Source organism: Micromonospora sp. NPDC048930 (assembly GCF_043197935.1).
GTDB lineage: Bacteria > Actinomycetota > Actinomycetes > Mycobacteriales > Micromonosporaceae > Micromonospora.
Window position 1 is genome coordinate 57,672 of the sequence record NZ_JBICUB010000021.1, and the last position, 42,560, is coordinate 100,231.

The 42,560-nt window shown below is 71.2% G+C and carries 38 protein-coding genes, 1 tRNA gene and 3 pseudogenes (1 of these 42 only partly in view); 14 read left to right on the forward strand and 28 right to left on the reverse strand.

What is annotated here, in order from left to right; genetic code table 11:
• From ACGFI9_RS33580 to ACGFI9_RS33605, 6 genes are all read right to left on the reverse strand, one after another.
• Window positions 1-1,266, reverse strand: partial view of a hypothetical protein gene (locus ACGFI9_RS33580; protein ID WP_393184474.1) — the 5' portion only. 315 nt of this gene lie to the left of the window's left edge; the window shows 1,266 of its 1,581 coding nt (coding positions 1-1,266); the start codon lies at window positions 1,264-1,266; its stop codon lies beyond the left edge, outside the window.
• Window positions 1,263-2,732: an SCO6880 family protein gene (locus tag ACGFI9_RS33585; protein WP_393184476.1), complete on the reverse strand. Its 1,470-nt coding sequence runs from the start codon at window positions 2,730-2,732 to the stop codon at window positions 1,263-1,265. The genes ACGFI9_RS33580 and ACGFI9_RS33585 overlap by 4 nt, the downstream gene beginning before the upstream one ends.
• 19 nt (window positions 2,733-2,751) lie before the next feature.
• Window positions 2,752-4,728 carry a hypothetical protein gene (locus ACGFI9_RS33590; RefSeq protein ID WP_393184478.1) on the reverse strand — a complete coding sequence of 659 codons (1,977 nt, stop codon included), beginning with the start codon at window positions 4,726-4,728 and terminating at the stop codon, window positions 2,752-2,754.
• A gap of 3 nt (window positions 4,729-4,731) precedes the next feature.
• Window positions 4,732-5,367 carry a hypothetical protein gene (locus ACGFI9_RS33595; protein ID WP_393184480.1) on the reverse strand — a complete coding sequence of 212 codons (636 nt, stop codon included), beginning with the start codon at window positions 5,365-5,367 and terminating at the stop codon, window positions 4,732-4,734.
• Between the two features lie 69 nt (window positions 5,368-5,436).
• Window positions 5,437-5,799: a hypothetical protein gene (locus tag ACGFI9_RS33600; protein WP_393184482.1), complete on the reverse strand. Its 363-nt coding sequence runs from the start codon at window positions 5,797-5,799 to the stop codon at window positions 5,437-5,439.
• A 2-nt stretch (window positions 5,800-5,801) separates the two neighbouring features.
• A complete protein-coding gene (locus ACGFI9_RS33605; RefSeq protein ID WP_393184483.1) occupies window positions 5,802-6,896 on the reverse strand; it encodes a MinD/ParA family protein in 1,095 nt (364 codons plus the stop codon).
• Window positions 6,897-7,186: 290 nt separating this feature from the next.
• Between ACGFI9_RS33605 and ACGFI9_RS33610 the strand changes: the two genes are divergently transcribed.
• A complete protein-coding gene (locus tag ACGFI9_RS33610; protein ID WP_393184485.1) occupies window positions 7,187-7,657 on the forward strand; it encodes a hypothetical protein in 471 nt (156 codons plus the stop codon).
• A gap of 550 nt (window positions 7,658-8,207) precedes the next feature.
• Here the strand turns inward: ACGFI9_RS33610 and ACGFI9_RS33615 are convergent.
• The 3 genes from ACGFI9_RS33615 to ACGFI9_RS33625 form a co-directional block, all read right to left on the reverse strand.
• Window positions 8,208-9,224: a hypothetical protein gene (locus ACGFI9_RS33615; RefSeq protein WP_393184487.1), complete on the reverse strand. Its 1,017-nt coding sequence runs from the start codon at window positions 9,222-9,224 to the stop codon at window positions 8,208-8,210.
• The gene (locus tag ACGFI9_RS33620; protein ID WP_393184489.1) at window positions 9,217-9,522 is read right to left on the reverse strand and encodes a hypothetical protein; all 306 of its coding nucleotides are present in this window, start codon (window positions 9,520-9,522) and stop codon (window positions 9,217-9,219) included. Before ACGFI9_RS33620 ends, ACGFI9_RS33615 begins: the two co-directional genes overlap by 8 nt.
• Before the next feature lie 86 nt (window positions 9,523-9,608).
• A complete protein-coding gene (locus ACGFI9_RS33625; protein ID WP_393184490.1) occupies window positions 9,609-9,941 on the reverse strand; it encodes a hypothetical protein in 333 nt (110 codons plus the stop codon).
• 421 nt (window positions 9,942-10,362) lie between these two features.
• Here ACGFI9_RS33625 and ACGFI9_RS33630 point away from each other — a divergent pair, with 421 nt between their 5' ends.
• Entirely contained in the window at window positions 10,363-11,562 is a 1,200-nt protein-coding gene (locus ACGFI9_RS33630; protein WP_393184492.1) for a hypothetical protein, read from the forward strand.
• Window positions 11,563-11,811: 249 nt separating this feature from the next.
• Here the strand turns inward: ACGFI9_RS33630 and ACGFI9_RS33635 are convergent, their stop codons facing one another.
• The 11 genes from ACGFI9_RS33635 to ACGFI9_RS33685 all read right to left on the reverse strand — a co-directional run bounded on the left by ACGFI9_RS33635 (window position 11,812) and on the right by ACGFI9_RS33685 (window position 21,714).
• Window positions 11,812-12,354, reverse strand: coding sequence for a hypothetical protein (locus ACGFI9_RS33635; protein ID WP_393184493.1), 543 nt, complete (start codon window positions 12,352-12,354; stop codon window positions 11,812-11,814).
• Window positions 12,341-13,225, reverse strand: coding sequence for a TIR domain-containing protein (locus tag ACGFI9_RS33640; protein WP_393184495.1), 885 nt, complete (start codon window positions 13,223-13,225; stop codon window positions 12,341-12,343). The genes ACGFI9_RS33635 and ACGFI9_RS33640 overlap by 14 nt, the downstream gene beginning before the upstream one ends.
• Window positions 13,226-13,401: 176 nt before the next feature.
• On the reverse strand, window positions 13,402-15,129 hold the full coding sequence (locus ACGFI9_RS33645; RefSeq protein WP_393184497.1) for a hypothetical protein: 1,728 nt from the start codon (window positions 15,127-15,129) through the stop codon (window positions 13,402-13,404).
• A 249-nt stretch (window positions 15,130-15,378) separates the two neighbouring features.
• The gene (locus ACGFI9_RS33650; RefSeq protein ID WP_393184545.1) at window positions 15,379-16,383 is read right to left on the reverse strand and encodes an ATP-dependent DNA ligase; all 1,005 of its coding nucleotides are present in this window, start codon (window positions 16,381-16,383) and stop codon (window positions 15,379-15,381) included.
• A 355-nt stretch (window positions 16,384-16,738) separates the two neighbouring features.
• The gene (locus ACGFI9_RS33655) at window positions 16,739-18,229 is read right to left on the reverse strand and encodes a hypothetical protein (RefSeq protein ID WP_393184499.1); all 1,491 of its coding nucleotides are present in this window, start codon (window positions 18,227-18,229) and stop codon (window positions 16,739-16,741) included.
• Entirely contained in the window at window positions 18,226-18,597 is a 372-nt protein-coding gene (locus ACGFI9_RS33660; RefSeq protein WP_393184501.1) for a hypothetical protein, read from the reverse strand. Before ACGFI9_RS33660 ends, ACGFI9_RS33655 begins: the two co-directional genes overlap by 4 nt.
• Window positions 18,598-18,795: 198 nt before the next feature.
• Window positions 18,796-19,080 carry a hypothetical protein gene (locus tag ACGFI9_RS33665; RefSeq protein WP_393184502.1) on the reverse strand — a complete coding sequence of 95 codons (285 nt, stop codon included), beginning with the start codon at window positions 19,078-19,080 and terminating at the stop codon, window positions 18,796-18,798.
• An 88-nt stretch (window positions 19,081-19,168) separates the two neighbouring features.
• Window positions 19,169-19,912 carry a hypothetical protein gene (locus ACGFI9_RS33670; protein WP_393184504.1) on the reverse strand — a complete coding sequence of 248 codons (744 nt, stop codon included), beginning with the start codon at window positions 19,910-19,912 and terminating at the stop codon, window positions 19,169-19,171.
• Window positions 19,913-20,023: 111 nt separating this feature from the next.
• Window positions 20,024-21,040, reverse strand: a complete 1,017-nt coding sequence (locus tag ACGFI9_RS33675) for a tyrosine-type recombinase/integrase (protein ID WP_393184506.1) — start codon at window positions 21,038-21,040, stop codon at window positions 20,024-20,026.
• Complete coding sequence (locus ACGFI9_RS33680; RefSeq protein WP_393184508.1) at window positions 21,037-21,513, reverse strand: hypothetical protein; 477 nt, start codon at window positions 21,511-21,513, stop codon at window positions 21,037-21,039. Before ACGFI9_RS33680 ends, ACGFI9_RS33675 begins: the two co-directional genes overlap by 4 nt.
• Window positions 21,514-21,630: 117 nt before the next feature.
• Window positions 21,631-21,714: transfer RNA gene (locus ACGFI9_RS33685), tRNA-Leu, on the reverse strand.
• Window positions 21,715-21,946: 232 nt separating this feature from the next.
• Between ACGFI9_RS33685 and ACGFI9_RS33690 the strand changes: the two are divergent.
• Window positions 21,947-22,120, forward strand: a pseudogene (locus tag ACGFI9_RS33690) (hypothetical protein); the annotation flags it as partial.
• A gap of 1,025 nt (window positions 22,121-23,145) precedes the next feature.
• On the opposite strand, the gene ACGFI9_RS33695 reads toward ACGFI9_RS33690, so the two are convergent.
• Complete coding sequence (locus tag ACGFI9_RS33695) at window positions 23,146-24,558, reverse strand: hypothetical protein (RefSeq protein ID WP_393184551.1); 1,413 nt, start codon at window positions 24,556-24,558, stop codon at window positions 23,146-23,148.
• On the opposite strand from ACGFI9_RS33695, the gene ACGFI9_RS33700 reads away from it, so the two are divergent.
• The 8 genes from ACGFI9_RS33700 to ACGFI9_RS33735 all read left to right on the forward strand — a co-directional run bounded on the left by ACGFI9_RS33700 (window position 24,527) and on the right by ACGFI9_RS33735 (window position 35,359).
• Window positions 24,527-25,165: a fibronectin type III domain-containing protein gene (locus ACGFI9_RS33700; protein ID WP_393184547.1), complete on the forward strand. Its 639-nt coding sequence runs from the start codon at window positions 24,527-24,529 to the stop codon at window positions 25,163-25,165. The genes ACGFI9_RS33695 and ACGFI9_RS33700 overlap by 32 nt on opposite strands.
• 149 nt (window positions 25,166-25,314) lie before the next feature.
• Window positions 25,315-27,942, forward strand: coding sequence for a fibronectin type III domain-containing protein (locus ACGFI9_RS33705; RefSeq protein ID WP_393184510.1), 2,628 nt, complete (start codon window positions 25,315-25,317; stop codon window positions 27,940-27,942).
• A 32-nt stretch (window positions 27,943-27,974) separates the two neighbouring features.
• Window positions 27,975-28,970, forward strand: a complete 996-nt coding sequence (locus tag ACGFI9_RS33710; RefSeq protein ID WP_393184512.1) for an AAA family ATPase — start codon at window positions 27,975-27,977, stop codon at window positions 28,968-28,970.
• 10 nt (window positions 28,971-28,980) lie between these two features.
• Window positions 28,981-30,174: a DUF58 domain-containing protein gene (locus tag ACGFI9_RS33715; RefSeq protein ID WP_393184514.1), complete on the forward strand. Its 1,194-nt coding sequence runs from the start codon at window positions 28,981-28,983 to the stop codon at window positions 30,172-30,174.
• Window positions 30,150-32,537, forward strand: coding sequence for a transglutaminaseTgpA domain-containing protein (locus ACGFI9_RS33720; protein WP_393184516.1), 2,388 nt, complete (start codon window positions 30,150-30,152; stop codon window positions 32,535-32,537). The genes ACGFI9_RS33715 and ACGFI9_RS33720 overlap by 25 nt, the downstream gene beginning before the upstream one ends.
• Before the next feature lie 234 nt (window positions 32,538-32,771).
• Entirely contained in the window at window positions 32,772-33,845 is a 1,074-nt protein-coding gene (locus ACGFI9_RS33725; protein WP_393184518.1) for an aromatic acid exporter family protein, read from the forward strand.
• Between the two features lie 347 nt (window positions 33,846-34,192).
• Window positions 34,193-34,957: an SDR family oxidoreductase gene (locus ACGFI9_RS33730; protein ID WP_393184520.1), complete on the forward strand. Its 765-nt coding sequence runs from the start codon at window positions 34,193-34,195 to the stop codon at window positions 34,955-34,957.
• 129 nt (window positions 34,958-35,086) lie between these two features.
• On the forward strand, window positions 35,087-35,359 hold the full coding sequence (locus ACGFI9_RS33735) for a hypothetical protein (protein WP_393184522.1): 273 nt from the start codon (window positions 35,087-35,089) through the stop codon (window positions 35,357-35,359).
• Here the strand turns inward: ACGFI9_RS33735 and ACGFI9_RS33740 are convergent.
• The 4 genes and pseudogenes from ACGFI9_RS33740 to ACGFI9_RS33755 form a co-directional block, all read right to left on the reverse strand.
• A pseudogene (locus tag ACGFI9_RS33740) lies at window positions 35,308-35,925 on the reverse strand (SDR family oxidoreductase); the annotation flags it as partial. The gene ACGFI9_RS33735 and the pseudogene ACGFI9_RS33740 sit on opposite strands and share 52 nt — an antisense overlap.
• A gap of 9 nt (window positions 35,926-35,934) precedes the next feature.
• Complete coding sequence (tnpB, locus tag ACGFI9_RS33745) at window positions 35,935-37,050, reverse strand: IS607 family element RNA-guided endonuclease TnpB (RefSeq protein WP_393184524.1); 1,116 nt, start codon at window positions 37,048-37,050, stop codon at window positions 35,935-35,937.
• A gap of 191 nt (window positions 37,051-37,241) precedes the next feature.
• Window positions 37,242-37,301 (reverse strand): annotated as a pseudogene (locus ACGFI9_RS33750) (hypothetical protein); the annotation flags it as partial.
• A gap of 5 nt (window positions 37,302-37,306) precedes the next feature.
• The gene (locus tag ACGFI9_RS33755) at window positions 37,307-37,891 is read right to left on the reverse strand and encodes an IS607 family transposase (protein ID WP_393184526.1); all 585 of its coding nucleotides are present in this window, start codon (window positions 37,889-37,891) and stop codon (window positions 37,307-37,309) included.
• A gap of 201 nt (window positions 37,892-38,092) precedes the next feature.
• Here ACGFI9_RS33755 and ACGFI9_RS33760 point away from each other — a divergent pair, with 201 nt between their 5' ends.
• Together ACGFI9_RS33760 and ACGFI9_RS33765 are read left to right on the forward strand one after the other, a co-directional pair.
• Window positions 38,093-39,307 carry a low temperature requirement protein A gene (locus ACGFI9_RS33760; protein ID WP_393184528.1) on the forward strand — a complete coding sequence of 405 codons (1,215 nt, stop codon included), beginning with the start codon at window positions 38,093-38,095 and terminating at the stop codon, window positions 39,305-39,307.
• Window positions 39,308-39,346: 39 nt separating this feature from the next.
• The gene (locus tag ACGFI9_RS33765) at window positions 39,347-40,186 is read left to right on the forward strand and encodes a DUF1028 domain-containing protein (protein ID WP_393184530.1); all 840 of its coding nucleotides are present in this window, start codon (window positions 39,347-39,349) and stop codon (window positions 40,184-40,186) included.
• A gap of 39 nt (window positions 40,187-40,225) precedes the next feature.
• Here the strand turns inward: ACGFI9_RS33765 and ACGFI9_RS33770 are convergent, their stop codons facing one another.
• Entirely contained in the window at window positions 40,226-40,891 is a 666-nt protein-coding gene (locus tag ACGFI9_RS33770) for a maleylpyruvate isomerase N-terminal domain-containing protein (protein ID WP_393184532.1), read from the reverse strand.
• Between the two features lie 110 nt (window positions 40,892-41,001).
• Between ACGFI9_RS33770 and ACGFI9_RS33775 the strand changes: the two genes are divergently transcribed.
• Window positions 41,002-41,454 carry a YbhB/YbcL family Raf kinase inhibitor-like protein gene (locus ACGFI9_RS33775; protein WP_393184534.1) on the forward strand — a complete coding sequence of 151 codons (453 nt, stop codon included), beginning with the start codon at window positions 41,002-41,004 and terminating at the stop codon, window positions 41,452-41,454.
• Here ACGFI9_RS33775 and ACGFI9_RS33780 read toward each other — a convergent pair.
• Together ACGFI9_RS33780 and ACGFI9_RS33785 are read right to left on the reverse strand one after the other, a co-directional pair.
• Entirely contained in the window at window positions 41,451-42,338 is an 888-nt protein-coding gene (locus ACGFI9_RS33780; RefSeq protein WP_393184535.1) for a phosphatase PAP2 family protein, read from the reverse strand. The genes ACGFI9_RS33775 and ACGFI9_RS33780 overlap by 4 nt on opposite strands.
• Window positions 42,339-42,399: 61 nt before the next feature.
• Window positions 42,400-42,560 (reverse strand): WYL domain-containing protein (locus ACGFI9_RS33785; protein WP_393184549.1); only part of this gene is annotated, 161 nt, incomplete at its 5' end.

Here is a 42,560-nt window from a genome sequence, read left to right on the forward strand (position 1 = left end):
GGAGTCGGCGCTGCCGCTGGCCGACAGGTCCGTGAAACGGTGGAAGGCCAGGATGTTCGCGGTGCCGAGCGCTCGGGCGAGCTTTAGTTGCTCGCGCATGCGCCTCATCAGCCCGAGGTGGCGGCTGACCAGCGCGAACTCGTCGTATAGGCAGACGCGGGCGGGGGCGTTCGGGCGGGTCAGCTCGGCCTCCAGCCACGACTGGGCGCAGGTCATCGCCATCGCCGTCATCTGGTCTGATGCGCGGACCGCCCGCAGGTCCAGGATCGCGCCCGGCTGGTCGAAGTCGATCGCCAGCGTCGACGCGGCCGGGGCGTCGAAGATCCCGCCGAGCGCGCCGGTGATCAGCCGTTCCAGGGCAAGCCGGACGCGGCGGCTGTCGGCGGTGAATTGGTCGACGTCGTAATGCACCCCGGCCAGCCGGTGCGCCCACCGGGACGGATCGCCCATCGCGGTCAGGACCCGCGACAGGGTCGGGGTGTCCATCCGGTCCGGGCTGGTGCCGTCGTCGGCGCGGGTGACCGCGTCGAGGGCGTATTCGACCAACGATCGTTCCGCCTCGCTCAGCGGCCCGCCGAGCTGGATCTCCAACAGCCCTTCCAGCAGCAGCAACCTGCGTGCCCGCTGGATCTGCAACCACTCCGCCTCACCCTGATCGGGCAGGCGGCGGATGCCCGCCAGAGGGTTCATCACCACCCCGGAACCGGGGCCGACCCGCACCGGCTGGATGCCGGCTACGTCGGCGAGGGTGTCGTACTCGCCCTTGACGTCGACGATGTAGAACCGCACCCCGAACGGGATCCCGCGGAACGCGATGGTCTTGAGCAGCGACGACTTCGCCGACCCGATCTCCCCGGTGACCACCATGTTGGGGGCGCTGAGCACACCCGCCCGATACAGCTCGTGCACAGAGAACACGAACCCGGCGCGGGAGTACACCTCCTGTCCGATCAGGGGCCCGTCCACGCCCAGGCCCGGGTCGGCGACGAACGGATAGACGCTGCACAACTGCGCGCTGGTGGTGACCAGTGGCGGCAGCCGCAACCGCCAGAACACTCGCCCCGCCGCTCGTCCAAAGGCTCCCCGCCCGTCCACCGAGGGCGGGCCCAGCAGCATCTCGGTCAGCCGCCGCAGCGCCCGCTGCTCCCGTGCCAGGTCCGCCTGCGCCGCCGCGAGGTCGCGCCGGGCGGCGGAATCCGCGAGGCGCTGCGACCACGACCCTTCCCGGCGTACCCGGGGCTTGTCGTTTCTGCGTGTGCGGGTCATGCGAACCATCCCCGCATCGGCTTGAGGCCGCGCGCTAGGGGCAGCGCCCCGGCCACGAATGCTTGGTCCTGCTCGCCGTAGAGCACGACCGCCTGGCAGCCGCACCGGCCCAGCACCCGCCTGACGGCGCGCACGTCGTCGCGCAGCTGTTCCGGGCTGTCGGCCGTCACGGTGACCAGCACGGCGTACCGGTAGCGGACGTGCCCGGCGGCTTGCTCCCGGTCGATCTGCTCGACCGCGCGGGCTTCCTCGTCCTCCCGGGCGGTGCGGACCAGGCGCATCCGCCGCTTGGTCACCTCGTCACCGGCGCGGGCGACCTTGTCCCGTCGCGTCGCCAGTTGCGCCAACTGCGCCGGCACCGGCTCAGCAACCACGGCGACGGTGCGCCGGCCGACGGTGCGGGTGAACAGCGGCGTCATCCACGTCATCGGCACCGGCTGGCGGGGCATCTCGTACACCCACAGCGTCTGCGAGAAACCGGAGTCGTGCCGGTACGACGACCAGCCCACCGTCTCCGCCGCTACCGGCCCCGCCGTGTGCGGCGCCACCTCCAGGTCGGTGTCCTCGGGGTCGAACTGGCCGCGTAGCACCGCCGCGTACTGCCGTGGCGTCAGCCAGCCTCCGGTCTCGATGCCGGCCTCGCGTACGGCCGCCCGCACGCCCGTGAGCTTGTCCAGCACCACCGTGGCGATGGCGGCGTCCGTGCCGCCCGCGTCCGCGACCTCTCCGGACAGCTTCCGCACGTCGAACACCACCGTCAGGAACACGTCGTGGCGTTGCGTGCCGGGCCCGGCTGCCGCAGTGAGTTCCGCCAGCGACCGGTACGCCGCCGTGCCGGTGTCGACTGCCTGCTTCGCGAGGTACCGCTGTGCCCGGTTGCTGACGTCCGGCACCGCCCTCGCCGTCAGCGACCACCGCGCAAGGCCGCTGTCGGCGTACTCGGTGCCGAGCAGGTTCGCCACGTCCGCCCACGCGGTGAGCCGCTGATGCTGCACCGATGTGTCCGCCAGGACGAGGTTGCTGCCCGCGCACGCCAGCGTCGCGGTCACGGTGCCCTCCCGCCGGTGGTGCAGCAAGCCCACCTCGGTCAGCCCGTCTGCGGCCACCGCCGGTAGCCACTGGTAGCCGGCCGCCGGGCCGGGCATGTGCAGATGCTTCGTGCCTGGGTTCGCCGCCCACACCGCGCCGCGGTAGCGGTCCTGCCGGGCTACCCGCTGCGCCAACGCCCCCGCGACGATCGGCGTCCACTCGGTGACTCGGCGACCCCGGATCCGCAACAGCCCCACCGTGAGCAGCAGCACCGCCGCCAGCAGCAGACCACCGGCGGCGCCCTGCCGGCCGACCGCCAACATGTTCGCGGCGATGACCAGGCAGATCACCCCAGCCACCGCCGTGCCGATCTGCCCCCAGGAGAAGCCCAGGATCGACCCGCGGGTGGACCGCGGAGGAAAGTGGAACTGAGTCACGCCCTACTCCTCTGCTCGCCTAGACGGGCACGATCGGAATCTCGGCGGCTGCACCGGCAGCGGCGGCACCGCCCTGCCCGCCCGCCTGGCCGGCAGCCGGGCTACTGCTCGTCGGTGTCGCGCCTCCATTACCGGCCTCGTCGACCGGTGGCAGCCCGGGGCTGCCGCCAAGACCCGGCGCGCCGCTGCCACCAGGCGGTGGGCCGCCTGCGACCGGGGCATCAGTTCCGGTGAACGCGGTTGCCTGCTCGCGCGCCCCCTGCGGGGTCACCGGCAGCGCGCCCTGCTCGCCGGTGGCGTCGCCGGGCAGCGTGAGCTGGCCATGGGCCACATCGCCCTGCGCTGTGCGCGAGTCGCGCTCCACCCCGGCGGCCTCGTCGGCGTTCTCGCCCCCGCCCTGCTCGCCACCCGCCTGCCCGGCGGGCTCGCCGAACTGATCACTGTCCCCCCGACCGTGCAGAGCCTCGACCGTGTCGGGTAGCCCGGCGAGCGCGCCGACTGGCCCGCCGGGGTTGGTCGGGCTGGTGGGGATGGCCTCGGAGTTGCCCTGCATCAGCGACGTCGCGTCCATGTCGCCACCGCCGCCGCTCAACGGCTCGGCCAAACGCCGCGAAGCGGCGTCCATCCCCACCGCCGTGGCCGCCGAGGTCAAGAAACCGCGGGCATCAACATCGGCGAGGTAGCCGTCCCACATGCTCGTCAGCCGCAGCAGGATCCACGGCGCGAGGACCATCAGCACGATGATGAACAGGCCCCGCAGCACGTTGACCACGTTGTCGCTCTCGTAGCTGGTGCGGGTGCCGTAGATCCAGAGCGCGGCGATGAAGAACTTGCTGCTGGCCAGCGCGTTGCAGGTCCAGAACCACTTGCGGCCCCACGTACGGGTCTCGGCCATGACCTGGCCGGTCATCGCCATCGCCCCGAACAACGCCGCCCCGGCGGCCAGCAGCGACCGGAACAGCAGCATCACGAACACCAGCACCAGCCCGATCACGCCAACGATCGCGACGATGAAGGCCAGCAGGATCGTGCCGGTATCGGCGGTGAGCGTGTTGAGCGCGTCGACCCACATGCTCGGCTGCCAGTCCCGCTGCTGGTTGCGGGCGATCAACGCCACCGTCGCCTCGTCCCAGGCCGCCATCAGCAGATACGCGATACCGCCAGCGAACGCGATGCCGAACATCGCCCGAACCAGCCCGCCCAGGCTCGACAGCGGCCCAGGTCCACTCAGCCGCAGCCCGTTGATCGCCGTCGAGAGCACGAAGACCACCAGCACCACCACGATCAGCACCCCGCTGATGTCGTTGTAGACGCCGTAGAACGGTTCGTCGGCGACGGTGGAGGACTGCGTGAACACCACCTCGGCCAACTTGCCCAGCGCCCACGCGAACCCTGCGACGGCAACGTCGGCTAGGCCCTCGAAGCCAGTGCGCGCCGCCTCCTTGACCTGCGCTCCCACCTTGCACGACACGTCCACCAGGCCACATTCCGACGACGGCTTGAGTGACGACGACGCCACTAGCACCGGGCGTAGCGCGCGGCAGCGGTCCGCTTTCGCCTTCCACCGCTCGGCGTTCGCCTGGTCCTTCGTTGCCTTCGTGTCCAGGCGCTCGCAGCGCACCGGCTGCTCACCGGCGGCAGGCAGGCGCTCATCAAGCACCGATGGCGTGCCGTCCGGCGGCGGTGACTGCACGGTCAGCGTCACCGCGTCGCAGCGTTCCTGGTCGGCGGCGCTGGCCGCCGCGCTGCACACCGTCGTCCAACCGTCGCCCGCCTGCCACCGCACCCATGGCAGGCACCAATTCACCTGCGGCTGTGCCAGCGGCTCCGCGCCGCTACCAGGCCGGCCATCGACTGGAGGTGCGGGGCAGGCCGAAGCCGACGGCGACGGGACCGGCGTCGGAGCCGCCGCAGCCCGTCCCGCAGCAGTCAGCCCGACCGTCGTCAGCGACAGCACCGCCAGCAGCAGCCGGAGCATCACGGGCACCACGGACATCGGTCACACCGTCCCCGGCGCCCACGACCGCGCGCTGAGCACGTCGACGAGGGGCTGCATGTCCCGCGGTCCGCCGTCGCGGCGCGCACCGCGCTGATCCGGCGGCGGCACCGGCGCCGGACGCTCCGCTGTCACCAGCCGCCACCGGCCCTGCGACCACCGCACCGTCACCGACTGCACGTACCAGCCGCCCGCCAATCCGGCATTCGGATCCGCAGGGCTGCTCGTCGTGGCGCCGCTCAAGGTGCAGACGAGCATCCGCACCGACACCTCGCGGTCCTCGGGCACCACCGCGTCGAGGTCCGCGTCAGGCACCCAGATCCGCGCCACGACCGTCTGCGAGATCGTCTCTCCGTGCGCCGCCGGCCCCACGAGGGCCTGCACCGCCGATCCGGCTCCCTCGGCGGCGATCAGGTCCAACACTGCCTGTCTGCCCGTCGCATGCCGCGTACCGGCAGAGGCCAGCGCCTGCGCGTACGCCGCCGCCGCGTCCCCACCTCCGCGAGGGGTGCCCGGGAAGCCCACCGGCACCCCGGCCTGCACCCGCTCGGTGTACCGCGCGGTCACCTGCCGCTCTGGCGTGCTCGCGCGCCCGGCGGCGAACACCGCCACACCGGCGAGCGCCACCACGACCAGCACTGCAGCGACCATCGGCATCCGGCGGCCGGTGGTCGGCTTGAACTCCGCTCTGCTCATGGCCGCCACCTGCTAGATCTCGGTGAGCAGGAACGCGATGATGGACGTGGCTGACCCGACGACGATCGCCACCAGGCCGGCTTTCCACATCATCGACTTCCCGCGATCACTGATGATGTGGGCGCCGAAGATTGGGCCTATGCCGAACGCGATCGCCCCTGCCGCCAGCCCCGCCACCGCCGAGATCACACCGAGGAACAGCGCGGCGTTGGCCAGCTTGTAGAACAGGTCCGACCGCGGCACGGCCGACGGGTCCGGGCTGATCCGGCTGAAGTCGAAACCATCACCCGACGGCTCGGGCGTCGGCGTCGGCGCCAGCAGCGCCGTCACCGCCGGGGCGCGCACCGTCAGGGCCGCCGCAAGCTGATGCAACACGATTAGTCCTCCCCGGTTGAATCCGGCGATGAAGTGCCGGAGAAAGCTGCGGGCTCGACCGGGCACCGGTCGATCACCGCTGCGGCGACCTCGGTCAACGCCGACCGAGTGGCCTTACTCAGCGCCCGAGGGTCAAGCGGGTCCGCCCGCGCAAGCCCTGGGTCATACGGCACCCGCACCAGGTCCGCAGCGGCGTGCCGCGCCAACTGCTCCACCGCCCGCACCTCACGCGCCACGGACGGCGAGGTCGCCATGACCACCACCACCGCCCGGTCCGGCACATGCGCGAGGCCGGCACCGCGCATGTGGGCCAGCAGCCGCAGCGTGTGCTGAACCCCGTCCACCGTCGCTCGCGACACCAGCACCGGCACCGTCGACCAGCCCAGCGCCCGCCAGGTCGACGTGCTGTCGGCCGTCGGCAGATCCAGCAGCGCCAACCGGTAGACCGAGCGCAGATGGCCGATCACGCCGAACATCTCCGGCCACGTCGGTGGGCGCCGCTGTGCGGTCAACTTGCTCTCCCCGACCAGCACCCGCAGCCCCGTCGGCCCTATCTGCGTCAACCGCTCTGCGGCCCCGTACTCCGTCAAGCCGGCATCTGCGGCCACCGCGTCCCACACGGTCGACGAGGTGCGCCGGGCCACGCGATGCTCCAGGCCACCCCACGCCCGCAAGGTCGCGTCGACCGCCACCACCGGATCGGGAACGGCAAGAGCCAGCAGCCCGCCGAGCCCGACGGTCAGCACGGACCGCCCGACACCGCCGTCCGCCGAGGACACGCACACCAGTGGACAGCCGGACCGCAGCGACGCCGCCCGCCACCACAGCGTCTCCACTCGCCTGCCGGCGCCGAACTCCCGCGGGATCTCCCGCACCGCCGCCTCACCGACATGGCGCGGCCCCGAAGGCACCGAGGCCAAGGCCCGGGCCGCGATCTGTTCGGGGGTGGGAGCCGGCGGGAGGGCCCTCTCCCTGCCCGCCGGCTCCCCCTGCCCACCGCCGTGCCCGCTTGAAGGCGCGCGGGCGGCGAGCTGTTCGGGCCGCTCGTCCGATGGACCTTGCACGTCCGCCTCCCCGTAAGGCTTGCCGTACAGCACAGACCGACGCCAATATCGACGCGGCCGGTCCCCCGTTACTGTCACGACCTGGACGCTGACCAGACGAAGCAGGCCCTACAGCGACGACGCGTCCCCTCCTACGCCGCCGCTCACGTGCCGGGATGCCATCTCGCGTACGGCGACCCGATCCGCTACGCTCCAGGCAACTCCAGTTCGGTTTCGACCGAACCGCAGTTGCGAGAGCGATACCGAGAGCTAAGCACAGGTCACAGAAGAGCGTCAACCGCAGTTTTCGTTGTGGCCAACTGTGGTTGGAGTTGGGGGACTCCATGAAGGACATACCAGCCGACCAGGCCGAGGCCGCAGCCTCACACCTGATCCAAACGAGGCTCCGAACCCTCTTCGAGGCCAGCACCGAAGGTCGGCCACCTTACACAGAGGCCGAGGTTGCCCGGGAACTCACCAAAGCCGGCCACCGCATCACCGCCGAGGGCATCCGCAACCTGCTGCGCGCACCCCGAATCAACCCCAAAGCATCCACGCTCCGCGCGCTCGCCCAGTTCTTCGACGTGCCCGCCGGCTACCTACTCGGCGACCAGGAAGAACCCGAAGAACACAACCGACGCGTTCGAGTCATGGCACGGTCCATCACCAAGCTCTCGCCGGCCGCACAGGATGGCATTGCCGTGATCATCGAGAACCTTCTTCAGGTCGAGGAGACCGCCCGAGGGGGCTATAGCAAGGCGGCGACCAACCGCCCTAGCCCTAATAAGCAGGAGCCTGACAGCTCAAACCAATAGGCACGCCCGCTTGGGGTGCTCGTAGCAGGCGCCTCCCTCCATCTCATTCGGTCCCTGAGGACCGGAGCAGGCCCATGAATCCGACCGTCTGGCGCTCCCGCCCTTCATCGCACTGCCGCCGCCTCAGCCGCAGGCCACGCGTCAAGCCTCGAGCCGTTGAGACCTTCGGGCGACATCAGCAGCCTCTTCGGCGGCGGTCGCAGCCCGCCGCGCCTCAAAATTCACCTCGTTGGCTATCTGCCCCCAATCCACCCTGACGGAGGAGCGGCAGAGAGGTTGACCAAGGTCGCCAGACAGCCGCTGAAGATGGGCCGAGGCAGCGGATTAGTCGGCATGTCCACTTTGTTTTTCGATGGGCTATTTCGCCACCAACCCATGATCAGGTTCACTGTTAGTGGGTGCCTGCTTACCTGAAGCAAGGACGGTAGGGCTTGCCGTGACGGGAGACGCTGCATCTGGATTCGAGCTGGGCACGGCCTCGGCGCAGACGCAGGCCCGATCGGGAAAGTCGGGTCAAAATATTGGCCATCTCCTGCAATCATCGGAGGCGCTATGCCGCGTTGATCCGCAGCACCTGCGGTTTCCCGTCATCCACCGACAAGATTGCGTCGTATTTCCCGCTGATCGGTTGGGACGTCGCTCCAAAGAACATCTGACGGTACGACGCTGTCATCGAGAAATCGCCTGCGACATGAATAAGCCCAGTTGACGGTTCGAAGCGTGGCTTGGCGTTGATGGAGGGATCGCCATTGAGCTTCCAGCTGACCCTGCTCGACCCGGCGCCAGAATAGGTATCAGGGCACTCTGGGGGGAGCTGCGACTTCCTTGTCTTCACGCACCTTTCGAAGGCAGCTTTCACCAAGGACAGAGCGATCTCATCAGGAACTTGCGGGTCGCGCTTCTCGGTAACCGGCCTGGGCGTATCGTCGTAGTTCCTCAGTTCTGCCAGCTTGGCCTTTCCCGCCGCCCATTCGACTCGAGCCCAGAATTCGATGATCCTCAACTTGAGGGCGGGGCCGGATGCAGTCTCGTAGGACGCCGTCATCACCGCAGTGCCGAGCACGTGGAAGCGGCCCTCCTTGCCGTTGTAGTGAATGACGGCACCGTCGCCGGGTACACCGTGGATCCGCCATGTAACGGTGCTGGCATCGCTGACCCCCCAGTCCTTGACCTGCTGGGGACAGTTCTGGGGTTGCAACACCACGGCCTTCGCGCAGCTTTGCAGACCGCCAAGGGCCGCCGCGAGGACTGCGGCATCGTTCGACCCAGCCGGTCGTGTGCCGTTCTCGGCGGGAAACGAAGACTTGGGCTCCGGCGGTGCCGGAATGATGTTGCAGAGGATGATTAAGGCCGCGACTGCGCCAGCGATCCACAACCAGGGAAAGGGGCGGGACACAGAGGCTGGCTCCTCCTCCGCAGCACCCTCGTCGTCTCCACCGGAGTCCGGCGCCGGATAGATGATGTTATTGTCGCCGTGAATGATCGTCGACCGATATGCTGAACCGAAACTGCGATTGCCTTTGACGGTGTTCTTGCCCGCCCGCCCAGCGGCACCATCATTAATCATCCGTCTTACCTTTTCTAAGGCGGTTTTGGTTGCCGTACACGACCTGGCTGTTGGTCGCAGATCCGAACGACTTGTCGCCCTTGACTCTATTGACGTCCGGACGGCCGTCGACCGCTGAGCGACTCGACGAAGCTGGGCTCATCGGGCGGAGCCAGGTAAGCCAAGTCACCACCAGGGCAATCGCCGCGACCACGAGGCCCGCGACGGCGACCCAGTAGGCGCCAGCTGTGCGGTCCTGTCTCCACAGCGCAACCCCGAAAACGGCAGCGGCCACGAAGACCGCGAGCGGTCCAGCCACGACGGCCACCTTACGTGCATTGGACATCTGCCCATAGTCACCTACTCCCGCAATGAGCGGTAGCACCCCACCCTCCACTGGTGGTGTCAGCGGTTCAGGACGGAGTCGTAGTCGTCCAGGTGAAGAGCGTCCTCACACATCGCCGCGAGCCATGCGGAACTCACACCGCTGACCGAGACGCCGGATGGATCAGCGACGGCAACCGCCTGAAACCACCCCGAGACGGAGGTGCCAGGAATCCGTGGATTCGAGGTGAGATCTACGACTTCGCTGAGGTCAGTGCGGGTGGAGATAGCGACTGCGGCTCGAGCGGCTGGCTGCGCGGTGAGGTCGAGCCCCAGGCCAGCCAGGAAACCGCTAACGTCACGAAACGTCTCAAACCACGCGGCGAACATCTCTGGCCAAGCAGCCAGGGACACGGGCAGATCCGACAGGCCACCACCGCCGCTAAGTCGCACAGCGAGCAAGAGGTTCGCGGATCCAGACTCCCGACCGAACAACTGATGCTCCGCGGTCGGTGGCGGGCTGAAACGGACCCACGCTGCCGGCTCGCCTTCATCGTCAGACGGGCGGAGCAAGGCGGCGAAGGTGGTCCGGGCGTGGTCGCCGTACCGCGTCAGGCCAAGCCATCGATGTCAACGTGGCGAGCAAGAGCGTTCGTCATGGCCTTGCTGCCGAGCAAGACCAGCAGAGCGTCAGAGATCTGCTTTGCCCTTCTCGCTGCAGGCAGCGGACCGCTCGGTCAGCGGCAAAGTCGGACGTCGCGTTACCGCATCCGTCGCAGCCGGGGGCCGAAAGGTTTCAGTGCGCTCGGCGCCCTCTGGGCTACGCTGACGGACCGTGCCCGTTGATAAGACGCTGCGCATGCTTCAGCAGGTGGTCCGCACTCCGTCCGAGCCTGACCCACATGGTCGGCGCATCCGGGTTCCCGCCGACCTTGCCCAGGAGGAAGGGCAGGGGCTTGGCCTGAACCGTGCGGAAGAGGCACTGCTGGAGCAGGCCATTGATGAGGTCGGACGCGATCTCCGATTTGAGCACCTCAAAGACGTCAAGAAGGTCCTGTACCGGTTTGCGGCCGAGGCATGGGTCGACCGTAAGGCCGATCACGTTCCTGCCTTCGTGCGCGAGCACGCTCGGGAGATCGAGAGTGCCGACTGCGTCCTGACGCTCCTCCACCTGGAAGTACCTGAGCGCTTGGAGGTTGCCGGCACCGTGCTTCTACCGCTAGGTGACGAGCTGGTGCCGGCCGTCCCCGAGCTGACGACGGAGCCCGACTGTATGGGTTACATCTCGGTGCCGTGCAGGGGCACCAACTACCGAAACATGGCTGAGCGGGCCAGGACGCAGGCGAAGCATGCGCTGGCTCTTCTGCGCGCCGGCCTAGAGCAGCAGAACATGTATCACCCGAGGCAGCTCCGGTTTCGTCTTGGCGAGCGGTACGCCTTCTCGGATCGCCTTACGGGTTGGGTTGGACAGCCTGACTCGGCGTACTCGACACCCATAGATGGGCAGATCGTTGAGCGTCTAGCGGTGTTGCGGTTCATGCAGTTGCCCGCAATGCCGGCAAACGATCCTGAGCGACGAGCGCTCCTGGCCGTGGCTTGGATTGACCGCAGCCTGGTGGTGCCCGACCGGCTCGTCGCCATGCTGTTTCAGTTCTTCGCGCTCGAAGCCATCCTTGGCGACAAGGCCGAGGGCCTGAAGTCATTGGGGCTGGCCTTCCGGCGCACCATGCTCGGTCACCTGGTCAGCGGTGGATGGCCTGCGCCGGAGAACATCTACTACCAGTACGAGAAGGTTCGGTCAGCCGCAGTGCACGGCGGCGAGCCTCCAGAAGTCACCGACAAGCAGGCCGAGCGCTTCGGCCATGACGTGAATCGAGCGCTCAACGAGTTCCTGACGTTCGCCGAGACTCACGGATTCACCAAGCGTGCGCAGGTGTTGAGGGCGCTAGCCTCGCACGAGGACGTGCCGCGGGTGTTGGAACACCTACGGGCCCGCGACGCCACCTGGGATGACTTCGAGCCTCGCGCTGGCTAGACCTTCCGCGGGCTCGCAGGCCCCGCAACGCCGGAGCGTGTTCCAGTTCGCCGAGCGGCCAACCCACGACCAGCGGCAGAAGAGGATGGCCGAGGTGAACCGGCGAATACGGCGATCCACCCGTGGATGACGAGCCGGCGGCGATGATGGCGCCTGTCCGTCGTGTGCACAGTGCCCCACTCCAGGCGGCAATTTGGTCGCCGAGGAGCGGCGAAACCTAAGGCCGTTCGCCGCCGAGGATCTCTGCGGCTACTCCCATTCGATGTAGAAGCGCTCCACCGCATCCATGATTAGGTCTGCTGGATCCTCGCCGCGCTCCTTCATGTACAGCATCTCCTCCAGGTGCTCCACGTTGAGGAACACGATCACCTTCCCATCCTCGCTGTACACGGTGTTCCGTTTCAGGTGCGCGGCGTGGTTCGGTTCCTTCGTCGATACGATCAGTGCCAGTCGACCCAACGGCCTGGTAAGGTAGTTGCGCGTCTGGTTGACCTCATCTTTGCCGACTTCCTCGCTGTCGTAGTTCTTGAACTCGAAGAGAACCATCCGCGCCTCAAGTTCCTGTAGAAGGCGTCCCCAGTGGTTCGGCATACCGTGGTTCCGGTTGGGGAATATTGCGTCCCGCCGCTCGATTCCGGAGTACGATCTTGCCTGGAGGATGGGATCTGCCAGGGGCGGCACGAATAGGTGCCTCAAGACCTCTGTCGCCACGTTCTCGAACTGCCTCCACCCAAGGACCCCGCGGGGGACTGCGGCGAGTTTGGCGCGCAGGGCCTCTTCAAGAGTCGCCATCGGCCCTAGGCTCCGACTTGTCCATTCGGCCATGTGAATGGCGCGCGGCAACTTGCGGGAACCGCCGGAGTAGGCGCTTGAGTTCGACTCCGTCGAGGACACGCAACCGTACGTGAGGACTCCGCTCCAGCTCCGCCACATAGTCTAGGGCCACCGAGGTCAGCTGGGCGTTCGTGATCAGCAGACCGCGCGTTCCCGCAGGAGCCATTGCGAGACTGCCCGCGAGTTGCCGAATTGCATCGACGGACACGCGCTGGTGCGAGTACAGCTTTGCCTGCACGAGCCACGCCTCGGTCTCCGGCGATCCGAAGGGGTCGGTGCGCTCGTACGTGGCACGCAGGTCCACCCCTGGTTCAGGCCGGTGCCGTGCCTCGCTAAGACGGAACCCTGCGGCTCGAAGCAGGTCCGCTACGAGCTCTTCGAAGGCACGGGGGCTCATCGCGGAAAAGTCGGTCCGTGACGTTGCCTGGATCTGCTCAACGAGCTGCCGCAATCCGGCGTTGACGTCCTCAGTGAAGTCAACCAACGCGCGGTCACGGAGTGCTGACGGCACATCGGTCGGTGCAGCCAGCACCGGGATCAGCTCAGCGCCGCGCTTATCAACGTCACGCGACAGGGCGAGCTGGATCTCCGTGCTGACCCAGCGGCTCATGACCGCCGCTGGCGACAAGAGCACGACGACGACATCGCTCTTCCGGATATTCTCGCGTAGCCGCGTCATCAACTCCTCGGCTGAGGAGGTCTCCCAGTGCTGCGCCGTGCTAACACCGGATTGGGCCAGTGCCTGGGTGATGCGCTGCGCAAGAGCGTGATCGTCGTATGCGTAGCTCAGGAACACCCGATGGGCGACTAGTGGCTCGGCGGTGGTCACGCCGCGCACACTAGCCGTCTTCGGCGGGCTGAACCAGTGCCGGCGTCGAGCAGCGGCTGCGACCAAGCCAGCGTGACTGATATCGACTTCATCGTGTCGGTCAATCGACCCCGCCTGCCTCGGACTTTGTCGCCACCATCAGGACGGCCCGGCGGCACGCACGCGACTGTACGCACCTATTGGATGAGCGGTTTCCGGGGGCCGTCGAGGCCCGGAAGCCCCCAGCCCGTGGTCTCGAGTGGCTCATCGTCCCGGCCGGCCCGCTGGCCAGGCATGAAGGCTCGGAACGGCTCACCATCTGCCGGGCGAATCTTCATGGTCCGTCCTGCCCCACGACCCGCTTCGAGTTCGGCCAGCAGGTCCAACCGATCGGCGATCTCGATCTGTGCATGGAAATATGTAGTCGGCCCCAGCTCTAGGCGCACGCCGAAGATCTCCATACAGACATCGGAGGTGATCCGCATGACCGAGGTCTCCCGGTTGAGCAAGTATCGAAGCGTATCGTCGATCATTCCGTTCAAGGTCATCGTGTAGGCGCCCGTCGCGCGCATCACCACGCAATGCCCTTCGATGAGTAGCCGGGCGATCCTGAGGTCGATGCGATCTGCGACGGAGATCTTGTCTGGGATGGGGAAGTAGGCTCGGCAGTGGCGCTGGACGACGTCTAGGTCATCCGCCAGCATCTCGGTGATTCGAAGCAGGCGGCGCTCCTCGTCGTCGACCGCGAGCGGGGCGTCTCGGTTGAAGGTGCCGATCCGCTGTCCGTCGAGCTCGAACGCTATCGAGGCGCTGTCCTGCAGGCTGCGGTACAGCGCGATCGTCTGCAGCACCGTGGCAGGCATGGCACGGGTGAACCTGAAGTTTCCATCCATATGGCTCTGATGGTCGTTGCCGATGAGCATTTGGATGGTCGCGGTCTCTTCGAACTTCAACGTCAGCGAGTTGCCAAGATGGCCCCTCCCGGCCCTTTTTACCGTGCCCTGAAACGACGCGGTTGACTGGCCATCGCTGGCGAGCGCAGTCAGTCGCGCTGTCACTTCATGGTCCGTCGACAGCTCAGCCGGAACCGCTTCAATCTCCAGGTGACCACTAGGCGCGGGCAACCAAGGCGGCCCGGCGTAGGTGAGGTTGCGCGTGATCTCAGGCGGAAGGATCAGTCGCTCGGCGGTGCCGAACCCGATAACCCGTCGCAAGACCGGTCGCAGGTCGGCGTGCTCGGGCCCGAATGCATCGTCGCTGACCGTCAAGGTCATCGGCGAGACGACATGTGCATGCGGATGCTTCGCCTGAATCCTGTGCACAACCTCGTCGCCATCCACCACCGTCCTGACGGCCCAGTGGGGGTCCAGGGTGTCGGCGACGCGTGCAAGCTCTCGGTTTCGTGCGGTCAGATCGGCTAGTCCGCCCGCGAGGATCGCCTGCTCCTGCTGGAAGATCTTGGCGGCTTCTCGAAGCTGATCCCTGTTGAAGTAATCCACAAGGTCGGCATGCCTGGCGAACCAGTTGTCGAGTTCGGCTCTTCCCAGGATCCGAATCTTGAGGTTCGGATGGTCCGCGCCGAGTTCGTGGACGAATCGCTCCTCGCCGGGAGTCGGATTCGTTGGGATCACCAAGATCCACTCATCGGGTTGGTGCGCCATGGCTTCGCGGAATGAGTTGGCGATCTGCCTACGCTGCGTTCGGCGTTCGGCTCCGAATCCGTCCCGGAAGTACTTCAGCTGGAAGATGCGGAGGCGTTGCCCCTGTCGGACGACGACGTCGCGGCCGCCGTCGCCGCCCCGGCCGTCGTAAACCCGTACTTCGTCGTCCGGGTCGCTGTAAAGCCGACAGAGCAGAGCCTCGACCCGCAGATCGAACCCCGGCTGGCTCAGGTGGTCCCAGTTGATGGAAATGGTGCCTCCCAATCGCGTTCCCGCCAACCTCTCACGCCCAAGTGGGATCAAAGGCGGTGATCGTTGCAGGACCCGCTGGTACAACTAACCTCCAGCGGCCTAATGCCTACCAGACGGCGGCACTCTCGCCCAACGCGCCTTGATCGGGTGCACTGTCATCGGCTAGAAGCGGATGCAAGCGGCGCGGGCTCAGGCGACTGTTTGAGGCGTGCTGCAGCGGATCCGGCAGCACCCACTGCTCATCAGCAGACCCACGGACACTCATCCCAGGTCGCCGAAGTAGCCCTCCTCCTCGCCGAGCAGCAGGGGTACGTCGTACACCGCCATGTCTGGCCGGTGCCGCGCGTACCTCACCCGGTGCCGCCAGCGGCTGTGCTCGAAGCCGACGTCGGCGTCGATCTCCGCCACCACGGTGGGCTCGATCTGCACGTACGGCAGCGGCTCCGGCCGGTCCAGCTGCCCGGACCAGGATGCGGGTAACGGCTCCGGCCACGGGTGCACCACGGCTGCGCCGTAGTGTTGCCGAGGCCGTAACGGAGACAGCAGCCCGGCGAGCTCCTTCCGCTGGAGGCCGGTCAGCGGGTGGGTCCGCCCGGTGTACCGCAGCCGTCCCCTGCGGTCGAACCGACCGAGCAGCAGGGTGTCCGGGTTGTGGATGCTGCCGGTGACTCCGCCGACGACCGCCTCGGTCACGATTCGGGTCCGGAACTTCCACCAGCCGCGCCGGCCAGGCTCATACCGCCCGGCCAACCGCTTGCTCACCACGCCCTCGATCCCGGCCGCGACGGTCCAGTTCAGCAGCCAGTCCGCGACCAGCCGCATGTCGGTCGTCTGCGGCGTCACGGTGAGCTGCGTCGGCGCGTCAGCGAGCAGCCGCTCCAGCCGGGCCCGCCGCTCCGACAGCGGCAGATTCAGGATCACCTGCCCGCCGGCGTCCGCGAGAAGGTCGAACAGCACGTAGTGGGCGGGGCAGTCGTGGACCAGGCGCAGGAGACCGCGGCCGGCGGTGACGCGCCGCTGCAGCTGCGCGAAGTTCGTCCGGCCGCGCTCCCACACGATCAGCTCCCCGTCCAGCACCACCCCATGCGGGAGCGTCCGGATCGCCCGCGTGATGTCCGGGAAGTAGGTGGTGAGGTTGCGGCCGGCCCGCGACTGCAGGTACACCCCGTCAGTCTCGCGGAACGCGATGCACCTCCACCCGTCCCACTTGGGTTCATGAAGCAGATCGGGACCTTCGGGCACCACATCGACCGGCGCGGCGAGCATCGGCGCGACCGGCCGGCGCAACGCGGGATCCGCGGCAGCCGGGCGCCGTGCCGGACTCACCGCCTGCGCGGGCTGTGAAAGCTCATCATCCCCGTCCCCTCGCCCATCGTCGGTGAAGGGCCACCAGGAACGGGCGAAGATCGGCTACAACAAATGCCCGTCTTGTCGGCCCGAGCCTCGCCGCTATGCCGAACTGGTCGCCGAAGAACGGGAACTGCGAATTCAGGGGCACGACGTGTACCGGTTCGGCGTCTGCGGATCGCGACCGCGCTGCGCGACGAGACCACCGCCTGCAGGGTGGCGTTGAACCGGGCCATCCCCTCGCGGCCGGACGGGTCCTCGGCTCGCCGCCGAGCTAGTCGATCAGAATCTCGCCCGACAGTGGCTCTCCGCCTTCTTCAACCGCCTCGCTGCCCGACACGGCAGCCAAGGTTTCGGCGCCAGCCGAGTTTGGTTGCCTACCCTCTCCCTGCCTGGGCCCCGGGCACGCCCGGTCGTCCGGCAGCACATCCGGCTTCGGACTGCGGCTCTCTGCGGCTGCTGGGCTCACCGCCCGCGGGCGAGGCGGTCGGGCAAGCACATGAGCGACCATGCTCGCCGGGTCGCCCTCGGCGTCGGACCCGATAATCTGCCACAACGCCCGGCTGAGGTCGCGCACAAGGTCATCGGCGACTGTGGCGGGCCGCCAACGGGGAGTGGCTCGATAGACCAGCGAACCGGCGGGACGTTCGAGGACTGCATCCCCCCTAACGAACAGGTTTCGCCGCTGCATCGCCGTACGGAGGCCTCGGTGGAGGGTGGCGGCCATCAGCAACATCTCACTGCCGAGCCGCGTAGCCTCCCTGACCCGAGGCGGCATGCGGCCCTGGGCCCCAGGGTTCAGCAGCGAGCGGGTCCACCGCAGGGCCTCGCCAAGCTCGGCCGCGGCGTCCTGGCCAGGGCCGGCCGCCGGTGCCGCGCGCAGCTCGGCAGCGGCGATCGCTGCCTGCCGCCAACCCCCGATCATCGCCAGGGATCCGTCGGTTCTGATGACGTGCACCGCCAGGCCAAGCTGCGTCCCGACCTGGAGGTGCGCTCCGGTGACCTGGTCGGGGTGAAGCCACAGCCAGGTACGCGCGGCGCGGACCGCCGCGATCGCCGCATCGACGGTGTTTACCGCCGGCGCCGGATGCTGTGGCGATCGGGCGATATCAAGCTCGCGGAGGTTGGGCTGAGTCTTCGCCGCGGCGATCAGCTCTTTGGCGACGGCACCCAACTGGCTGCCGCTCGTCCATCTGGCTGCCTCCGCCACCGGCCTGTACGTCTGCGCCAGAGGTCCGCCCCGGTCCAGCCACGCGGGGAGCCGGCTGTCGAGCCGCACGGCATCCACGGCGAGCCGGGCGATGTCACCAAGCCCGCCCTGGACACCGCCCCCGGCACGGATGGCGATTCCCTCCGGAGTGCCAGGACGCCCCCCGGGTGGAACGTGACCGGCGATGATGTCACCCATGACACCGATCGCGTCAGCGGCCCGTCGCAGCGACCGCGCCGCGCCAGCGGAGACTTCCGGTGCCGGCGGCAGCCGCTCGTCCATCACTGCTGCGGCCCGCAGTCCCACGTAGAACCGGGTCAGGCTCTGCCCGTGCCGCCCGAGGACCAGGCCGGCAGCCGCCCTATCCGGCACCTCCGCCGCCGGACGACCGCCGACCAGCAGCTCCGTCAGCCTGGCCAGTTGGTGATAGAGGTCCGACCGGGCACCCACCAAACCGTTGATTTCCCCGGCGGTCCCCGCGCGGCGTCTGGTCACCGCCGCAGTGGCCGCCCGCATCGCCCGCTGCGCCTCCTCGTACCAGAAGCCGACCGTCATGCCAGGGCCGCTGCCGCCCGGCGTAGTTGCTGGGCTGTCGCGTCGTGGTCGAGTCGTTGAGCCAGCCCGTCCTCGGCGACGGCACGGCGATCGTGGTGCTGGGCAAGGTGCTCAATGAGATCCATCACCGCAGCGCGCACCTCGGGCCCGTCGGCGTCCGGGACAGCCACGTCCACGACGACGTCGTCCTCGTAAAGGCGGCTGCGGACGTCCAGGACCTCCAGCCCGAAGCGGTCCCACGCGGGATCAAACCCGCCCAGGTGCTTCCAGGCTTCGATGGCCAGGTGGACGGCCCCGGCGGCGGCGAGGCTGTCGTCGCCAGCGGCGAGACGCGCACTCAGGACGGTGGCGGCTTCCAGGAACTCCATGCGGGAAGCCTCCGGCAATCCGTCGCGCCTCGTCCAACCCACCGGGTGCTTCCCTGTGGATATCCCGCGTCCGAGCAGGTCAGGGACGTGAAGCCTCACTTGAGGTCTGACTGGAACCGAACAATTTCATCGCGCACCAGCCCGCCGCACCGTCACCGAGGACCGCGGGCCGGCGGATCCCCCTTCATAGTGCGGTGACTACGAACGTTTAGCGGGTCTGACCTCCGGCTGCTTGATGTCGGTCTCTACCCATCGGCTCATGTGCTGATCGACGACCTCTCGTAGCTGACGGTGGAGGTCCGTGTACCTCATGTCGCCCATCCCCTCGGCCTCGAAGACCGCATCTGTGAAGCTGTCCACCTCACCTGGAGGGGACTCGCGGAGCCGTTGGTTCTGCTCCGGTGGCAGGCAGAAGCCCGGCTTGATGCACAGTTCGTTGAGGAGCCGTCGGACATCAGACTCCCGGTCGTCGCGTCGGCCCATGAGGGACAGCGTGACGACTCCTGCCTAGAGGTGCCAACCCGGTCAAGGTTTGGTCAGGGCAAACATCTGAGCTATGCCGACGTGTGGGTCAACCGCGCCGGTCGATCTTCATGTGCTCGCACGCGCCGTCGTGGTTCTCGGTGAAGGCCCCATCCGTTCGCCGCGCGATCTTCTGCCAAAACGTCCCAGCGGTGTCGTACTGGGTGGTCGTGTACCAGGTGAGGCCCGGGTATCGCCGATAGAGCTTGAGCACGGCGCGGGTGCCGATCCCATAGCCTTTGGCGGCCCCATCAACGCTGATCTTCCGCAGGTAGCCACGCCGACACCCCTGGCACACCCGGAAGTCGACCTGGCCCACGACGAGCGGGCCCCGACGGAGGACCAGCCGCTGGAACCCGGCAGGTGCGCCGGCTGGTAGGTGGACCGCGCGGACGCGCAGTGCCGCCAGGCGGTGCAGCCACCACACAGGATCGCGGCGTCGCGCCGTGTCCCACCGGAAGGGCCCTGGATCCGGGAAGAGTTGTCCGAGGAGCCGGACCCGAGCATCGTCGTCGTTGTCGGCACCGGCGTCGTGGACTATGCGCAGGGCCCGGTCCAGAAGGTTCGCAGTCTCCCCCCAAACATCGTCGTCCCCCTCGCCCTGCCGGCGTCGGCACACCGCGGCCGCCGCCGCAAACCGGCCCGAATCCGCCTGCCAAGTATTGACGAGCACAGCGGCCACCGCAGCGACCCGCTCCGGTGACGCGTCGTCCAGTCCGATGGCAAACGACAAGGCCTGGTCAGCGTCATCCTCGGCGGACCGCCGAGGATCCGGCACCTGCGGAAAGCCCATGGCCGTCACCGTATCCGTGCTGTACGACGGCGGGCGCCCGCCGGACGGTCCCACTCCAATCGCTTGGGGCGGACCCAGTCCGCTAAAGCCAGGGCCCGCCCCATCACCCCATTACGCCAGTGGGTGTGGCTCACCGGTGAGTGCCGCCAGCGCTGCGGCAACCTCGTGGACGGTTGCGCGTACGTAGGTGGCGGTGGTTCCGGCATCTCCCCCAACGGCGGAGTGACCGGCATAGGCTCGGGCGATGGCGTAGCCGAAGTTGCGCTCCACCCAGGTCAACGTCGTGTGCCGTAGCCAGTGGGTGCTGATCTGCTGCGCGTGCACCCACGGCAGGTGCTCACCGATGCGCACCCACAGGTGGTCGTAGCGCCGGTAGGTGATCGGCTGCCCGCTGCGGTACCGGAACAACGGCCCCGTCTCGGTCGCGTGCCGCTGCTCGGCGTGCCGCTGCAGGTACCGCATGAGTGTCGGCGACACCGGCTGCCACCGCACCGTCTCACCCTTCTCCCGCAGCAGGATCAGACACTGGTCCGGGTCCAGGTCAACCGGCCGCAAAGCGAGGGCTCCACCCCGACGGCACGCCGTCTCGGTGTGCAGCCGCAGCAGCAGACTGTCTAACGCCGGATCATCACCCGTGGACGCCGCTACCTCGTTGATCTCCTGCAAGCGGGTGTCCGCCAATGCCCGCCGGGTGCTCGGCAACCGCCGTGGCTTCGCCACCTTCAACGCCGGGTTGTCTGCCTCCGACAGGAACCCGTCGGCGACCGCCCGCCGATACAGACAGCGCAGCGCCGCGATCAGATGCTCCGCCGCGCTGCGCCCGCCCCGCGCGTTACGCCGGGCCACCACATGCGTCTTGACGTACTCCGCCAGCCGCTCGATTTCCGACGGTGTCGGCTCATCGATACGCCGCTGGCCCCAATGCTCGACCACGCGCTTCCAGTACGACCCGTACGCCCGCCGCGTGCCAGCACTCACCGCAGCGGCAACCACCGGCACGTACTCCGCGAACGTCGGAGCTGGCGGACGATCGGACGCCACTGCCACCAGATCCGCTGGCGAGATGCCCATCCGCGACAGCAACAACCGAGCGGCCTCCAGTTCGGCCTTGCCCGCCACGCCGCTCACGACTCACCACCCGCGAACGCCTCGTCGTGCACTCGGGCGACCACCGCGTCCAGCGAGGCCGGCGGGTGAAGCACGAGACGTCCGGCCTTCGGATCGGCCGCCAGCAGCACCCGATCGCCGGCTGTCAGCCCGCACCACTGGCGGACCACCGCGGGCAACCGCACATGGCCCTCTTTCGTCACTCGGAACACCCCGCGCGGGTCAGGGTCGACGATGATCAGGCCGCCGCTTTCCCTGATGCCCAGCCTGAGACCAGGACCCCAGCCGAGAGCGATCATCACCGCCCGATCAGCGACGCGGCCGTGCACATCAAGAGTCGCCAGCCCATACACCGTGCTGCTGTCACGAGTAGGAGCTAGTCGCGCCAGCGGCAAAGGCGGTCGCTTCATGGCGGTACGCGAGTCGCCGCGGATCTTAAGCCCGCCTGATGGAACCACCGCCGGGATCACCGAATCGATCGGCCGGTCGGTCATGACCCACCTCGCCCAACGACGAGGCTGCCACCAACGGCGGTAACAGAGAGTGAAATCAGGTGGTCAAGCACGCTTGACCACCTGTACGTCCAACGTCGCACGGTTGCTACGCGGGAGTGTCCGAGGGGGGACTTGAACCCCCACGCCCTATACGGGCACTAGCACCTCAAGCTAGCGCGTCTGCCATTCCGCCACCCGGACTTGCTCGTCCAGCCTACCCTGTCGGCCGAGGTGATCTTCTCACCGGTTCGGCCGCCCCGGCGGGCCGCACGGGGGATTACTGTACACGCCCCAGATGGATCATGCACATCGCCACCCGTGCACGCCGTTTCCGCAGGTCAGGGCAGCAGACCGCGGGTAGCCCACAGGGGGCGGTACGGGATCCTGCGGGGCGGGTAGCGTGCGAGCACCCATTCCGGGCAGCATTGCTCACGTGTCACACCCCTCCTCCCTGACCGCCGCTCAGCACCAGGCCCTCGCCCTGCGCTCCGCGGGTGATCTGGCCACCGCCCGCCGCCTCCTCACCGACACACTCGCGGCGGCCCGACCGGCGTACGGGGAGGACCACCCCGACGTGCTGGCCACCGGCCACATGCTCGCCCGGCTGCACCGGGAGGCCGACGACCCGGCCGCCGCCCGGCGGGTGCTGGAGGAGGCGTACGCGGCCGGCGAGCGCCGCCGCGGCGAGGCCGACCCACTGATGCTCGCGCTCAGCTTCGACCTGGCCGGCGTCGCGGAGGAGCTCGGCAACCGGCACGAGGCCCGTCGCAACTACACCCGGGTGGCCACCACCGGGCCCGCCGTGCTCGGTCCAGACCACCCCGCGGTACGCGCAGCCCGGCAGTACCTCGGCGGCTCCGCCGCCGCTCCCGCGGCCCAGTCGGGCCCGGCAGCCTTCTCCGGCCCGACGGTCGCCATGCCGGTGATGCCCCCTCCCCACCAGCCGCCGACACCCCCGCCCGGGCCCGCCGCCCCGGCACGGCCCCGCCCGACGCCGGCCGCTGCCCACAGCTCGACCGTGCCGCACTCCGCGCCGCCGGTGACGGGCGCGGAGTGGGGTCAGCAGGCCGGACCGGCTCCGGGGCCAGGGCGGACCTCCCCCTGGGCGCCGCCGAGCACAGGCCCTGGGCAGCCGCTGCCGCCGCCCGCCGTCCCCGGGCTGCCCCGGCCCGGCGCGGACGCCCCTCCCCTGCCTCCGGCCCCGGTCATCCCGGCTCCACACACCGCCACAGCGGCCACCGGCCCGATACCGCCGGTGCCCCCGGCCCCTCGGGTCGTGCCCCCGGTGCCCGCCACGCATGCCGGCGCCGCACCGCCGCCGGCTCCCGCGCCGACTCCTGTCCCCGGGCCGCCGACCTCCGCGCTATACCGGAACACACCGGCTCAGCCCCCGCAGGCGGCGAGGCCGGTCCCGCCCGTCGCGCCGCCGGTTCCGCAGCCCCACCCGGCCGCCTCGGCCCCGCACCCGCCGAGGCCGGCCACGCCCGTTGCGGCGCCTCACCAAGCCGCCCCGATGCCGCCCGCACCGCACCCGGCCCCTGGCGTCTCCGGGCCGTACCGGCCCGCCCCGGTGCCACCACCGCCGATGTCCGCACCGCACTCGGGCGTCCCGCTCGCGCCGCAGGCGCCCGCTCACATCGCGCCGGCCCCGGGCGTCGCACCGCCGCCGGTCGCCCCGCCCGCGCCGGTCGCCCCGGCATCGGCCGCTCCTCTGCCACCGGCACCGGTGATCCCTGTTCCCCCGGCGCCAACCTCCGGTGTGCCGGGTGCCGCCACGCCACCGCCGCCTCCCCGGATGCCGTCGCCCACCTCCGGCCCACCGGCCGCCCGTACGCTCCCGCCGCCTCCGGTGATCGCGGTGCCGCCGATGCCGGACCCCGCGCAGGTGTCCGGGCCGCCGTCAGCCCCGCCAACCTCGGCACCACCGGCCTCCGCACCGTCGGTTGCCGCGCCCGCTTCCGCGCCGCCGGTTCCGGCACCGCCGGTCCCGCCACCACCGGTCTCCACGCCGGCGGTTGTCGCGCCGATCTCCGCACCACCGGTCTCGGCACCACCGGTCTCGGCACCACCGGTGTCCGCTCCGCCGGCGGTTCCTGCGGCGGGTCCGGGTGCGGGTGGGCTTCCGGCACCGGTGGACCCCGCCGATCCGGACCGGTCGACCGACGGGGTTCCGCAGGTGCCGGGCACCCCGGCGCCCGGCTGGGACAAGCCGACCATCCAGGTCCAGCAGATCGGGCCGCTGCTGCAGGAGGAGATGGAGCGGGCCGCGTCCGCCACCTCCGCCATCCCGACGGCACCGACAGCGCCGGTGAGTGGTCCGCCGAGCGCAGTGGCGCCGGTGAGCGGGCAACCCGTCAGCGCTCCCCCGGCCAGCGGCCCGGGCTTCGACGGCCCGCCGGTCGACGCGCCGCCGGCCGCCGTCGCCCCGGTGAGCGGACCAGGGGTGAGCGGACCGCCGGTGAGCGGGCCGACGATGAGCGGGCCGCCCGCGAGCGCGTTCCCGGTCAGCTCGCCCCCGGTAAGCAGCCATCCGGGCAGCGCACCGCCGGTCGGCAACGCACCCTTCAGCGCACCGGCCGTCGGCAACGCACCCTCCAGCGCACCGCCAGCGGGCAACGCGCCCTTCGGCGGACCGCCGGCCAGCCCGCCGCAGAGCGCTCCGCCGTTCCCGGCGCCGCCGGTCAGTGCTCCGCCCGTGGCCGGCCCGCACCCCGGCCCGACGATGTCGCCCGTCAGCACCCCGCCGGCGCCCGCGTACCCGGTGAGCGGACCGCCGACGCCGGCGTACCCGCCGGTCAGCGGGCCGCCGGTGAGCGGCGACCCCCCGGGGTATCCGCCGGTGAGCGGGCCACCGGTCGCCGCGCCGGTCAGCTCGTCGCCGGTGCCGCCGTGGGGGCTGACCGCGCCGCCGTGGAGCAGCGCGGCGCCGTCGCAGGCCGTCGACCGGCCCGCCGAGCCGGAGCCGTCGGCGGACGAGGACGACGCGGTCGATCCGGTTCCGTTCGATCCGACGATGCCGAAGGCCGAGGTACTGGCGGACGACAAGCCGCGGTCGCTGCCGGTCTATGACGAGCTGCTGGAGTTCCCAGAGTCGGAGCACCCGACGCCCGGCCCGCAGACGTACCCCGAGCAGGGGGCGTGGCCGGCGGTGCCGGCGCCGTTCCACCAGCCGCCCGCGTACCCGGTGGCCGAGGAGGAGCCGGAGCCGCGCGGCCGCAACCGGGCGGTGGTGGCCGTGGCGGTCGGGGCCGCGGTGGTCGCGGTGGCGGCGGCGGTGGGCGTGGGCGCGGTGGTGCTCAACCGCGACGCGGCGCCGGATCCTGGCCCCGCGCCGGCGACGGGCGGGGTGAGGCCCAAGGTGAGCGGCCCGCCGCCGGGTGACCTGAAGCTGCGGGACGACAGCACCACGATCACGGTGACCTGGACGGATCCGAGCAACGGTGGGGTTCCGTTCGTGGTGGCCGGCGGTCGGGCGGGGCAGAAGCTGGGCGTGATGGCCACGGTGGACCCGGGCACGACCACGTACACGGTGAACGGGTTGAGCCCGAAGCTGGACTACTGCTTCACGGTGCTGGCGGTCTACTCGACGGACACCTACGCCACCTCGGGTCAGGTCTGCACCGACCGGGAGCGGGGCACGACGACGAACTGACCGGCGCTCCATCCACGACACGCTCGGTGTCCACAGCGGTGACGGTACGGGTTACCCGATCGTCGGCCGGCCCCTATGATGGCTCCCGGCTCTGGGGAGGGTCGGCCACGCGCGCCCCTCCCCCACCGACCTGGGGAGGACGGCCGGCAGTGGCAACCATCGAGGACGTCACGAGCACCGGGGCGGAAGCGCCCCGTTCCCGTTCCCGGCGGATGCGGGGCGGCCTGGTCACCATCGGCACCGTGGCCGCGTTGCTGGCCGCGATGGGGTTGACCGTGCTCGGGCTGGGCGCCGCCGACAACGCGGTGGCCAACTACGACGCCTCCTCCTGGCTGTGGAGCACCACCCGCAGCGAGGTGGCCCGGGTCAACGGGGTCACCGCGCGGGTGGACACCCGGATGGAGGTGCCGGGGGCGCGCCGGCACCAGATGCAGGTGGCCCAGACCGATCGGCAGCTGATCCTGCGGGACTTGAACACCGGGCAGGTCAGCTCGCTGGACCTGGCCACGCTGCAGATCACGGCGACCACCCCGACCGCCCCCGGGTTCGGGGTGAGCGTGGCGCTGCACGAGGATTCGGCGTTCGTGGTCGACGCGGTGCAGGGCATCGTGCGGCAGCTCGACCCGCGGGCGCTGACCCCGGTGGGCGAGCCGGTGCGCTATCCGCCGGGCATCACCGGTGGCGCGTTCGACGGTACGGGCCGGTTGTGGATCGGGGTGCCGAGCGAGGGCACGGTGTCGGCGGTGACCGCCGCCGTGCTGCCGAAGACGCCGGGTGAGGCTCCCGCCGCGGGGCTGAGCCCGAAGCTGGTCGAGACGTACGAGGTGGCCGAGCCGAGCCACGAGCTGGTGGTGTCCACGCTGGACGACGGCGTCGCGGTGCTGGACCGCACCTCCGCCTCGCTGGTCACGGTGCAGGGCGGGCAGACGAAGCGGGCCAACCTCACCATGTCCGCCCCGGGCAACCTGCCGGTGCGCACCAGCGGGCCGCAGGTGCCGGTCACCGTGCCGGGCGAGCGGAAGGTGCACGTGGTGCGCGACGGCGCCGACGTGCGGCAGTTCACCGTCCCGGGCGCCGGTGACCGGCTCACCCCGGCGGTGGCCTGGGCCGGCCGGTTCTACGTCGCCGACGAGGACACCGGCACCGTCTACTCGTTCGACGACAACGGGCAGCTGGTGGAGACCATCAAGGGATCCGGCCGGCCCGGTCCGATGGAGCTTGAGGTCCGGGAGAACCACCTGTTCATCAACCCGCCGAACTCGTCCACCGCGCAGGTGGTGGACGACAAGAACCAGGTCCGCGAGGTCAACAAGTACGCCAACGACGTGCTCGGCGGGGACCCGCCGCCGGCGCCGCTGCCGCCGCCCCCGCCGAAGAAGCCGAAGGTGGGCAAGCCCGGTGCGCCGCGCAGGGTGACCGCCGCCGCCGGCAACGCGTCGGCGCGGGTGAGCTGGCAGCCGGCCGCCTCGAACGGCGCCGAGATCACCAGGTACGTGGTGGAGGGCGGCGGCCAGCGCCGCGAGGTGGGCGCCAACCAGCGCTCGGTGGAGATCACCGGCCTGACCAACGGCGAGACGTACACGTTCGAGGTGCACGCGGTCAACGCCAAGGGCGACGGCCCGGTCCGCCGGAGCAACCCGGTCGTCCCGACCGCCGAGGTGCCGGACCCGCCGGCCAGCGTGGCCGCACAGGCGCGCCCCGACGGCACGGTGCTGGTGAAGTGGCCGGCCGCGAACGGGCAGGGCAACACCATCGCCAAGTACGCGGTCAGCGCCACCTCGGCGGGCGCCACCGCCCCGGCCGGCGAGTCGACGAAGACGGAGCTGGTGGTCCCGGCCGGCCAGTTGGAGTACGGCACCCAGTACGCGTTCACCGTCATCTCGGTGAGCGCGAAGGGCGCCGGTTCGAAGGCGTCCCCGGTCAGCAACACGGTGGTGCCGTTCACCGCGCCCGCCGCGCCGACCGAGCTGAAGGCGTCCACGGTGGCCGACCAGCCGGGCACCGTCGCGGTGCAGTGGGCGCCGGCGGTGGAGAACGGCCGCCCGGTCACCAAGTACCTGGTGGACGTGGCCGGTAAGACCAGCGAGGTGACCGACACCCGCACCACGGTCGGCGGGCTCGGTGACGGGCAGAACGTCACGGTGAAGGTGAAGGCGGTCAACGAGGCCGGTGCCGGCCCGGAGGCCAGCACCACCGCGCGTACGGTCGCCGCGCCGCGGGTGACGGTGACCGGCTCGTCGGCGGACACCACCTCGGTGACGGTGTCGTTCACGGTGGACGCGGGGGGCGGCAACGCCACCTGTTCGGCGGCGACCGGTGGGAAGACGGCCAGCGGCAGCTGCTCCAGCCTGCGGGTGACCGGTCTGACGCCGGGCACTGCGTACACGGTGACGGTGACCGCGACCAACGCGGCCGGTAAGGGCAGCGCCACCCGCGACCAGGGCACCGACCCGCTGTACGGCGTCGCCACCTGCAACAACGGCCCGTCCGGCGACCAGCGCACCTACTGCGACGCGGACGTGGCCGGCCGCAACGGCAACGAGATCTTCTCGGTGCCGCAGCAGATCAACGCCAAGCAGGTCGGCTGGGCGAAGCCCGGCACCCGGCTGCGGGCGTACTGCAAGAAGCAGGGCGACAACGTCGACTCGTGGATCTACAACAACCAGAAGCAGAGCACCTGGTGGGTGCAGGTCGCCTACTCCGGGAGGAACTACATCCCGTGGGCCTGGCTGAACCTGGAGGGCGGCGACAACATCAACCTCCTGCCCACCTGCTGACCGCGCCATCGTCACGAGGAGCACCAGCGCACGTGAACACCCAGGAACCGCTCACCCAGCCGGAGGTGCAGGGCTTCGCCGCCCTCGCCGCCCGGCTGGCCGAGAACGTCAACGCGGTCGTGCTGGGCAAACCGCAGGTGGTCCGGCTGGCGCTGACCGCGCTGTTCGCCCAGGGGCACGTCCTGCTCGAGGACGTGCCGGGGGTGGGTAAGACCACTCTGGCCCGGGCCCTCGCGGCGACGGTGAAGGGCCAGTGGCGGCGCATCCAGTTCACCCCGGACCTGCTCCCGTCCGACGTGTCGGGGGTGACCATCTTCAACCAGGCCACCCGGGGCTTCGAGTTCCACCCGGGGCCGGTGTTCGCCAACATCGTCATCGCCGACGAGATCAACCGCGCCTCGCCGAAGACCCAGTCGGCGCTGCTGGAGGTGATGGAGGAGCGGACGGTCACCGTGGACGGCGTACGGCACCCGGTGCCGCAGCCGTTCCTGGTGGTGGCCACCCAGAACCCGGTCGAGATGGACGGCACCTACCGGCTGCCGGAGGCGCAGCTCGACCGGTTCCTGGTGAAGCTGTCCGTCGGCTACCCCGACGAGGCCGTCGAGGTGGAGGTGCTGCGCGGCGCCACGGTCCGCTCCCCCGACTCGCTCACCGCGGTCACCGACACCGCCACCGTCGGGGAGATGGTGCGGATGGCCCGCCGGGTGCACATCGCCGAGCCGCTGTACGCGTACGCGGTGCGGCTGGCCGCGGCCACCCGCAACCACCCGCAGGTGCGGGTCGGGGTCAGCCCGCGCGGGGTCATCGCGTTGACCCGGGCGGCCTGCGCGTACGCGCTGATCGACGGGCGGGGCTGGATCATGCCGGAGGACCTGAAGACCCTCACCGAGCCGGTCTTCGCGCACCGGCTGCTGCTCACCCCCGACGCGCAGGTGCGCGGGGTGACCGCCGCCGAGGTGCTGCGGCAGGCGGTGGCCTCGGTGCCGGTACCGCTGCCGTCGGGCCAGCCGACCCCGGTGCACGGCTGACGGCACCGGCGTGGGGATCACCGCCCGGGGCATCGGGCTGCTCGTGGCCGCCGTCGTGCTGCTCGGCGTCGGCTTCCGGTTCGCGTACCCGGAGCTGGCCGTGCTGGGCGCGGCGGCCGTCGTCGCCGTCGGGCACGCCGTGGTCACCGCGGCCTGGCGGCCCCGGTTGACGGTGGAGCGCAGGGCCGACCCGGACCGGGTGGCCCGCGGCGAGCCGGCCGCGATGACGCTGACCGTGCGCAACACGGGACGGGTGCGGGCGGCGAACCTGGTCGCCGAGGACCGCTGCGGTGGGCGGCTGGTGCCGGTCCCGCTGCTGCGGCTGCGTCCCGGCCGGGACACCGAGGTCCGCTACGACGTGCCGACCCACCGCCGGGGCGTGGTCCCGGTCGGGCCGCTGCGGGTGACCCGCCGCGACCCGTTGGGGCTGGTCGCGCTGGCCCGCTCGTACGGGGAGCGGGTGCCGGTCTGGGTGCACCCGCGCATCCACCCGCTGCGGGCGGTGCCGACCGGCGCGGGGCGCAGCCTGGACGGGCGGACCGACAGCGTGCCGCACGGCTCGATCACCTTCGACTCGCTGCGGGAGTACGTGGTCGGCGACGAGTTGCGCCGGGTGCACTGGCGCACCAGCGCCCGGGTCGGCGAGCTGATGGTGCGGGAGAACGTGGACACCAGCCTGCCCCGGATCGTGGTGGTGCTGGACAACCGGGCGGGCGCCCACCCGGAGCGGGTGGACGGGGTGGCCGAGTCGTTCGAGTCGGCGTGCGAGGCCGCCGCGTCGGTGGTGGCCGCCGCGGCCCGGGAGGACCTGCCGGCGACCCTGCTGCTGATCGCCCCCACCGAGATCGAGGCGGCCGGCGACGGGCGGTCGCGGCGCGAACGCGCCGAACTGGAGTCGTCGCACGGGCCGCTGGACCGGCTCGCCGCGGTGGAGCTGGCCGAGGGCGGGGAGGACGTGCTGCGTACCGCGATGAGCCGGTTGCGGCAGGACCGGCTCGGCGACACGCTGGTCTTCCTCACCGGGCCCGGCGCCCGCGACGGCCTGGGGCACGTGGGCGCGCTGCGCGGCGCGTACCCGTCGGTGGTGGTGGGCATGTTCGGCGCGGCCGGCCCGACGCCGGTCAGCGCCGCGGGCCTGACCGTGGTGGACGCCGCCGACGGCGCCGAGTTCGCCGCCGAGTGGGACGGGATCCGCCGGTGGTGACACTGTCGCCGGCGCCGGCCGGCACCGACGCGCCCGACGGGCCGGCACCGAAGGAGAGCGTCGCGGGACGGCTGCTGCGGGCCGTGCCGGTGCCGCTCGCGCTGATCGTCATGATCTCCCTGGCCGGCGTGGTGGTGGGCCGGGTGTACGCGGGACCGCTGCTGACCCGCCTGCTGGTGGGTGCGGCGCTCGGCTCGGTGCTGGTCAGCGTCGCCGCCCGGCGGCTGCCGTCCTGGCTGGTCGCACCGGTGTCGGTGGCCGCCCTCGCGGGCTGGATGATGCTGTCGCTGAAGCTGGCCGCCGGCCACGCCGCGCTGCCCGGCGGGCTGGGCGAGGTGGCCGTCGACGCTGCCCGCAACGCGATCCCCCGGCTGCTCACCGCGATGATCCCGGTCGAGCCGGCGCCGGACACCGTGCTGGTGCCGCTGGTGGCCACCTGGCTGGCCGGGCTGACCGCCGCCGAGGTGGCGCTGCGCACGGGCCGGGTACTGCTGGGCTACCTGCCGCCGGTGCTGCTGTACGCGGGCGCGCTCTACGTCGTCGGCCCCAACGCGGACCCGGCGATCGGGCCGACGGTGCTGTTCGCCGCGGTCGCCGCCGCCGGACTGGCCGTACCCTCCGGGCGGGCCGACCGGCCGGCGTCCGCCGACCCGGCCGCCGGGCTGGCCCCGGCGGTACGCGCGGCGGTGCGGCTGCGGCTGCTCGCGGCCGGCGCGGCCGGGGTGGCGGTGGTGGTCGTGCTGGCCGCCCTGCTCGCCCCGGTGGTCGCCGGCCAGGTGCACGACCGCCCGGTGGACCCCCGCCGGTACGTCGAGCCGCCGCAGGTCGAGTCGCTGGACGAGAACCCGCTGATCCGGATCTCCGGCTGGGCGCTGAACCCGGACCAGCAGCTGCTCGACGTACGCACGGAGGCGGGCGGCGCGCCGGAGGGCGGGACCCGGATCCGGCTGGCCGTGCTCAGCGACTACGACGGGGTGACCTGGCGGGTCGGCGCCACCTATCGCAACGCGGGGCGGATCCTGCCCGCCCCGGAACCCGCGCCGGGGGCCGCCACCGACACGGTCCGGCAGCAGATCACCGTGGCCGACCTGACCGGGCGGCTGCTGCCCGCCGTGCCCACCCCGCGCGAGGTGACCGGCGCGCGGGTCGCGTACGACCCGGCGACCGGGACGCTGATCCGGCCCGAAGGGCTGGCCCCGGGGCTGCGGTACACGGTCACCTCGGTGCGGGAGCACCCCGACGTGAACCTGCTCGCCACGGCGAACGTGCCGGCCGGTGACGCGGTCGCCCGGGTGCTGCGGGTGGCCGACGGCGCGCCCGAGCAGCTGCGCCGGCTGGCCAGCCAGCTCGCCGAGGAGAACGGCGCCCCGTACGCCCGGGCCACCGCCATCCAGGAATTCCTCGCCGAGCACTACCGGGTGACCGCGGACGCGCCCAGCGGGCACGCGTACCCGAACCTGGCGTTCTTCCTCTTCGGACCGCGTAACGGCGGCGGCCAGCGGGGCACCTCCGAGCAGTTCGCGGCGTCATTCGCGGTGCTGGGCCGGCTGGCCGGCCTGCCCACCCGGGTGGTGGTGGGCTTCGAGCCCAAGGGCGACGGACCGGTACGCGCCGCCGACGCGTACGCCTGGCCGGAGGTGCTCTTCGACGGCCTCGGCTGGGTGCCGTTCGACCCGATGCCCCGCCCCGACGAGGAGCCCCGCCCGGTGGAGGAGGACTTCCGCCCGCCCCCGGACGACCCGCCCCCGTCGGAGGTGCCGGCGCCGACGTCGGAGCCCACCGCGACGCCCCCGGCAGCGGCCGCACCCGCCCCGGCGGTCCGGCGCGGTCTCGGCACCCCGGCGCTGGTCGGCGGTGGCACCGGCGGCCTGGTGCTGCTGGTCGGGCTGGTGCTGCTGACCCTGGCCGCGCTGCGCCGGAACCTGACCCGGACCCGCCTGCAACGGGGTGACCCCGGCCAGCGGATCGCCGGCGCCTGGCGGGAACTCGCCGACGCGCTGCGCCTGTCCGGCCACCCGGCCGGCGAGGACCTGGCCGCGGCCGAGGTGGCCGCGCAGGCCCGCCGCACCCTGGCCGAGGCCCGCGCCGCGCGGGCCGGCACCGCGGTCCCGACGGTCGGGCCGGACGGCAACGCCGCGGCCGGGTGGGACCGACCGGCCGCCGACCTGCCGGGCGGGGAGGTCGACGAGCTGGCCGGCCTGCTCAACCAGGTGGCCTTCGCCCCGGGCACCGCGACCCCCGACCAGGCGGACCGGGCGGCGGCCCTGGCCGCCAGGTACGTCGCGGCGCTGCGCGCCGCCCGGCCCCGGTGGCGACGGCTGCTGTGGGCGGTGCACCCGGGTCCGCTGCGCTGGGGTCGCTGACGGCTCGCCGGCCGGCCCGACCGTCGTGGGCAGCCGGCCGCAGCGGGCGGTACGTCGTCCCCGGAATTCCTCACGCGACCGGGTAGGGCTCCGTACCGGATCCGTTGCGCCGATGCCGGGACCAGCGGGCTGGGATCCCGGAGAATGGGGCTGTGCCTGCGGAACCCGCACCTCCGTCGCTCCTGCGGAAGGTGAGACGTGCATAGCGGAGATCGGGACGTCGGGCCGGAGACGGTGCGGCGAGAAAGCCGGGAGGCTTACGAGCGGCTGCGCACATATTTCATCGTCGCGGTCCAGGCGGGCGCGGCGGCCGGCTTGTCCTGGGTCATCGCCGGCGAGGTGCTGCACAATCCGCAGCCGTTGTTCGCACCCGCCGCCGCGATCGGCACGATCGCGGCGGCCCTCGGCAACCGGATCAGGCGAGCGGCGGAACTCATCGCCGGGGTGATCGTGGGGGTGCTGACCGGACAGGTGATCATCGGATTGATCGGGACCGGACCGGCGCAGACCGCCCTCATCGTGGCATTCGCGATCTCCTCGGCAGCCCTGATCGGCGGGAGCGGCGCCGTGATGGTGCACGCAGGAAGCACCGCTGTGCTGCTGGGAACGCTGGCTCCGGACAACCTGGGTGCGGCGCGGACCGTCAACGGGCTGGTCGGAGCGGTGACGGCCATCGCCGTCGCGCTGCTGATCCTGCCCGCCAACCCGGTCCGCGTCGTGCACCGCTCCGCCGGCCCGACGCTGGACCTCTTCGCCCGCGAGCTCACGGCCGCCGCTCAGGCACTGGCGCAGCGTGACGTGCCACGGGCCGAGGACACCTTGCAACGCCTGGTCTCGGCGGAGAAGGAAAGAAACAAGTCGATGGAGATGGTGGCGGCAGCGGCGGAGATCGCCGTTCTCTCACCCTGGCGGTGGCGACGGCTGGGCATCCTGCGCCGCTACCAGCACGCCTCCACGCATCTCCAACTCGCCTACTCCAACAGCCGGGAGGTAGCTCACTGGATCGTGTCGATGCTCCGGCAGCGTGAGGCGGTACCGGCCGGCCTTCCCGCATCGATCGAGCACCTCGGCGAAGCGGTGCGGCTGCTGCATCGCGATTTCATCTCCGGCCGGGAACCCGACCTCGCCCGGGCGCGGGCGCAACAGGCCATCGAGGAAGTCAACCAGGCCTGCGCCGAACAGGTGGGATTCTGCGGGATGGTCCTCGTGTCGCGGCTGCGCCTGGCCATCAGCGAGGTGCTTCAGGCGACCGGACTGCCGAAGGCAGGAGCGAACCAGCGGGCGGGGTTGGCGGCCGACGCGAGCTGATCGTGGACGACCCGTGCGGCGAGCGTCCGGGCGCCACGTACTGCCGGCGGCCAGCATCTTGGTTCCGGTCACGCGGCACCTCGGCCGCTCCTACGCTGTAGGTCAGGGTGCGACCGTGCCTACCACGGCGTCATCGCGGTCGAGCCCGTTCTGGCAACGGAGCAGGTCGTCAAGCTCGACACCCGGCGACCGCTCGTCGAGGCGCTCGCCGCGCACATCGGTCATCTCGGGGCCGGGGCGGCCAGGTGTGCGGCGGTGGCCGTCAGGCGCGGGCAGCGGTCCGGGCGCACAGTTTCCGATCACATCCGCTGTGCCCGGCACCGGGTCAGAGACAGGAGCAGCCGAACATGCGGGTGGCCGTCGCCGGCGCGTCCGGCAACATCGGGTCCCTCACCATGGCCGCCCTGCGCCACCACGGGCACGACCCGGTACCGATCAGCCGCTCGCACGGCGTCGACCTGTTGACCGGTCACGGCCTGGACGAGGCGCTGGTCGCCGTCGACGCTGTCATCGATGCGATCAGCGCGCCAGGGGCCGACCGCGAGGCGACGGTGACGTACTTCGCCACCACCACCCAGAACCTGCTGAATGCCGAGCAGCGCGCGGGTGTCCGGCACCATGTGATGCTCTCGATCGTCGAAGTGCACCGCATCGCGGGAACTGCCCACTATTCCGGCAAGCGGGAGCAGGAACGCCTGGTGTCTGCCGGGCCGGTGCCGTGGACCATCGTGCCCGCCACGCAGTTCTTCGACTTCGCCGCGACGGTGGCCACCTGGACCGAACGTGATGGCACGGCCTACCTCGCGCCACTGCTCGTCCAGCCGATCGCACCAGCCGACGTCGCCGAGATCCTGGCAGAGGTCGCCGCCGGCCCACCGCAGGGACGCTATCGGGACATCGCCGGTCCCGACCGTCACGACCTTGTGGACATGGCGCGCCGTACGCACCAGGCGCTGGGGCGGGTCATGAAACTCGTACCCACGTGGGAAGCGATCCTCGGCCCGGACATGGCAGGCAACGTGCTACTGCCGGGACCGGATGTCCGGATCGCGGCCACGACCTTCGACGACTGGCTCGCGGATCAGGAAGCGGAACGAGTACGGCCAGGCTAGAACTGCGCCGCCGCAAACGCACCACGGATCCCACCCGGCCGCCACACCAATGCCGGACCGGGATGGGACATCCGCCGCCGGGGCAACCAGACTATCGACGGACTGGTGGCCACCTCCTACCGTGACGGCATGAACACGCTGGTCTGGCTCCTCCCGGTGGCCGGCGTCGCCCTGGTGGCCACCGGTATCGCTGCCGTGCGGCGGCGGGCGCGCCGCCGACGCCCACTCACCCGGGAGGAGAAGCTCGCCGCGGCCCGGCAGGCGGCGCGCGGGCTGCGGCGGAGCGCGCGTCGCGCCGGGCCCGGCCTTTCCGACACCGAGAGCGCCCGCCCGAACTTCAACTGGGGCAGCTACTCCGGCGGCCCGCCGACGGACGCCGGCGGCTCCGGCTGGGCTGACTGAATCGGGATCCGGGCGGTGCGCTCGGCCACTCCCGCCTGGGCGTCTCCGGCGGTTCGGTCGCGCAGCTTGCGGACCAGTTTGCGCAGGCCGGCCTGCCATCCGTCGGGGTCCTCGGCTCGCCGGTGGGCGTACGTGGCGACCTCCGGGTGAGGCAGGATGAGGAACCGCTCCTCGGCCGGCCCGGCGATGGTGGCCTCGGCGACCTGGTCGGGGGTGAGCACCGCGCCGGAGGCGGCGATCACCCGGGCGCCCAGGTGCCCCTCGGCGAGGCCGTCGGCGAGCATCGGGGTGTCCACGCCCTGCGGGCATAGCGCGCTGACCCGGATGCCGGCGTCCCGGTAGGTGATGGCCAGCCACTCGGCGAAACCGACCGCCGCGTGCTTGGTCGCCGTGTACGGGGCGTCACCGACCGCGGTCAGCACGCCGGCCGCCGAGCAGGTGAACAGCAGGTACCCCTGACCGCGGCGGAGCATCGCCGGCAACGCCGCCCGAGCCGTGTACACGTGGGCCAGCACGTTGACCTACCAGGCCCGCTCCCAGTCCTCCACGTCGGGCGCGTCCACTCCCGTTACCTGTCAGTGCGCTGTAGCGACTGATCGGCATGTCCCGCCTTGCGGTGGGACGGTCCCGGTCTTATCCGCCTGAGCGGGGCCGGGTTGACGCTTCACGGCCACCGGCCCGCCGGGGCGGGTCTTACGGTCGGCTCCACGTCCTGCCACCGGGCCACTCCCGGCGGTGGTTGCCTCACGCGCGAGCGCGGCGAGGTTACGGGCGGCGTTCAGGTCCCGATCGAGGGCCAAGCCGCAAGAGTCGCAGAGATAGGTCCGGACACGCAGCGGCAGCTTGGCTTTCACCGCGCCACAGTCCGAACAGGTTTTGCTGGAGGGATACCAGCGGTCGGCCACGATCCACCGGCCGCCGTTCCATTCAGCCTTGTACGCCACCTGTCGGCGGATCTCACCGAAGCCGGCGTCCGCGATCTGCCGGGCCAGCCGCCGGTTGCGCAGCATGCCGGCCACGTTGAGGTCTTCGACCACGATCGTGCCGTACGTGCGGGCCAGCCGGGTGGTGAGCTTGTGCAGGCCGTCACGGCGCAGGTTCGCCACCCGCGCATGCGCCCGAGCGACCTGCTGGCGGGCGCGTTCCCACCGATTCGAGGGCCGCTGACCGGTGCGCCGGTCCGGGCCGACGCGCCGGGACATCTGCCGGGCGAGACGCCGCATCCGCTGGGCCGCCTCGTCCAGGTGCCGGGGGTTGGGCACCACCTCGCCGGTGGACAGCACCGCCAGGTGGGTGATCCCGACGTCCACCCCGACCACCGCCTGCGGGCGCGTCGGGGTGCGCTCGGCCCGCTCGAGTTCGACGCAGAACGCGACATGCCACCGCCCGCCCTCACGGCGCACGGTCGCGGACAGGATCCTCGCCGTGCCCGCCTCGATACGGCGGGCGAGCTTGCGGGCGGACTCGTGCAGCTTGAGCCGGCCCAGCCGGGGCAACACGACATGCTGGCGGTCCGGCTCCACCCGAATCGCACCCGTGGTGAACCGGATACTCGGCGTGCTGCGGCGACGGGACTTGAACCGCGGGAACCCACCCGCCGCCCGGCGCGTTTCCCTGTACGGGAGTCGGACCAGTTCTTCAAACCGCAGGCCAGAGCGTCGAGGCCGGTGTTGTACGCCTCCTTGGAGCACTCAGCCCACCACGGCGCCACGTCTGGCTTCGCCTGGTTCCACGCCTTGCGTAACGCGGCGAGATTCCACCCGAGCGTCGGCGTCAGCAACTGCTCAGGTACACCGTAGGTGCGTTCCGCGGCGCGCTGGTCCATGACCGCCTTCACCCTGGCCAGGGCCCAGTTGTACGCCACCCTCGCCGCGCCCGCATGCGCCAGCACCGCCCGCTGCTGAGACGGCGCCAGGTCCAGAGCGAACCGATACGCCTGCATCGCCTTCACGACAACGGGTCCTGTCTGGTGGCAACCTCGACCGCCCGGCGCGCCCGATCCGCAGCAGCCCGACGGCCATACAGACGCGCGCACAACGAGGTCAACATCTCCGTGACATCCCGGACCAGATCGTCGTCGACCTCGCCCGGGTCGACCACCAACAGCTTGCGACCCTGCGCGGTCAGCGCCGCCTCCACGTACTCGGCACCGAAACGGGCGAACCTGTCGCGGTGTTCCACCACGATGGTCGTCACCGTCGGATCGCGCAGCAGAGCGAGGAACTTCTCGCGGTGCCCGTCCAGTACGGATCCGACCTCGGTCACCACCTGCGACACCGGCAGGTTCTGCCCGGTCACCCACGAGACGACCCTAGCGACCTGCCGGTCAAGGTCGGCGCGCTGGTCGGCCGACGAGACCCGGGCGTACACCACCACCCGCTCGACGCCAGCCGAGGCAGCAGGTAGCGGGTCGCCCACCATGATGAGCCGGCCCAGCCGGTAAGTAGGAACAGGCAACGTCCCAGCCGCGTACTGCCGCCGCGCGGTGACGTACGCGATGCCCTGAGACGCCGCCCACTCCTTCAAATTCACCCGGTCACCATAGCAGGCAAAAGAGCGCTAAAGACCACTCGATGACGAGCAGTTGTTGTTAACCCCTACCCTGCGCATGTCCGGCCGGTCAGCGGCAGGGGTCGGCACCCGGTGGGGCGGCGCTACCCGCGATAACCACCGTCCCGCTCGGAAAGAGTGCTACGACTGCCAGGTGGGCTGGACCGACGGCGGGAGGCGACCGTGAGCACCGCCGAGCCGCCGGGGATACTGCCGGCCGAGGAAGCGGCGAAGCGGGCGACGTTCCTGGAGCTCTTCTTCGACCTGGTGTTCGTCTTCGCGCTCACCCGGATCGGCGCCCGCGCCTTCGAGGACCTGGCGGTGGAGCCTGGGCACAGCGGTGTCTGGCATGCGGTCACCGGCGGCGGCAAGACGCTGTTGCTCGGGCTCGCGCTCTGGGGGGTCTGGCAGGGCACCGCGTGGACGACCAGCCGGTACGACCCGTACCGCAGCTGGATCCAGGCGACCGTGATTATCGCCCTGGTAGGCAGCATGGTGATGGGCGTCGCGATCCCCCAGGCGTTCTCCCAGACCGGGCTGGCGTTCGCCGTCGCCTACGTGGTGGTGCAGGTGAGCCGGCCGGCGATCCTGATAGCGGCGTTGGGCCAGCACCCGTACCGCCGGCTGAAACTGCGCATGCTGATCACGTTCGGGGTGACCGGCGTGCTCTGGTTGACCGGGGCGTTTCTGCCCACCGAGCCGCGCGTGCTGCTCTGGACGACCGCCCTCGCCATCGAGTACCTGGCGATGCGGACCGGCTGGCCGGTGCCCGGCCTCGGCCGTTCCACCATCTCCCGCTGGGACATCGCCGGGGAGCACCTGGCCGAGCGGTACCAGCAGTTCTTCCTCGTCGCGCTCGGCGAGACAATCCTGGTCGCCGGCCTGGCCTACAGCGCGCGGCCGCCCGATCCGAGCCGCACCGCCGCCTTCGCCACGGCGATCGTCACCACCGTGCTGCTCTGGCGGATCTACGTGCAGCGGGCCGGGCAGATCCTGGGCGAGGCGGTGACGAAGGCGGCCCATCCCGCCACCATCGGCCGGTCCGCCGCCGACACCCACCTGATCATGGTGATCGGTGTCGTCGCCACCGCGGTCGGCTACGAGCTGATCACCGACCATCCGACCGGGACCAGTCACGCCGCGTGGATCGCGATGATCCTCGGCGGGCCGGCGATCTTCCTGGCCGGTCGGGCCCGCTTCGAGTACGAGGTCTTCGGCCGGGTGTCGCCGTCACGCTGGATCGCGATCCTCATCCTGCTGGCGGTCGCGCCGCTGGTGGCGCACGTCGCGTCGCTGATCTCGGCAGCAGCCGCCGCCGTGGTGCTGCTCGGGGTGGCGGTGGCCGACGCCCGGCGGGCCCGCGGCCGCCCGCCCGAGGAAGCCGCCCCGCCGTTCTGAGGGGCACCGCCGCGCGGGTCCCGGCGCTACCATCCGCCCGTGACCTTCTCGATCGTCGCCCGGTCCGCCGACGGGCTCCTGCACGGCGTCGCCGTGGCCAGCAAGTTCCTCGCCGCCGGTGCGCTGGTCCCGGCCGCTGAGGCCGAGGTGGGGGCGCTGGCCACCCAGGCGCACGTCAACCTGGCGTACCGCGCGCAGGGGCTGGCGCTGCTGCGCAGCGACGTGGCCGCGGCCGACGTGGTGGCCGGCCTGGTCGCCGCCGATCCCGGCCGGGACGACCGGCAGCTCGGCGTGGTCGGGGCGACCGGCGACGGGGCCACCTGGACGGGGCCGCGCTGCCACCCGTGGGCCGGCGGCCAGGCCGGCGACGGCTGGGCCGCGCAGGGCAACATCCTGGCCGGCCCGCACGTCATCGACGCGGTCCGGGACGCCTGGTTGGGCGGCCCCGACCTGCCCTTCCCGCAGCGGCTGCTGGCCGCCCTGCACGCCGGCGACCGGGCCGGCGGCGACCGGCGCGGCCGGCAGAGCGCCGGCCTGCTGGTGGTGCAGCGGCGCGGCGGCTACGCCGGCACCGGCGACGAGTTGGTCGACCTGCGGGTGGACGACCACCCCGACCCGGTCACCGAGTTGAGTCGCCTGCTCGACATCCACACCATGCTGTTCGGCAAGCCCGATCCGGCCACCCTGCGGGACCTCACCGGTCCACTCGCCCAGGAGGTGGCCACGCTGCTGGCCACCGCCGGCCACCCGGTGGGCGCGGCCGGCCTGGACGACGCGCTCGCCTCCTGGGCCGGGGTGGAGAACCTGGAGGAGCGGATCGTCCCCGGCCGCATCGACCCGATCGTCCTGGACCACCTGCGCCGCACCGCGACGGCCTGACCGCACCGGCCGGCGGCCGTCCTGCGAGCGCGCCCCGCTTCAGGCGCCGAAGGAGAGCCAGCGGAAGCCCGACTCGGCGACCAGGGCCCGCTCCCGGTCGGTGAGCGGGGACCGTCCGGTGGCCTTACGGACCAGCGTCAGGTCGTCCCAGCCCAACCCGGCCGGCCGCCGGTCGGCCAGCAGGTCCGCCACCACCCGCGCCGCCGTCGGGGTCAGCCACGGCCGCCGGTCCAGGGCGTCGGCCAGGTCCAGGCCGTGCACCCCGACCTCCACCACCCGGGTACGCAGGAACTCGGTCAGCGTCATCGCGTCGCCGTGCCGGGTGCGGACCAGCCGCCCCGACGGCTGCGCGGCGACCGCCGCGTCGGCGGCCCGCCAGGCCCGCGCGAACCCCTCCACCACCGCAGGTACGCCGGCCGGCTCGCGCGCCTGCCGCCGGGCGCTGTCGATCCGGTCCCGGTCCACCTCCGGGGCGAACTTGGCCGCCCCGAAGTAGCCGGCGGCGTCCACCTCCGCCCGTTCCGGCGCCGGCGCGGCGAGCATGCCGACCAGCCGCCCCGCGCCGGTGCTGACGTGCGCGAGCAGGTCGCGTAGCGCCCAGGGCGGGCAGGGGGTGGGCCGGTCCAGGTCGGCCTCGGTCAGGCCGCGCAGCACCTCCTCCAGTCGAGCGCACTCGTCGCGGAACGCCGCGCGTACCGTGTTCATCGGTTTCCCCCGTCCGGTCCGTGCCGTGTCGCCGGACCAGCGTGCCACCGCCGTTTCGCCGCCCGCCCGCCGGGTACGCGCCGGTGGACGAGGAGAGGAGGGGCCGCACGATGGCCGGCATCATGCTCCGCAGCACCGCGTTCAACGACCACGACATGCTCCCCGGGCGTTTCGCCCAGGAAGGCGGGAACATCTCGCCACCCCTGGAATGGTCCCCGGTACCCGAGGCCACCGAGCTGATCCTGATGGTCGAGGACCCGGACGCCGGGAAGACCCCCTTCCTGCACTGGCTGGTCACCGGCATCTCGCCGCAGTCCAGCGGGGTGGCCGAGGGCGCCGTGCCCGACGGCGGCCGGGAGTGGCCCAACGACTTCGGCACCACCGGGTGGGGCGGCCCGAACCCGCCCCGGCACGAGGACCCGCACCGGTACTTCTTCCGGCTCTGGGCGCTCGAGCGCCCGCTCGACCTGCCGGACTCGCCGCACGCCGAGGACGTGCACCGCGCGCTCACCGACCGCGAGTTCGCCAGCGGCACGATGGTCGGCACGTACTACCGAAGTTAGCTCTTCAGGCGGGGCACCAGGCGGTGCACCACCGCGAGGACCAGCGCGGTCTCCACGGCGATCGTCCCGGCGATGCCGGCCGCGCTGCCCGCGTACCCGATGAAGAGCGGACGGCGGGTGAGTTCGTCGGCGGGCGTGCCGGAGCGGCCGGACAGCCAGGCCAGCGCGAGGGCGGACGCGCCGAGCGCGGCCACGCCGGCCAGGCCGAGCAGCGTGGCGGCCGGGCGGTGCGCGTCCTGCGGGGAGATCTCCGCCCGGTCCCGTTGGAAGAACAGGAGCACCAGGCCGCCGACCGCCGCCCAGCCGCCGACCACGAGGTACGCGGCGACGGCGTCGCTGGGCCGGTGCCAGCCGGCGGAGAGGGTGGCCACCCCGGCGGCGGCCGCGTAGCCGGCGCCCAGGTACGCGCCGACCACCCGCAGCTTCGCCGGCAGCACCAGGATCAGGGCGATCGCCACCGAGGCGGCCACCGCGGTGTGCCCGCTGGGCAGGCTGTTGCCGGCCCCCGCCCGTTCCGGGTCGATGCCGAAGTCGGGGCGGACCAGCTGGTGCTTGAGCAGTTGGGTGCTCGCGTTCGCGCCGACGACCAGCAGCGTGGCGGTGACGGCGAGGGTCTTGCGGCCCCGGATCAGCGCGATGAAGCCGATCGCCGCGGTCGCGGCCAGCAGGGACACCACGGACATGGCGTTGAGGATTCGGTTCACCGGCCCGTCGATGCGGTCCTGGCCGATCTGGTTACCGGTCAAGGCGACCGTGTCGAGCCACTGGCCGAGCCGGGTGTGCACGGCGAACCGCCACACCAGCAGCAACGCGGCCGCCTGGGCCAGGGCCAGCACGACCAGCCAGACCGCCGTCCAACCCCTCGCCGTCTCGCGCACCCGCACACCGTAACGGCCACACGGGCTCACCGCTCGATGGACGACGGGGGGTGCCCGGCGGGTGGCGTCACAGTTCGGCGATGGCTTCGGCGGTGGTGGGTGGTGTGCCGACGGCTTCGACGGGGATGAGAGTGGCGGGCTGGGTTGTCAGGTGTGCGGCGCTGACGCGGTCGAGGCGGAGCCAGCGGATCGCTTGACGAAGGTGGCAGTGCCCGACGAGGTACCAGT

Excerpts from the sequence above, each read along its gene's own strand:
- ACGFI9_RS33590 (WP_393184478.1), bottom strand. The coding sequence starts at position 4,728 with ATGTCCGTGGTGCCCGTGATGCTCCGGCTGCTGCTGGCGGTGCTGTCG.
- ACGFI9_RS33610 (WP_393184485.1), top strand. The coding sequence starts at position 7,187 with ATGAAGGACATACCAGCCGACCAGGCCGAGGCCGCAGCCTCACACCTG.
- ACGFI9_RS33665 (WP_393184502.1), bottom strand. The coding sequence starts at position 19,080 with ATGGGCCGACGCGACGACCGGGAGTCTGATGTCCGACGGCTCCTCAAC.
- ACGFI9_RS33700 (WP_393184547.1), top strand. The coding sequence starts at position 24,527 with ATGCCGAAGGCCGAGGTACTGGCGGACGACAAGCCGCGGTCGCTGCCG.
- ACGFI9_RS33655 (WP_393184499.1), bottom strand. The coding sequence starts at position 18,229 with ATGACGGTCGGCTTCTGGTACGAGGAGGCGCAGCGGGCGATGCGGGCG.
- ACGFI9_RS33735 (WP_393184522.1), top strand. The coding sequence starts at position 35,087 with ATGAACACGCTGGTCTGGCTCCTCCCGGTGGCCGGCGTCGCCCTGGTG.
- ACGFI9_RS33670 (WP_393184504.1), bottom strand. The coding sequence starts at position 19,912 with ATGGGCTTTCCGCAGGTGCCGGATCCTCGGCGGTCCGCCGAGGATGAC.
- ACGFI9_RS33770 (WP_393184532.1), bottom strand. The coding sequence starts at position 40,891 with ATGAACACGGTACGCGCGGCGTTCCGCGACGAGTGCGCTCGACTGGAG.
- ACGFI9_RS33730 (WP_393184520.1), top strand. The coding sequence starts at position 34,193 with ATGCGGGTGGCCGTCGCCGGCGCGTCCGGCAACATCGGGTCCCTCACC.
- ACGFI9_RS33650 (WP_393184545.1), bottom strand. The coding sequence starts at position 16,383 with ATGCTCGCCGCGCCGGTCGATGTGGTGCCCGAAGGTCCCGATCTGCTT.
- ACGFI9_RS33775 (WP_393184534.1), top strand. The coding sequence starts at position 41,002 with ATGGCCGGCATCATGCTCCGCAGCACCGCGTTCAACGACCACGACATG.
- ACGFI9_RS33680 (WP_393184508.1), bottom strand. The coding sequence starts at position 21,513 with ATGACCGACCGGCCGATCGATTCGGTGATCCCGGCGGTGGTTCCATCA.
- ACGFI9_RS33635 (WP_393184493.1), bottom strand. The coding sequence starts at position 12,354 with ATGGCGACTCTTGAAGAGGCCCTGCGCGCCAAACTCGCCGCAGTCCCC.
- ACGFI9_RS33615 (WP_393184487.1), bottom strand. The coding sequence starts at position 9,224 with ATGATTAATGATGGTGCCGCTGGGCGGGCGGGCAAGAACACCGTCAAA.
- ACGFI9_RS33660 (WP_393184501.1), bottom strand. The coding sequence starts at position 18,597 with ATGGAGTTCCTGGAAGCCGCCACCGTCCTGAGTGCGCGTCTCGCCGCT.